The sequence below is a fragment of the Gillisia sp. Hel_I_29 genome, assembly GCF_000744275.1.
Classification (GTDB): domain Bacteria; phylum Bacteroidota; class Bacteroidia; order Flavobacteriales; family Flavobacteriaceae; genus Gillisia.
Genome location: NZ_JQLP01000001.1, coordinates 576716 through 634386, shown reverse-complemented (window position 1 = coordinate 634386; position 57671 = coordinate 576716). Strand labels below are relative to the sequence as shown.

Below are 57671 nucleotides of genomic sequence, written 5' to 3'. Positions count from 1 at the left end.
AATATTTGGGCTCTTGGAGACTGCAATGGTCAAGGTGGCTTTACACACACTTCTTATAACGACTATCAAATTGTGAATTCTCATCTTTTTGAAGAAAAGAAAAGAAATTTATCTGATAGATATTTATGCTATGCTGCGTTTATAGATCCTCCCATTGCCCGTGTAGGAATGAATGAGAGAGATATAAAAGATAAAGGCATCAAAGCTAAAGTTGCATCCATGCCTATGAATAAAATTGGACGCGCTAAAGAAATGGGAGAAACCCAAGGCAAACTAAAGATCTTTATTGATGCTAAAACAGATAAAATCTTAGGTGCTACTTTTCTTGGCGTAAGAGCAGATGAATATATTCATAGCATTATAGATACCATGTACGCAGATGCATCATATACTGTTATTAGAGATGCTGTACATATACATCCAACAGTAAGCGAGTTGATACCTACAATGTTAGAAAATCTTAAGGACTTAGATTAGCGATTTAAAGAATTGGCTAATTCCAAAATAGTAGAAATATTAAGATCTGGAGATTCTGCTAGTGGATACAGCGATTTTCCAGGTCTATTTACAAAAGCTGTTCTCAGGCCTGCACGTTTTGCTCCTGTAATATCCCAGCCATGAGCTGCCACTAGCATCGCTTCAGAATTAGCTACCGTAAACATTTTAGTTACATAGTTATAAGTTTCTGGCGCAGGTTTATACTTATTTACCACCTCTACACTTAGTATTTTATCAAAATAAGAGCTCAATCCAGCATACTCCAATTGCTCTAGCGCTACACGTGGCTTACCATTAGTAAGCGCTACCAGTATATATCCCTGCTCCTTTAAATTTTCTAAACCTTGCGGCACATCTTCATGTGGTTGCAATTCTGATATCTTGCTAAGAATCTGCTTAATCTCATTGTCTGAAAAGTCTTTTTCAAGTTTTTGTGCTGTCATCTTAAAAACTCCTGCTGCAATCTCACTAAAATCGTGATAGGTGCCGGTAATTGTTTCCACTAAAGAATATTGAAGCAATTGCGTAAACCAAATATCAAAAGCATAAGGATTCTCTAAAGCCTTATTAATGGAATCTTTGAGCGGTTGCATATCTAACAAGGTCTCATTTACATCGAATATCAAAAGTTTTGGTGCTAACATCTTGGAGTGTTCTAAAATTTAGTAGAATCTAAATGAACAAATTCTGTATTAATAATAGCCTTTTCTGGAGATTTATTCTGAACCTTATTCACTCTGTCTATAAGTAAGGTAGCGGCCTTCTCTCCTATTTTCTGTGGATGTTGGTCTACGTAGCTTATAGAAGGCCATAACAAAGGCGCAAAATCATCTGTTACGTACCCTATCATTTTCACATCTTCAGGAATTCTGAGTCCGTTTTCCTGAATGATCCTTGAAGCAAGTAAAGTGCTTAAATAATCTAACGCTATAATACCTTCTACCCTTTCTTCTAGCAGAAGCTTCTTTAATTGTTGCTTAACCACGGGTATTTCTGTAGATGCAATTGCATAGTCTTTAGTTACAGGAAGATTAAGGTCTTTGCAGGCATCTAAATAACCCTGAACTCTCAATTTTCCTAAACCTATATCTCCTAAAGCAGAAACAAGTCCTATCTTCTTCAGATTTTTAGAGTGTAAGAATTTAACAGCATCATAAATACTTGCTTTATCATTTACCCCAACTTTATCTAGATCTATATCTATATTAATCCTGTCAAAAAGTACAATTGGAATTTCGTATTCATTTAACCTATGTAAATGCTCAAAATTCTCTTCTTTTTGAGTTTCTTCCGAAACAGAAATTAATAAACCATCTACCAAACCATTCGATATTAACTCGGTAATTTGCTGTTCTAATTTTAAAGACTCATTAGAGATATAAGTGATAAGTTGAAATCCAAGTTTTCTGGCCTCAATCTCAATTCCACCTAAAACTTTCGCAAAAAAGGTATTCGAAATATTCGGAACAATTACCGCAATATTTCCTGTTCTATTTCGCTTAAGATTTACTGCTGTTGGATTAGGCCTGTAATTATGCAAGGCAGCTAATTCTTTGACTCTTTTAACGGTCTTCGGACTTATTTCTGAACTATCATTCAAGGCTTTAGAAACTGTAGATACAGATACGTTTAATAATTTAGCCAGCTCTTTTAGGGTTATTTTAGATCTCATAGACAGCAAAAAAATGATAAGCGTTAAAATTAAAGAACTAACTCTTAAAAACTTGATTATCTCTGAACTAATTTGATAAAACAAAAAAAATCCCTCGAAGAAAGTATTCTACGAGGGATTTTATTTTGAATTAACAACTCTTATTTAAGAGAACGGAATTCAAATTTTTGTCCTCCAACAGATATTCCGGCCATTGCACCTGCTTTTGGCATAGTTGCAACTCCAACTCCATCTACAAAACTTACTTCTCTAGAAGCCCCTTGCTCAATTATTACAGCAGAAGCATTTCCAGATAATGTATAAGTTCCATTTTTAAATTTGTTCAAAGCATCCTCCGTTTGGAAAAATACAACTTCGATAAATGCTTTTCCTCCAGCCTGAAGTCCAACATCTACTTGTTTCATATTAGAATATCCAACTAAAGTACCATTTTCATATACCGTACCATTACCCGAAGCACCACCTATAATGTAAGCACCTTTTCCTGCATTGGGGAATATTGCATATCCTGCAGAAGATGTAAATAACTCTTGAATGTTTTGATGTCCTTCAGATATTGTAGCTTTCGCTTTAACAGAATCTGACACTAATTGATCTTCACTTAATCTTGATGCTCCACAACTTGCTAATACAAGTAATAGTACAAATGCAGAAAGTGGTTTAAGTATTAAATTTTTAGCTTTCATATATAATTTATTTTTGGTTGAATTATACTGCAAATATATTAAACAGCTGCCCATGCCGCATTGCTATTGTCTAATACTTAACACATTGTGAAAAATTTTTGTTAAAGCATGTTTCCCATTTGGTTATATGAAATAGCACATAGGGGTATTATATGATTAATGATTTTCAGGTAACTTAAGCACAAATCAAAAACTAACTTTATGATTTGCAGGTCTTTGTTTTTCAGTGCTAATAATTCAGAATACAGTGATCAAATTTTCAGAATGAATTTCTGAGGTGGGATTTATTAAAGCTATACTAATAGATTTAAAATTTAGCGGAAGTAACTTCACTTAAAAATTCTTTATTTTAGCTGAAACGATCATAAATGAAAAAGTATCTATTATTATTACCTGCCATATTCTTGCAGCTATGTTCAAACAGTAGCAAGGCACAAAACCCCTCTGTAATGAAAGACCCCTTTGCTCATACCTTTTCTATTGTAGCTCGAGACTCTATTACCGGAGAAATGGCCGTAGGAGTTCAAAGTCATTGGTTCTCTGTTGGCGCACTGGTGCCATGGGGAAGATCTGGTGTAGGAGTAGTAGCAACACAGTCTTTTGTAAATCCTGCTTATGGTCCTAATGGATTAGACCTAATGCAAAAAGGAAAATCTGCTGCGGTAGCTTTAAAAGAACTTGTTAGTAAAGATGAAGCTAAAGATTACAGACAGGTAGCTTTCTTAGATGCTCAAGGAAAAGCTTCTGCATTTACAGGAGAAAAATGTGTGGAATCTGCACTTCAACATGTAGGAGATAATTTCTCTGTGCAAGCAAACATGATGCTGAATGATGAGATAGTTCCGGCAATGGCGAAAGCTTTTAAAGATAATTCTAATCTTCCTTTAGCAGAAAGGGTTGTAAAAGTATTACAAGCAGCGCAAGCAGCCGGAGGTGATATTCGCGGAAGGCAATCTGCGGCTCTTATAGTAGTAGGACCTAATAAAGTTGAGAACTCCTGGGAAGATAAAAAAATAGACCTTCGCGTAGATGATAGCGGTGAGCCTTTAATAGAACTAGAAAGATTGCTAAAAGTGGCTCGCGCTTATGAATATATGAATAAAGGCGATCTAGCTGTAGAAGCTAAAAATGTAGATGAGGCTTTAAAGCAATATGGAAAAGCAGAATCTTTATTTCCGGAAAATCTAGAGATGAGATATTGGAAAGCTGTAGCTTTAGCCAATAGCGATAGACTGGAAGAAGCTATCCCTGTTTTTAAAGCTATTTTTCAAGAAGACGATAACTGGAGAGAGATGACAACAAGACTTCCCGCCTCAGATCTTTTAAACATTACAGAAGAAGAATTATCTAGAATAGTAAATTAAGTACTTACTAAAATATAAAGCTTATGAAATCTAACATTATAAAAAGTACATTAGTGGCTTTTAGTTTGATAGCCCTAGTTAGTTGTAAAGAGGAAAAGGAAGAAGAAGTTGTAACCACTCCAAAAACTGAAACCACTAGCAACAACAAAGAAACCGCAAGTAATTTAAATCCTGAACATGGATTACCGGGACATAGATGTGATCTTCCGGTTGGCGCTTCGCTAGATCAGGCTTCAAAAACACAAATTCAGCAAAACAATGACTTTCTGAAGACTAACAAGTACCCAGCAGATGAAAAGAAGAATCCTCCTCATGGACAACCAGGGCACGATTGCTCTAAGCCTGTAGGTGCAGATCTAAACTAAGCCAAAAGAAAATTCTGCCCCTAATTTTCTTTAAATGAAAGTAGGGGAAATCTTTTAGTTAAACCAACGACTAAAATTTGAAAATTATGGCAAATACCTCCAGTCTTCACTTTTATTCCAGCCTCGATTTACATTCTGGTTCTATAAGTGATCTGGTTGCTAATAAAGCCCTTTTTTCAAAAATTCCTGAAGATTGGTATGCACTTGCCGCAGATATTAAAAATTCTACAGAAGCCGTTAGAACAGGTAAGCACGATCAAATAAATTTAGTTGCTACGGGCACTGTAATTGCTATACTCAATTTGGCATATTCAAAAAATATAACCATTCCTTTTTTCTTTGGAGGCGATGGCGCCACCATGTTAATTCCTAATGAATTACTACAAAGTGCCATGGCAGCGCTTAATCAGCATAGAATAAATACAAAAGAGAATTTCGGTCTGGAACTTAAAATAGGAGCGCTTCCTATTAAAGACATTTATAGCAAAGGGATCTCATTAGAGCTCTTAAAAGTAAAAATAAGTGAGATACTTACTATTCCCGTTGTACTTGGAGAGGGTCTACAATATGCAGAAAATAAGATTAAAGCAAGATATAGTAGTTCTGATAATGTAGACAACAAAATTCCAGACCTACTGGATCTTGAAGGAATGGAGTGCAAATGGGATAAGATAAGTCCGCCAAATTCAAATCAGGAAGTGGTTAGCTTAATTGTAACCGCCTCTAAGAACACAGATCCTTCTGAAGTATTTTCTAAGGTTCTTCATTCCATAGACACGATATACGGATCTCTAGACCGTAGAAAACCTATTTCTGTAAAACGCTTGAATTTAAAAGCAAGCCTTAGAAAACTGAATGAGGAAATGCGAACTAAATTAGGCAAGTATGACCTGTTCTATCTAATCAAGAATTGGTATACTACCGTAATTGGAAAATATTACTGGAGCAATACGTTAGCAGGAAAAACTTATCTTCAAAAACTGGTAGAACTTACAGATACCTTAACTATAGACGGGAGAATTAATACTGTAATTACCGGAACACCTCAGCAAAGAAAATCACTAGCTTCCTATTTAGATAATTTAGAAGAGAAGGGGAAAATAAAATATGGTTTACATGTAAGTGAGCAGAGTGTAATGTCTTGTTATGTTAGAGATTTCAAAATAGATGATCATATTCACTTTGTAGATGGTGCCGGAGGTGGGTATACAAAAGCAGCAAACCAACTAAAGAACAAATAATTCTCTAGTTGGTTTGCTGTAATTATCTTAAACTTTAAATAATTTAGTCTAAACCACCTTTTCTAGTAGCATCTCTAGCCTCTGGCCATGTCATCTGCTCGCCAGTACGTTTATTTAATGGTAAAACCCTTCTATCTCTAGAGGTCATCTCCGGATCTTCACTAGCCATGTACGCCATAATTGCGGTAAGAATTACGTTACTTCTAACATCATCAAATACAATCTTGTCATACGTATCTAAATTGGTGTGCCAAGTATAATTCCAATAAGACCAGTTTAATGAGCTTAAACTGAAAGCTGGAGCTCCTGCAGCTAGAAAAGATGCATAATCTGATCCACCGCCACCTGGTATTCCGGGAAAACTAGTTTCAATCTCATCACTAATAGAAGAAGGAACTGCTTCCAACCAACGTCCTAAATAATCATAAGAATTCAAGAATCCACCACCAGAAAGATTTACAACTCTTCCGGTACCATTATCCTGATTGAAAACTGCCTGAATATTGCTTACAATTTCTGGATGATCCTTTACATAAGCTCTAGAACCGTTAAGTCCCTGCTCCTCACTTCCCCAGTGCCCTGCAATAATAGTACGCTTTGGGTTTGGATACATTTTTTTAAGTATTCTCATGGCTTCCATCATAACCATAGTACCAGTCCCATTATCTGTAGCGCCGGTAGCTCCATCCCATGAATCAAAATGTGCAGATAGAATAACATATTCTTCCGGCTTTTCTGTTCCTTTAATAGTCGCTATAGTATTAAAAGCTGGTACTGCTCCTAATTCTTTAGATTCTGCTACCACACTTAATTTTGGTTTATCTCCATATTCTGCTAATCTGTAAACCATTCCATAATCTTCTAACGAAAGTTCTATGGTTGGAATTTTTTTGGTAGAAGCAGAAAAGATCTTGTTTGCTCCAAATCCTCTAGACCAGTTTAACGTAACAATCCCTGCGGCACCCGCTTTTTCTAAAGCTTCTGCTATGGTACGGTTTGTATATCCAGTTTTGGTTAATCTATCAGACCAAGCTTCAGATTGTATCTTTCTATCTTCCTTTAGTTTTGCAAAAGAAGAATCTGTTGCAAATTCTTTCCAATTTTCATCAGGCCTTCCCGTAATCTCTGGCATAGAGATCATCACTAACTTTCCTTTAACTCCACTTAGTAAACTTGCAAAATTGGTAGAATCTTTAGCTTCTGGAAGTATAACAACTTCTGCAATGATTGGTTTTTTTCCAGAATTTGGGCTCCATGCTAATTGCATTCCCGATAAACTTCTCACTCTAGGTTCTATAAGATCTATGTGTGTAATTCCTCTTTGCCATCCTCGCCATTCTCCCCATTGCTCATTTTCTGCAGAGATGCCCCAAGATTTATACTTATTTACCGCCCAATCATGAGCTTGTTTCATTTCTGGAGTTCCAACTAAACGCGGCCCCACAACATCTAAAAGCTCATGACCCAAAGCTTCTAAATTAGAATTCTCTGTGGCTTCTTTCACTATATTCTGAACAACAACTTCTTGATCTTGAGCAAATATTACACTAGAAAACAAGAAGGAAGTAATGAGTAAGAATTTATTCTTCATAAAAAATGGTTTGGTTAATTATCAGTTTCTCAAATATATTCTTATTTATTGGAAACTGAAAGTTGTGAAATCTATCTCTTTACATTAAGTAGATCCTCGCAAGGAAAGGTCTGTGAGAAATATTGTAATTTCGAGTTTGAAGGATTGAAATAACATAGCAAAAGGTTTCTAAAAGCGGCTTTAGTACCTATTAAATTTTACTATCATTTTTATAAAAATTAAAATCATACTGATGGATATAAAATATATAAGATCAAAATTCCCTGCATTAAAGAATAATTTCATTTTTATGGATAACGCTGGTGGCTCTCAAATTTTAGGAAGTACTGTAGATTATATTAACGACTATCTTATAAACTCCAATGTTCAATTAGGAGCATCCTATGCTGTATCTGAAAAAGCTGGAGAAAGATTGGCAAAAACCACTAGTAGCATTGCAGAATTTATAAATGCTAACCACAAAAATGAAGTTGTAATTGGACCTTCAACTACCATGTTGCTAAGAATATTAAGCCTCTCTATTAGTCAGAACTGGAAGGAAGGTGATGAAGTAATTGTAACCAACTCAGACCATGAGGCCAATGTTTCCTGCTGGACAGATCTTGAGAAAAAAGGTATTAAGATCAAGGTCTGGAAGATTGATCCAAAAAGTTTTGAATTGGAAAATAAAGACTTGAAAGCATTGCTATCTAATAAGACCAAACTTGTTGCAGTAACTCATACCTCTAATGTTCTGGGAACAATTAATCCTATTAAAAAAATTGCTAAAATCGTACATGAAGCTGGAGCTTTAATTTGTGTAGATGGCGTTGCGTATGCGCCTCATAGAAAAGTTGATGTACAGGATTGGGATGTAGATTTCTATACATTTAGCTGGTATAAAGTATATGGCCCACATTTAGCATTGATGTATGGAAAATTACATCTACTTACAAATATGCCAGGTATAAATCATTACTTTTTTAAGCCAGACGATGTTCCATATAAATTTCAGCCAGGGAATTTCAATTTTGAACTGACCTATGGTCTTAAAGGAATTTTAGAATATTTTGAAGAAATGGCAGATCATCATTTGGATGGTAAAACAGCGCTATCTGTTCCCGAAAAATATGATACAAGCTTTGATATGGTGGCTATTTATGAAGAGGTATTGGCTGCCAGATTGCTTAATTATTTAAATTCTGTAGAGGAAATTAAAATTATCGGAAACACTTCTGGAGACAAGAATAAAAGAGTTCCCACTATTGCCTTTGTTCACAATTCATTTATGAGTTCTGATATTGTTAGAAAAATGGATCACGAAAAGATTGGAATTCGCTTTGGCGACTTTTACGCAAAAAAACTCATACAAGACCTCAATCTAGAAGATAAACACGGAGTGGTTAGAATAAGTTTAGTTCATTATAACACAGAGGAAGAAGTTGACAAACTTATAACAGCCTTTAAAAAGATCTTCTAATTAATATAACAAGTTTTTGCTCTCAACAATCTTTCCCCCTTTTTGAAGTATGTTCTCCTTTAGATCTTTAAATTTTGAGGGATCTATTGCTCTGGTAGCATCTTCTATTAAGGTGGTGCTAAAACCTATATTTAAAGCATCCATAATAGAAAAATAAACACAGTAATCTGCAGCAAGACCGCAAAAATAGAGGTCTTCTGCATTTTTCTCTTTTAAGTACCCAGCAAGACCTGTAGATTTAGCATGGGCATTATCAAAAAAACCACTATAGCTATCAATCTCTGGATTCATCCCTTTTCTAAAAACAGCTTCGATCTTTGAAGTTTGAAGCGACGAACTAAAAGCTGCACCATGAGAGTTCTGAACACAGTGTATAGGCCATAATACCTGCTCTTGGTTGTGCAATTGTATAGTTTCGAATTCTTCTTTACCTAAATGATTTGCAGCAAAACTGGAATGACCGGCTGGGTGCCAATCTTGAGTTGCAATTATTAGATCAAACTTCTCCTGAAATGCATTAATAAGATCTATAATTTCATCTCCTTTTGGAACTGCAAGAGAACCTCCGGGTAGAAAATCATTTTGTACGTCTATAATTATTAGCGTCTTCATCTTATTCCTGATATTTAGCCAATAGTTTTTCTCGCTCCTCTTTGAGTTCCTGACTTATCCCTACTTTATATATATGCGGATTATTGAATCTTTTATATTCTGCCGGTAATCTTTTTAAATTAGAGGTAACATAAGCAGCAATTTCATTTAGTGATCTTGAAGCTTGTGTTCTTTTTCCATCTTTCATGATCCAGTGTAAAACTTCTTCTTTCTGAAGATCTTTAACTGTCATAGATTTGATTGGCTCCTTTGGATCGAAAATACGAGTTACATTAGACTCCTCTCTTAGACAAACGGCATCTACTCCAATAAGATCTCCTTCCGAATTAATCATTCTGAATACTTGTTTTCTATTTGGTAAAGTTACTTTAGCCAATGTTTCTGAAATTTTAATTCTAGCTTTTCCATTGGAAACAGCCAATTTATAAACCCCATCTAAAGCTGCATCAGGATTTCCTGTAACCAGATTGGTTCCTACGCCAAATACGTCTATTGCTGCCTTTTGTTCTAGCAAACTCTTAATTACATATTCATCTAGTTGATTGGAAGCTGCAATCTTCACATATTCCATTCCGGCAGCATCTAGCAACTTTCTAGACTCTCTTGCTAAATAAGCAAGGTCTCCACTATCTAACCTAATACCAGCCAATTTCTGACCTCTTTCTTCCATTTCCTTCCCAACCTTTATCGCATTAGGAATACCGCTCTTAAGAGTGTCATAGGTGTCAACCAAGAGAACACAGTCCTTCGGTCTTCCTGAAGCAAAAGATCTAAAAGCTTCCAATTCGCTATCATAACTCATAATAAACGAATGTGCCATGGTACCCACAACTGGAATATTGAAATCTTTTCCAGCTACCACATTACTGGTACCATTAAATCCACCAATTACAGCTGCTCTACTAGCATAGTAACCTCCTGGCCCCTGAGCTCTTCTTAAGCCAAAATCTAAAAGCATCTTATCTCCAGCCACCAATCTTATTCTACTTGCTTTAGTAGCTATTAAGGTCTGAAAGTTTAATAAATTTAGGAGCATTGTCTCTACGATCTGCGCTTCAATAATATTGGCTTCTAATTGCAGGATAGGACTGTTAGGGAAAACTAGATCACCCTCCTGAGCAGAATAGATATTACCACTAAATTTAAAGTTCTTTAAATATTCTAAGAATTCTGGTTCAAAATCCTGCTTCTCTAAATATTCAATATCATCTGCACTAAAGCTTAAATTCTCTAATTTTTCAAGAAGATCTTCAAGACCGGCAAATACAGCAAACCCACCCTTAAAAGGAAGTTTTCTAAAATAATAATCGAAAACTGCAGTTTGGTCTTTTTGTCCATTTTTAAAATAGACCTGGGCCATAGCCAATTGATACTGGTCTGTATAGGTAGCGGTAAAATTGATCATAATATTAAAGCTTGAATTGTTATGATTGCTCTGCCTGGCTTCTTATTAAACTTCAGGTATTACAAATTTACCATTTTGCCTTTTTAAGAGATTTATAAAAGCATAAAGTTGTATTAAAACTGAAGTTTTGATGCTCGAAAGGATGATAGAGCATAATTCATTAAGATCTGAATTTTGTAACAAAACATCTAATAGAAATTTAACCGAAACATATAAAAACAAGAAAGCCAGACATTGCTGTCTGGCTTTTTGCTCCTCCTCTTGGGCTCGAACCAAGGACCCTCTGATTAACAGTCAGATGCTCTAACCAACTGAGCTAAGGAGGAAAATATATTTTAAGATTCTAAGAACGTTTCAATTTTAAAGATCCTAACTCTTAATCTGGACCTGCATTGGAGACTTAAATATTTCTCTTTTGCGGTTGCAAATATATGTCATTTTTTAAATCACAACAAAGGAAATTTTAATTTTTTTTGATCAAAATGAAAAATAATTTTCCCTCTTTTTGTACTAGCCTATCTACTAGCTAAATAACCATTTGTAAATATCATTCCCATTTGCGAATAACACTAAAGCTATTAAGATAAAGAACCCAACCATTTGTGCATATTCCATAAATTTCTCGTTAGGAGGCCTTCCGGTTACGATCTCGTATAGTAAGAACATTACATGCCCTCCATCCAAAGCAGGTATTGGTAAGATGTTCATAAAAGCTAATATAATTGAGATTAATGCTGTTGCCAGCCAGAATCCTTGCCAGTTCCATCCATCAGGGAATAATCCTCCAATAGCTCCAAAACCACCTACCTGAGTTGCCCCTTTAGTAGTAAATACATATTTAAACTGAGCTACATAATCGTGAAGCGTCCAATATCCATAGTTAAATCCTTCTTCTATACTTTCTCCAAAAGTATATTCGCGAGATTGTATGTCAAAATCTCTTTTAGAAGTAAAACCTATCATTCCATCTTCATCTGGAGATACTTCAGCACTCAGGATCTTTCCATCACGCTTGTAAACTAGTTCTACCTTCTTGTCTTTATTCTCATTGGCTATTGGAGCAAGCTCATGCCAGTATCCAATTTCAGTATCATTAAGAGATATTATACTATCTCCTTTTTTAAGTCCGGCAGCACCTGCAGATTTATCTGCAAGTACGCTATCTACCACTGCATATTGAATTGGTACAAATGGCTGCATTACCCCTTCCTGAAACATTACAGAACCTATATCTTCTGGTACTGAAATTGTTTCTTCATTACCATTTTGATGTAGCACGGTAATAGTTTGAATATCGCGCATAAATAGATGTTTATTGATATCTAGAGAATTTTGCATCTCCTTACCATCTACTTCAAGTATTCTATCGCCATCTTCAAAACCAAATTCTTTAAATTGATCTGCAACTGCAAATCCTCTTGGCATATCATCTGGTCCAATATAATTGCTACCCCATACAAAAAGCACCATCATATAGATTAGAAAACCTAAGACCAAATTCACAGTAACTCCTCCAAGCATTATAATTAATCGTTGCCAAGCCGGTTTACTTCTAAATTCCCATGGTTGCGGTGGTTTTGCCATTTGCTCCTTGTCCATGCTCTCATCTATCATTCCTGATATCTTAACATAACCTCCAAGGGGCAACCATCCTATACCATATTCTGTCTCACCAATTTTCTTTTTAAAGAGTGCAAACTTTACATCAAAGAACAGGAAGAATTTCTCTACTCTCGTTTTAAATAATTTCGCCGGAATAAAATGTCCTAATTCGTGCAAGACGATCAATAGGGATAAGCTTAATAGTAATTGTATTGCTTTTATTATAAATGGATCCATGCTTTATACTTCAAATTTTAATCGCACAAAAGTACTCTTTTATACCCTGCTAAAAAAGTCTAATTAATGCGTCTTCAGATTCTTTACTTATATTTTAATAGCGAACCTGCCATTAATAAAATATTAGACTGTAATTTTGTGTAAAAGTTACTGAAATGCTTCAATTTTTCAAGAAATTCAAGACACTAGGAATGGTACTGCTCTTCCTTTCCATAATTATTATCTACAGCATTTACACCTTGCTAAAGCCAGATCCAGAACTCCCAATCTTTCAACCGGATATGGTGAATGCGGAGTTGGTAGATTCTACGGTTCAATACGTTAGAAAATATCATAAGATCGCAGATTTTGAATTACTAAATCAAAATGGGGAAACCATAACCCAAGATTTCTATAAGGATAAGATCTATGTAGCAGATTTCTTTTTTACTACCTGCGTAACCATTTGCCCAATAATGACAGATCATATGCTTAAAATCCAAGAGCAGATTAAAAATGACCCAGAAGTGTTTTTACTTTCACACACAGTTATTCCCAAAGCAGATAGTGTACCTCAACTAAAGAAATACGCTTTAGAAAAAGGAGTAATAGATGCCAAATGGAATTTGGTGACCGGAGATAAAAAACAGATCTATGATCTTGCCAGAAAATCGTATCTAGCCACTAAAAATCAGGGTGATGCAGGGCCTTATGATATGATACATACAGAGAATTTTGTGCTTGTAGACAAAAAAAGACAAATTAGAGGTTTTTACGATGGTACAGAGCCAGATGCTATTGAAAAACTTATGGAAGACATCAAAATTCTAAAAGCAGAATATGCAGATGAATAGTTTTATCTTCTAAACTTTTCTATGACTATTTTTTAAGCTATTTTTGCCTTGTTTAAAATCAATCTAAATAAAATGAAGCTAACTGTTGCTCATTTAAAACGCGGCCAGATAGGGATTATAAAATCTTTCTCTGTAGACGAAGTTCCTTTAAAGTTATTGGAAATGGGATGTTTACCTGGCAATAATGTAGAATTGCTTCAAACCGCACCATTTAGCGATCCAATTTATTTAAACATTAATGGATCTCATGTGGCAATTAGAAAAGAAACAGCACTTCAAATAGAAATCGAAATAATATAATACTATGGGGAAACAAATTAATGTTGCGTTAATTGGTAACCCAAATACCGGTAAAACCTCTGTCTTTAATCAACTTACCGGCCTAAACCAACAAGTTGGAAATTATCCAGGTATTACAGTAGAGAAAAAAGAAGGTATCTGCAAATTACCTCGTGGCTTAAAAGCCCACATTATAGATCTCCCCGGAACTTATAGCCTTAATGCATCTTCCTTAGATGAAAATGTAGTTATAGAACTTCTTTTGAATAAGAACGATAAAGATTTTCCCGATGTAGCGGTTGTGGTGAGTGATGTAGAAAATTTAAAAAGAAATTTACTTCTTTTTACTCAGATCAAAGATCTTGAAATCCCTACCATATTAGTGATCAATATGGCAGATAGAATGCAGCGAAAAGGGATCGAGCTAGACGTTGCCATTCTTGAAGAAAGATTGAATACCAAAATTGCGCTAGTTAGCGCTAGAAAAAGAACAGGAATTGAGGAGCTTAAAGAACTGATCTTAAATTATAGACAGATCTCTACAGAGCCATGTTTACACGCCTCTGTTATGGATCCGGAATATTTTGGAAGATTAAGAAAAGCCTTTCCAAATCAATCCCTTTATAAATTATGGCTGGTAATTACTCAGGATGTAAATTTTGGGAATGTAAACAGACACTCTCTAACCTCAGATAGCAGTTTTCATACTAAGAGTAATAGTGATCTCAAAAGGCTTCAGCAAAAAGAAACAATCTTACGCTATCAATTTATTAATGGGTTGCTAAAAGAAGCCATGACGGTAGATCTTAGTACCGCTACAGATCTAAGAATAAGGATTGACAGATTACTTACACATAGAGTTTGGGGGTATGTGATCTTCACCATTATAATGCTGGTTATTTTTCAAGCTATTTATGATTGGTCTAGCTACCCGATGGATTTCATAGATACTACTTTTGCCCAATTAGGCGAATGGTCTAGAAATGCACTACCTGCAGGATCATTAACCAATTTAATTGTAGAAGGGATCATTCCCGGTTTAGGAGGTATTGTGATCTTCATTCCGCAAATTGCCTTTCTTTTCTTCTTTATTTCAATATTGGAAGAAAGCGGATATATGAGTAGGGTAGTATTTCTAATGGACCGTATTATGAGAAGGTTTGGCTTGAGCGGAAAAAGTGTAGTACCATTAGTCTCCGGTACTGCCTGTGCTATTCCCGCTGTTATGGCCACAAGGAATATCGAAAATTGGAAAGAACGACTTATTACTATTTTGGTAGTACCTTTTACTACTTGTTCTGCAAGGTTACCGGTATATTTAATTATTATAGCGCTTGTAATTCCCGATGAATCTTACTTTGGACTAAATTTACAGGGTCTAACCTTAATGCTATTATACCTATTGGGCTTTGGAACTGCCATAGGGGCCGCGTGGATCTTAAATAAGATCTTAAAGATCAAATCTAAGAGTTATTTTGTAATTGAGATGCCAAATTATAAAGTGCCATTATTTAAAAATGTTGCCATTAATGTAATTGAAAAGACAAAATCTTTTGTGTTTGGTGCTGGTAAGATCATACTTGCAATTTCTATTATACTCTGGGTTTTGGCTAGCTATGGTCCCGGCGATAATTTTAATAAAGCTGAAGAGATCGTAAAAAGTTCTTATGTAGAAACTCAAATTCCGGAACAGGAAATAGAACAGGAAATTGCTGCTTATAAACTGAAACATTCTTATATAGGTATTATTGGGCGAGGTATAGAGCCAGCGGTAACTCCATTAGGGTATGACTGGAAAATAGGAATTGCTATTGTGAGCTCCTTTGCTGCTAGAGAAGTTTTTGTTGGTACATTAGCTACTATCTATAGTGTTGGAAGTGATCAGGAAGAGACCATTAAGAATAGAATGGCCGCAGAAGTAAATCCTATTTTAGGGGGACCTCTTTTTACCTTTGCCAGCGGAATAAGTTTGCTATTATTCTATGCTTTCGCTATGCAATGTATGAGTACTTTGGCTATTGTTAAAAGAGAAACCAATACATGGAAATGGCCTATGCTTCAGTTAGTAATTATGAGCGCATTTGCTTATATAGTAGCTTTAATAGCTTTCCAGGTGCTAAAATAAATTGTAAGAAACAGAAGTATAATTCAACATAAAAACTATGGAAATGATACAAGAAATATTAGTCTTTATAATTTTTATAATAGCTGCCGGGTATATAGTTACCAAATTTATATGGAAACCTGCTTTTATGAAAAGCCAGTCAAAGTCTTCAGATAAGTCTTGTGGAAGTTCAGACTGTGGGTGTCATTAATCAATTCTCCCCTTCGTTTTCTGAGATTTTAAGGTTTAATCTATATTCATCTTTTGGTATTGAAACATTTATGGAAGGATAGGGATATAATTGAAATCCTGAGATAGCGTATTCTTTAGATCCTAAAACAAGATTTAAAGCCAAGTCATTCCCATTTATTACCACTAACTGTTCTTCTTTAAAAATACCATTTTCGTAGATATCTACCAATACTCTGGCTTCACCTGCCCAAACACAAGTTACATTTTTTGGACAGCGAGAGTCTGATAGCACTTCTTTAAAGCAAATAGAATTATTGTTAACTCCAAAAGTTTCCCCGGGGTTTAGCTGTATATTAAATACATTACTAACATTCTCTTGAGCAACACTCAATGTGGTGATTATCATCAATAAGCAAACAAATACATTTTTCATAAAGCCTTGGTTTATCTTAAAGACGATAGAATGCTAGCGTTGTTACAACATCTATCCTAAAGCAACGTCAAGGCTCATCATTAATATAAAACCACCTATAAAACCTAGGGTAGCTATATCTGTATATTTATCCTGTTGAGATTCTGGAATAACTTCTTCTACTACCACAAAGATCATAGCTCCGGCAGCAAATGCTAAAGCGTATGGAAGAATTGGTTGGAAAGTCATCACGGCCCACGCACCAAGAACAGCAGCCATAGGCTCTACAATAGCAGATAATTGCCCGTAATTAAAACTTTTCCATCTACTAAAACCTTGTCTTCTAAGCGGCACGGCCACTGCAAAACCTTCAGGAAAATTCTGAAGTCCGATACCTATAGCTAAAGCTACCGCCCCACCAATACTTGCACCTTCAAAACCAGCAGCAACACCACCAAATAGAACCCCAATAGCCAGACCTTCAGGAATATTGTGCAATGTGATTGCCAACGTTAAAAGGATAGATTTATGCCATGGAGTTTTAATACCTTCTTTATCTTCCATTTTAAAGTTAACATGTAAATGAGGCAATACCTTATCTAACGAAAATAAGAACATAGCTCCTGCACCAAAACCTATTACCGCTGGCATTACTTTGGTAAAACCTTCTCCAGGACTCATTTCTATTCCTGGCGCAAGCAAACTCCAAAAACTTGCTGCCACCATTACTCCCCCGGTAAAACCAAGCATTCCATCAAAGACTGCTCTATTAATGTTCTTGAAAAAGAAAACTAGACTAGCCCCTAGAGCTGTAACTCCCCATGTGAATAATGTTGCATACAATGCAGCTAAGATTGGGTCTATTCTTTCTAAATAAGCAATTATAGTATCCATCATAATTAAGAAGTTTTAATATATAGATTACTTGAGATCACATGAGAGATCTTTAGTTCATTTCCATTTAAATTAATAAGCATAGATTGGTCAAAAGTCTCTTTCTCCAGAATCTCTATGAGCTGACCTAGAGCGATGCTGTTCTTGTCTAGATATTGTAAGAATTCTACGGAAGAATCTTTAACGCCAACACAAATTCCGGCTTCCCCTTTCTTTAAGTCTGCCAAAAGCATTTTATTAGAGATGGCAAAATTTCCCTCTGAATCTGGTATAGGATCGCCATGAGGATCCCTTTTTGGAAAATCTAGAAACTTATCTAGCTCTTTTATTAATTTATCCGACTTTATATGCTCTAGCTGTTCTGCCACTTCATGAACTTCATCCCATGCAAATCCTAGTTTCTCTACTAGAAAAACTTCCCAAAGCCTATGTTTTCTAATAACATCTACAGCTTTTGATCTTCCTAGTTCACTAAGCTTAACACCCTGATATTTCTTATAGTTCACCAGACTTTTTTCTGAAAGGCGTTTAACCATATCTGTTACAGAAGATGCCTTAGTGCTCATCTCTTCTGCTAAAGCATTAGTGCTCACTCCATTCCTATATGAATTCTCAAGATGGAATATCGCTTTTAAATAATTTTCCTCGGATAAGGTCATTTTTTCAATTTGCAACAAATATAGTTTTTTTTAATGAAAACATATTTTTAGATTTGTCTAAATTTTTTATTAGACTTGCATAGTATTACAAATTAGATCACATGAAACAGTTCTATTATATTTTTATTCTGATTTCCACAATGGCCTTAGGACAAGATAATAAGGCTGTTATTTCTGGAGTCATCAGTTCCGGGAAAACTCCTATTTCGTTTGCTACTGTTTACCTAAGTGATGGTAGTATTGGTACAAGTGCAGATATAGATGGCAAATATTCTCTTATATTAACTCCAGGAACGTACAGAATTATTGCACAATCTCAGGGTTACTTATCTAAAACAACTACAATAACCATAGATGAAGAAGATAACAAGGTTCTCAATTTTGATCTTGAAGAAGGAAATGAATCTCTAGATGAAATTGTAGTTACAGGAACTCGTACCAAAAAACGTAAAACAGATTCTCCTGTAATTGTAAACCTTATTTCAAGTGAAACTTTACAACAGGTAGTAGCAACAGATCTTTCTGAAGGCTTAAGATTTCAACCGGGTTTACGTGTAGAAATGAATTGTCAGACCTGTAATTACAGCCAGATCAGAATGAATGGATTACAAGGTGGCTACTCTCAGATCTTAATTAATGGTCGCCCAATATTTAGTCCCCTCACCGGTTTGTACGGACTAGAACAAATCCCGGTAAATATGATAGAACGTATAGAAGTGGTAAGAGGTGGAGTTTCTGCACTTTATGGCTCTAGTGCAATTGGAGGTACGGTAAATGTGATCACCAAAATTCCAAAGCAAAATTCATACAGCCTCGATTATTCTTACCAAAATATAGATGGGGAAGCAAGTCAGAATTTAATAAATGGAAATGCAACGGTAGTGAGTGAGAACTATAGATCTGGTGCCAATTTTTTTGTGAATAGTCGCAGAAGAGATGCGTACGATGCTAATGATGATAATTTTTCAGAATTACCAAAGCTTAAAGATAATTCATTTGGGGTAAATGCATTTTACCTTCCTTCAGAAGATTCAAAATTAGAATTAAGCTTTAGTAGCTTGAACGAATATCGCTTCGGAGGCGAAATTGTAGATAAGCCGGCCTATTTAGCACAACAAAGTGAAGAACGGGCACATAATGTCTTAATGGGAAGTCTAGATTATCAAATCAATTTTAATGATGATAAAAGCTCTTTAATAATATATTATGGAGGTCAACATACAGATAGAGATCATTATACGGGAATTATTCCTGATGATGAGGCAGAAAAGCAGGCCTTTTTTGCTGCTGCCCCATACGGAACTTCAGAGGTGACAACACATCAAGGGGGCTCGCAATTCAATCAGAAAATAGAGAAATTCTTAGGAGGTAAAACGGTTTTAACTGGAGGGGCAGAATTTATATATGATGCGGTGAATGACGAGATTAGAACTTATAATTATATAATAGATCAAACTACAAGAAACTTAGGGATCTTCTTGCAAAACGACTGGGATTTAACTGAAGATCTGAATTTTCTTTCCGGCTTTAGAATAGACAAACATAATCTGGTAGATTATGCCATATTTAGCCCTCGTGCTTCCCTATTGTATAAATTTAAGGAAACTACACAATTTAGGTTAGGTTGGGGTACGGGATTTCGAGCACCACAAGCTTTTGATACAGACCTGCACATAGCCTTTGCTGGAGGCGGAATTTCACGAATATCCCTTGCAGAAGATCTAAAAGAAGAACGCTCCAATAGCTTTACGGGTTCTATAAATTACGATTATGCCACCGAGCATTTTATTGGCGGATTTACGTTCGAAGGTTTTTACACGCATTTAAAAGACGCTTTTTATCAATTTCCTTTAGGCGAAGATGAATTTGGGGAACGTTTTGAAAAACGTAATGGTAACGGTGCGATGGTACAAGGAATTACTCTAGAACTCCGAGCCAATTATGATTATCTCTTAGAATTGGAAGCCGGATTTACACTGCAAAGTAGCAAATTTGAGGAGCCTGTAGAAAACATTGAAGGACTATCCTCAAAGCGTGAATTTTTAAGAACACCAAATGATTATGGATATGCAACCCTTACCTACTCGCCTACTAAAAAGCTAAATGTAAGTGCTAATATGGTGTACACAGGAAAAATGGATATTGCGCATTTTGGAGGACAAAACACCGGCCAACAGATAGATAAATATTATAGAACACCCACTTTTACAGAATTAAGCATTCGTACCGCTTACCTTTTTGATCTTCCAAATATAAGTACCGGTTTGGAACTCTCGGGTGGAGTAAAAAATATAACCAATAGTTATCAGGATGATTTTGATTTAGGAAAAAACCGTGATAGTAATTATATATACGGCCCCGCGGCACCAAGAACTGTATTTGTAGGATTAAAAATTAAATCGTTATAAAAGTGAGATCAATAGCTTTAATAATAGGTTACTCTCTAGTTATTTTATCTAGCTGCAATTCTTTTGCTCAGAATAAAGAAAATACACAATGGATAAGTTTTGAGCAGTTAGAAGATTCTTTAAAAGTTAAACCCAAAAAAGTTTTTATAGATTTTTATGCAGATTGGTGCATGCCATGCATTAGAATGCAAAAGGAAGTGTTTACCAATCCAGCAATTGTCTCTAAATTAAGTAAAGAATATTATGCCGTCCAGATGAATGTAGAAACTACAGACACTATTTTCTTCGGAAATCAGATGTTTGTGAACGAAAGAGCTAATAGAAGAAATCCAATACATCAAATTCCTCAACTTATGGCAAGGCAAAAGAACAAGCCTTTTTCTTTACCTGCAATTGTAATTATGGATGAAAAATTTGAAGCAACAGCGCGCTATTTTCAATATTTGAATACCGAACAACTTTTAAAGATCTTATCCAATTGATCTGCTATTAGCTTCGAAATTTAGAATATAAAATAGGTGCATAAAAAATTTTACAAGAAGCCTTAAATGATGGTTAAATAAGTAATCAACAGTGAGTTATTTAAGTAATTTTGATCATTATTATAACACTTTTATTTGTCTCATCTTATAATAAAAAATGTATTTTTTTTACCATTGAAATTAGAAATAAATTCAAAACTAGTGATATTTAACTAGGATTTGCAAGGAATATAGTTATCGAAATACCATGAGCTCAGAATCATTAAGTGAGGTTCATTCTTCAGTAAAAACAGACAAAAAAGGATGGCGTAAAATTCTTTCTTTCTTGGGTCCGGCATATTTGGTTGCTGTAGGGTATATGGATCCTGGCAACTGGGCAACAGATATAGCTGGAGGCTCGCAGTTTGGGTATAAGCTTATTTGGGTGCTTCTAATGTCTAATCTTATTGCACTTTTACTTCAATCTTTAAGCGCAAGATTAGGTATTGTTAAAGGACTTGATCTCGCTCAGGCTTCAAAAGAAGCATACCCCAGATGGGCAAATATTCCGCTATACATTCTTGCTGAAATTGCTATTGCTGCTTGTGATCTTGCAGAAATTGTAGGAATGGCCATCGGATTAAACCTACTATTTGGACTCCCTTTAATATGGGGAATTAGCTTAACCGCACTAGATACCATATTATTGCTTTTTCTTCTCCGTAGAGGGATGAGAACTATGGAAATGTTCATCATTAGTCTTGTATTTATAATTGGGATCTCCTTTGTTGTAGAAATGTTTATAACAGGCCCTGTGTACGGTGATGTTGTGAAAGGTTTAGTTCCCTCTAAACTTACAGGAGATGCCCTATATATAGCCATTAGAATTATTGGAGCTACCGTAATGCCGCATAATTTATACCTCCATTCTTCTCTGGTGCAAACGCGTAAGATTGAGCGTTCTTTTAAAGGCATCACAAAGGCTATTAAATATAATTTTATAGATACGATAATTGCTTTGAATTTAGCATTTTTTGTTAACGCTGCTATTCTGGTATTGGCAGGAGCTGCCTTTTACGTTCATGGTTATTATAATGTTGCAGAGATTCAGGATGCTTCAAAATTATTAGAAAACCTTTTTGGAGGTATTGCCCCTACATTCTTTGCAATTGCACTAATTGCTGCAGGGCAAAGCTCCACCATTACAGGTACTTTAGCTGGGCAGATAGTTATGGAAGGGCATTTAGACCTAAGAATTCAACCTTGGTTGAGAAGATTGATCACCCGCCTTTTAGCCATTATACCCGCTTTGTTCACCATACTATATTTTGGAGAAAACGCTCTAGGAAGCCTACTAGTTTTAAGTCAGGTAGTTTTAAGTTTGCAATTGGGTTTTGCCGTGATCCCACTCATTCATTTTAATTCTAACAGAAAAATGATGAAAGAATTCACCATTAAATTATGGGTGAAAATTTTAGCGTGGCTTAGCGCAGCGATCATCGTATATCTGAATATTACTTTGGTGATTGATGAAATTTCCGCATGGATAGCAATAGCTTCAGGAACCTCTAAGCTTTTGATCTATTTAACTATAATTCCTATTGCAGTGGCTTGCCTATTTTTATTGATGTATATATTAGTGCAGCCCCTTCTTAAGAAAAGTTATTTAGAAGATAACGTAGAATTTAAAGAGGAAGCTCCAGTCTTCATGGAAGGAGCGCCATCAAATTATAAAAATATAGGCATTACCATAGATTTTTCTGTAAATGATGAGCGGGTGATACAAACTGCTCTTGAGCAAGGAGGAAAATCTTGTAGTTTTACACTTATTCATATTGTTGAAAGTGCGGCAGCAAGATACCTTGGAAAAAGCGCTATGGATAACGAAACTAGAGAAGATACTGCCAGTTTAGAAAAATACTCGAATAGACTTCAAGAATTAGGATATTCTGCAACCTATCAAATAGGTTTTGGAAATGCAGCTTTAGAAATTTCCAAGATCGTTACATCCCAGAAAGTAGACTTTTTAGTAATGGGATCTCATGGACATAACGGAATTCAAGATCTAATTTTTGGTACTACCCTGGAATCTGTAAGACATGAAGTACACATTCCAATATTAATAGTGAATGAGAAAAAATAGCTCCTTTAAAATTCTAGCTTAGTATATTACAATGATGGCGAAAGTTTAAAATCCTCTCTCTTTTTGAATCTTTTCATAGGCTTCCTGAACTTTTCTGAATTTTTCTTCAGCTCCTTTTCTATAGGCTTCATCCATATGTTGTAGTTTATCCGGATGATATTTTTTGGCCATAGATCTATATGCTTTTTTTACATCTGCTTCAGATGCAGATTTATCCACTTCCAAGATCTTATAGGCATCATCTGCAGATTTAAAGAACATTGCCTTGATACTTTCAAACTCTCTAGGATTCAAATTTAAGTATCTTGCTATTTCAGCTATTTTATACAACTCTTGTTCAGAAACGTTACCATCTGCCTTTGCAATGCTAAATAGAAAATGAAGAATCTGAAGTCTTACCTCATACCTCGTTCTTGCCTGCAAATAGCTACATATTCTTTGTGCAGAAATCTCTCTATTCTTTATAACTTCATTAAAAGTTCTAAAAGTAGCATTAGCTCTTTCTTTTCCATAAGCCTGTACAAAATAACTTCTCACATAGTCTAACTCTTGCTGTGAAACGTTGCCATCTGCTTTTATAACTATAGAAGCTAATGAGAGGAGATTAAGTTCAAAATCTCCGGGAGAAACATCATTTCTTCCGGTATTAAAAACCATTTTAGGGCTATTGCCAGAACCCATCATATTGTCTAGTAAGGTTCCTATGATCAATCCAAGTATTAAACCGGGAAATCTATAAAAGGTAACGCCTAATAAGGCTAAGATTATTTTAAACATTAAAATCTGTAATTTTTAAAGGGCAAAGATACTATTTTGAGCCACTTAGTTAGAATAGAACTATAAACTAATTTCTCTACACTATAAACTGTACCTATTAGTTTATAAGGATTTGAGATAAGCTCAGGTAAAGTTAATTCTGTATCTTTGTACACTATTAATGTTTAATAAAAAACTCTATATATGTATCCAGCAGAATTAGTGAAACCTATGAGAGAGGATCTTACTAACGTAGGTTTTCAAGAATTACATACCGAAGCAGAAGTAGAAGCAGCAATGGCAAAGAATGGTACTACCTTGGTAGTTGTAAATTCTGTGTGTGGATGTGCGGCAGCTAATGCACGTCCGGGAGCAAGAATTTCTCTTCAGAACGGAAAAACACCAGATAATTTAGTAACTGTATTTGCAGGAGTAGATCGTGAAGCTACAGATAAAGCACGTAGTATGATGCTACCATTTCCTCCTTCTTCTCCATCTATGGCTCTTTTTAAAGACGGAGAATTGGTTCATATGCTAGAACGTCATCATATTGAAGGACGTCCAGCAGAAATGATCGCAGAAAATCTTACCGCAGCTTATAATGAGTTTTGCTAAGACTATAAAATAAATTACCAAGCCGATCTTCACAGGTCGGCTTTTTTTATTTCCGGAATTTTAAAAGTGCTTTTGATAATGGATGACGCAGATTTCATGTAAAAATGTATTTTTGCAAAGATCAAATTGTAAGATGAAAAAAATACTTGCTTATCCACTTTCGGTAATTTTTTACTTTTTTTTCTTTTTAACCTTACTTGTATTCCATGCAATACAATGGGTAAGTTTAAAAATTGGAGGTTATCATGCTCATAAAAAGTCTGTTGATATATTTAATCTGGCTATTATGAGATGCCTAAATCTAATTGGCACCAGATTTACAGTAGATAATCCATATGATCTACCGATAGACAGATCTTGTATCTTTGTGGCCAACCATCAGGGAATGTTTGATATACCGCCCATTATATGGTTTTTTAGAAAACAACATCCTAAATTCATTAGCAAAAAAGAATTAGGTAAAGGAATCCCAGGAATATCATTCAACTTGAGACATGGTGGTTCTGCACTTATAGACCGAAAGAATCCTAAAGAAGCTATTTTAACAATTTCTAAATTTGCAGCTAGTTTAAATAAAACAAAACGCTCTGCGGTTATCTTTCCGGAAGGAACCAGAAGTAGAACCGGAATCCCGAAGAAATTTGCTGTAAGCGGACTTCAGGTAATGTTTAGAAAAATGCCGGATGCTTTAGTAGTGCCTATAACAATCAATAATTCCTGGAAACTTTTTCAATACGGAAACTTTCCTTTAGGCATAGGAGTTCATATGACATTAAAAGTTCATAAACCTCTACCTGTAAATAATACAGAACCTGAAGTTTTTATAGCTAATTTAGAACGCACCATTACGGCGGATATCAATTAAGATAGACCCTTTCTTTCTCAAAAAACTCCCATTAAATTTTCTATTATGAATACAGCTTTGATCATTTCTAATACTATAGAATTCGTGAAGTCTACCCTAAAAAATGCAGAAGGTGGGCACGATTGGTTTCATATTGAAAGAGTTTACAAGAATGCAAAATTAATTGCTAAGGGCGAAAAAGCAGATGATCTTATAGTAACTTTAGGTGCTTTGTTGCATGATATAGCCGACTCAAAATTTCATAATGGTGATGAAACCGTGGGTCCAAAAATAGCAAAAGAATTTCTAAGAAATCAAGATGTTTCTGAAGAGATCATAGCGCATGTAGTTAAAATAATAGAAAACATATCGTTTAAAGGCGGTAAGGAGGCTCAGAAATTCAAATCTCCTGAATTAGATATCGTACAGGACGCAGATAGATTAGACGCCTTAGGAGCTATAGGAATAGCCAGAGCATTTAATTATGGAGGCTTTAAAGGTAGAGCACTTTATGATCCTGATATAGAAGCCGATCTAAATATGACCAAAGAGCAATACAAATCTTCTACTGCTCCAACCATCAATCATTTTTATGAGAAGTTACTTCTTCTTAAAGACAGAATGAATACTACCACTGGAAAGAAAATAGCTACTGAACGCCATCAGTATATGTTAGGATTTCTGGAACAGTTCTATGCAGAATGGAACGGAAAATTATAAATAAAAAAAAGCCCTGATCTCTATTTCTTTAGAATCAGGGCTTTTTTTTGATCTTTACAATAAGCTCATTTAGAACCATGCACTCCATGGTATTCTGGAAAGCACACAAAGTAGTGCCAAAGTATAAAATATGGCTAGCATTTTAAATTTAGGTTTCGATGTAAGTTTAGACTTGTGCTTAGAATAACCTATAGTTACAAATACTACGGCCAATATCATAAAAGTTGGATGCTCTATATTATACAATCTTAGAACAGGATCTTCCATAACACCTTTCATCCCAACTTCACTAAACATCTTAAAATATGGCGTTGTAAAATAAAGCACCAAACCAATTAATAGTTGAATATGAGTAGTTATTAAAGTAAACAAAGAGATCCTAAAATTGTTGGCAGCATATTCTTTATTACTTACATAGCCTATAATTGCACTAACAGAGGCAATAATTAACATGATTACTACTAGATACGCCCAGTAAGAGTGTATAAATTGAACTGTTTGATACATAAAATTAATTTTAGGTAAATATAGTTTTTTTCAATAAAAAATCGCCCCGGTTTCCCGAGGCGATTCTAAAATATACTTGTTATTCTAAATTCTTAGAATTTATAGCTAACTGAAGCATTCCAAGTTCTACCCCATCCAAAGAAAACATTATTTCTAGTGTTCACTCCATCGTAAGCAGTATCTGAATCTCTTGCTCCAACAGCGATGTTCGTGTTAGACTCTGAAATGTAGATGTTATCTGTTACGTTATTCACGTTTACTCTAAAAGATAGTCTGTTATCTCCAAGGTCTAATCCGTAAGAAGCACCTAGATCTAATAAACCATAAGAAGGTAATTTGAATACATCAAAGTTAGCATTATCTAATGCATCTGTAGCATCGTAACTAGCGTATAAGTTATCTGCATATCTGTATGTAGCATCAACTTTTAAGTTATCAATAATAGTATAATCTGCACCAAGACTAGCAGTAAATTGAGCTGCGTTTCCAACTTTAACTCCATCTAAGTTAAGAACACCTTGCTCTGCACCTACAATTGGGTTTTGGTTATCGTCAAAATAGTTAGCTTCTACGTCATCTTTATATTCCCAGTCTCCAACAGAAACCATTGCATTCCATTTGAATTTGTTTCCAACTCTACCGTAGAAGTCAAATTCTATACCTTGGTGTACTTGAGTAATACCTTGTAAGTTTGCAGTTCCTCTAACTTCTTCTGGAGTATCTTCAAAGAAAGTAGTAGAGGCAGTATCAAATCTATCTGCCCATGAAGTTCTGTAAAGGTTTACGTTAGCATTGAAGAATTGAGAACGGAATCCGTATCCTAATTCAACACCAAAAACCTGCTCATTCTTAAGATCATCATTAAGTGCATTACTGTTACCAGGGTAAACAGCATCAAATAAAGGTTGCTTAGAATAGTATCCAATGTTTCCGAAAACGTTGTGGTTTTCATCTATGTTGAAGTTAAGACCCCCTTTAATATTTCCTCCAATAATGTTTTCCCAATCAGTTTCTTGATTTGCTGGAGTTTCATTAAAGTAATCTACTCTTTTAAATCCTTGATTAGATACAGATCCTTGAACGAATGCAGAGATTGCATCTTTAGAATATTCTAATTGACCAAATACTCCAGCCCATCTTACAAGACCTTCATTATGGTAGTCAATTTTTTCTTCATCATCTATACTCTTAAATACGTTTAAAGTATTTCCAATTGTTGGATCGTAAGTTTCAGTTAAGAATCTGTTTGGATTGTTATCATCTGCTTGAGATACATAAACATCTCCACCCATTAGGTCTACAATTCTTCTGTAGTGAAATCCTTTATAAGATCTAAGATCTGCTCCAAAGTCTAATGTTAAGTTCTCATTTAATTCTGTTTCGAAGTTAGAGATAACACCAAACCAGTTGTGAGAGTTTACAGAAGAACGTTGTGTCATTCCATTTTCAGCGCTACGGTCACCGTTACCAGTGTTTACATATTGACCTTGATATTGACCTTCACCAGAGTATACCGCTCTTGAAGTTGGCTGACCCTCTCTAGTTGCGAAAGATGGAACAGATTGTCCAGAGTTCCAAGCAAAGATATCATCTATAGGAAGTAATCCATCGTTAGTTAATGGCAAAGCAAAAGATTGGTTTCCGTTAATTCTACCAATAGAACCTATTGAACCACCACGACCGAAAGATGCGTAAGCAGAAGTAGATAATTTAGATTTATCTGAAATTTTATATTCCCAGTTTAAAGAAGCTACCGGTTTGTGGTAGAAGTTTCCAGAGAAAGTAAATTCATCACCATTTCTATATCCAAAATCTGGATTGTATTTTTCATTTGGCTCACCATCGTTACCATATTTAAGGTAGCTAGACAAAGGAGTAAAGAAACCTCTTTGGTTGTGTTGTTGTGGTGCACCTGTTAACATGAAGTTGAATTCATGATTGTCATTAGCTTTGTAACCTACACCTATAAAGTAGTTGTAACCTTCAAATTCTGTCCCGTTTACATAACCATCACCAGAAGTACGGCTTAAAAGGAAAGATCCAGACCATCCACTGTCATTTAATCCAGTGTTGTAAGAAGCAGTAGATTTTAAGTAACCATCGTTACCAAAACTTTGCTTTACCATTCCACCTTCTGCTTTATCTGCAGATCTTGTAACTACGTTAATTGTACCCCCAACAGAAGATACTGCCAATTTAGAAGAACCTAAACCACGTTGTACTTGAATAGCAGTAGCAACATCACTTAATCCAGCCCAGTTACTCCAGTAAACAGCACCATTTTCCATATCATTAACAGGAATACCGTTAATCATAACAGCAGAGTTTTGAGTGTCGAATCCACGAATTGTGATACGTGAATCTCCAAAACCACCACCTTGTTTAGTAGCATATACAGAAGGAGTAGTAGCTAAGATCTCAGGGAATTCCTGGTTTCCTAATTTTTCTTGAATTTGTTCAGCTCTAATTGTAGATACGGCAACCGGAGTTTGACGATCTTTAGCTAAATCTGCAATTCCTGTAACAATAACCTCAGAAAGCGCATTTGCATCGGCATCAACACCAATTCTTCCAAGTTTTTGAGTTTGTCCGTTAGAAACATTAAACGGTACAGATTTCTTTGCGAAACCAATAAAACTGATTTCTAAAGTACCAGAAGCCTTATCTACATTGATAGAGAAATTTCCATCAAAATCTGTAGTTGTTCCGGTATTAGTGCCCTTTACCATGATAGTTGCGCCCGGTAACGGAGCATTCATTTCGGAATCAATCACCGTTCCAGTAACAGTTCCTTGAGCAAAAATTGTAGCAGTTGTTAAAAACAACGCTAATGCTAATAATTTCCTCATGCTTTAAATTGTTTGTTTGTGTTTATAATTCACGGCAAAAGAAGTCAATTAACTGATACCCTACTTTAACGTAATGTTAAGAATTCAGTATTTAACATCTTTATTCAAACAAACATAACAAATTATCGCAAGTAATTGATGGTGTGGCACTTAAAGCTATTAACTCGTTATTAACAATATGATAATAATTAATTTAAGTAATGTTTTAAGAGTGTTCTTGTAGAATTATCGTGTTCTAAGACGTCAGATTTTTCAATTTCTTGTAAAATACTGGATGCTAATTGCTTCCCTAACTCAACGCCCCATTGATCATAACTAAAGATATTCCAAATTACACCTTGAACAAAGATCTTATGTTCATACATAGCCACTAATTTTCCTAAGCTTTTAGGCGTTAGTTGGTCTATTAAAATAGAAGTTGAAGGTTTATTACCCTCAAATATTTTAAAAGGTTTCAATTTGGTAGATACCTCCTTCGCAATTCCTCTTTCATCAAATTCTGCTTGAACTTCTTCTGAAGTTTTCCCCATCAATAATGCTTCTGTCTGAGCAAAATAATTTGCCATTAGCTTATTTTGATGATCATCATCTCCAAATAAAGACTTTTTGAATCCAATAAAATCTGCCGGAATTAATTTGGTTCCTTGGTGAATTAGTTGAAAGAATGCATGCTGAGAATTAGTTCCCGGTTCTCCCCAGATTATATTTCCAGTTTGATAATTTACAACATCACCATTTCTATCTACACTTTTACCATTGCTTTCCATAATTGCCTGTTGCAAATATGATGGCAGTTTTTGAAGATATTGCGTATAAGGAATTACCGCTTCACTTTCTGCTTTAAAAAAGTTATTATACCAAATACTTAGCATTGCTAATTGTACCGGTATATTATTTTCAAATTCCTCATTTTTAAAATGCATATCCATTTCATAAGCCCCATCTAGCAATTCTTGATATTGATCATACCCTACTGCAAGACTAATAGACAAACCTACAGCACCCCATAAAGAGAATCTTCCTCCAACCCAATCCCAAAGTGGGAACACATTTTCTGGAGCTATTCCAAATTCTGTAACTCTTTCTAAATTGGTAGAAACAGCTACAAAATGTTTAGAAACCTCTTCTGCAGGGGCATGTTTTTTAAACCAATTTCTTGCAGTATTAGCATTACTTAAAGTCTCCTGAGTAGTAAAGGTTTTCGAAACCACTAAAAATAGCGTAGTTTCTGGATTAAGATCTTTTAAAGTTTGATGAACGTGATCTCCATCTACATTAGAAATATAATGCACCTCTAAATGATTCTTATAGAATTTTAAAGATTCTGTGATCATTACCGGACCCAGGTCTGATCCTCCAATCCCAATATTTACAACATCTGTAAAAGCTTTCCCTGTAAAACCTTTTTTAGAACCACTAATAACCTCTGCAGAGAATTGCTTCATCTTCAATTTTGCTGAAGCTACCTCTTTCATTACATTTTCTCCATCTACACGCACCACATCCTCTTCTTTGGCTCTTAAAGCCGTATGCAGCACAGGCCTATTTTCAGTCTCATTTATAGCATCTCCGCGAAAATAAGATTGTATTGCATTCTTAAGATCACATTCGCGAGCTAAAGAATTGAGACTTTCTAGAATTTCTTTATTTATCCTATTCTTACTAAAATCTACATAAAAATCTTCCCATTCAATTTTAAATTCCTGAGCTCTATTAGGATCATTTGCAAACATCTGCTTCATTTCCTGAGATCTAATTTTCTCGAACTGAGATTTTAACGTAGACCAGGCCTCTGTTTGAGTTGGATTTATATTTTTCATGCTCTTATTATATTTTTTTGAACGGAATCTTATCAATGTCTTTTCTTACAGGCGCTATAGAGGCAAAATAATCTTCTCTTAGATTATCTGCAATAGGCTCTGCATTCGGTAAATTTTGTCTGAATGGATCTACCTGTTTTCCTCGTACCCAAAATCTGTAGCAAACATGAGGCCCGGTTGCCAGTCCTGTGCTACCTACAAAACCAATAACATCTCCTTGACGCACTCTCTGCCCTACTTTTACATTTCTCTTCGTCATGTGTAAATACTGGGTAGTGTAGGTGTCATTATGTTTCACTTTAACATAATTTCCATTTCCCGAAGTATATCCTGAAGCGATCACTGTTCCAGAAGCCGTAGTCCAAATTGGAGTTCCGCGAGGAGCTGCATAATCTGTTCCCAAATGAGCTTTCCATCGTTGTTGAACTGGGTGAAATCTTCTTCCACTATACCTGGAAGAGATCCTACTAAAGTTTAAAGGAGCTTTTAGGAAGAAGCTTTCTAACGGACGTGCTTCTTCATCATAAAAATCAGTTTCTCCAGATTCTGGATCTACTTTATAGCTAAAAGCATAATATGGTTTTTTCTGATGTACAAAAACAGCACCTTCAATATTCTCAATTCCGGCGTAAATAGTATCGTTTATATACTTTTCATTATAAACCATTTTAAACTGATCTCCTTTTTGAAGTTTCCAAAAATCTATACTCCACTGGTAGATACTGCTTAGCTCGTGAGATAGAACTACACTTAGCCCCTGACTTTCCATAGCTTCAGAAAGACTGCTAACAATAACTCCAGAAACCGTTTTTCTCTTAACAGAAACAGGCTTTTGAGCTTTATATGCTGCTATGTTCTCTCCAATATTTACAACAGTATATTCAATTCTATCATCTTCATAGATAAAGAACTCTGGAGTGCTTATAGAGTCTTTAGCTTTTAAGATAACATATGGCTTTCCTACTACAAGTCTTCTAGGATCAAAATTATCTTCTATTCCATTGGTGATATCGTAAACTTTAGAAACACTAACACCATGGGTTCCTAAAATCCCCCCAAAATTATCTCCAGATCTTATGGTATCTCTTACAACCTCGTAATCATTAAGCGTAAATCCATACTCCTTTTCTATGGGAACTTTCTTAACCTTAGGTTTTACTTCACTTATGTCTTTATTTTCAACCACATCATTGCATGAAATACATGCTAACGCCAACAATAATAAATAACTTACTTTCTTCAATTTTAATTCTATTTTTCTGTATTAAACAAGTGCGTAACCCATTGTTTTCCCCAGTCATCAAATTCTTCTTGAGACCAAAGATTAGGGAAAAAACTATTTTTTTGAAAACTTGGAGGTAGAAATTCCTTCCAGTTTGTGCCGCCAGTTGCAGCTATTGTCTTTTTATCTTTATTTAAATATCTATGTGCCGCTCCCATGTGCATTAGAAGCCAGTTAATATTCACGTTGGTATCAAAAGTACGCAACGCTTCAATTAATTCTTTATTATTTTTTTCAATTTCAGGTAGATCCAAGTACTTATGATACATGGTCTTCTCTTTTACAGAATTCGCTATCCTTAAGAATCTAGGCGTATATCTTAATTCAAATTGCTTTAGCGTAAGTGTTTTTTCACCCGTAGATAGATCTATGCCTCCTTTTTTCCAATAAATATTCTCAAAAAGATCTTCGATACTATTTTCTGTTGAAAAATTAGCACGTTCTTTAAAAGGAACCAGATGTTCTATTGGAGTAGCGTATAATTCTATCATCCTAAAACCAGCAGATTGAAAACCGCTTGCTGGCAGTAAAGCCATTCTAAATTTTAAAAATTGCTCTCTATCCATACCTTTGATCATTACATCAAAAGAATTAATGAGAATTCTCATATACCTATTAAGCCTATTCATCTTTTCTAAGAATACATCAGCAGTTAGAAGATCGTTCTCAATGATCTGCTTTTGCTCATGTATCATCAGTTTAAAATAAAGCTCTGTGATTTGATGATAGGTAATAAATATTTCCTCATCTGGAAAGTGAGTTTTTGGCGCCTGAAGACTAAGTAAGGTATCTAGATGGATATAGTCCCAATAGGTAAGGTAACGATCATAAAGAAGCCCATCTAAGTAAGACCCCATGTCTTGTCCTGAATTTTTGAACTTTTCTTCTAGTAATAATATTCGTTCTGCAATCTCGGGCTTGATGGTGTTCATGTATTAATCCATTATTATTTGAATAGGATGCTTTACTCCTTTAAAAGCCTCTAAATCTGCATCTAAAGATCCTACTGCAAGGTCTGCCTGTATTTTAACCGGCATCTTATTTTTATCTGCACTTACCCAGAAAGTAAGACTTTCCTTCTCTTTGAAGACTCTCCCGGCCATTACATAAGGCCTGAATTTTAAAGTGGCAATTTTACCAAATTTTGTCTTTATAACCTCTCTTCCTAAAAACTTTATTTTAAAATTGTGGTTTTCTTTATCGAAGAACATATTTAAATTAAGCTCATCTCCTTCATTCAACTTCATATCGTTGAGCTCATTTCTCATATAATAGAAAGAAGAAATAAGGTCATGAACCTCATTCTCGGTAGTGTAGGTAGTATTGGTATTATGCTTCCTGTCTAAAACGTATGCTTTATTCTGTTTCTGATCAAAATCTATTTGAACATCTTTAGTGTAGCCACCTTCATCTATTTTTCTTACAAATCTATAAGGCAAGCTAGATCTTCTGTCAATATAAGTTTCATAATCATCATCTACTTTAAAGAAAAGATGCATTAAACCCGTAGATTTTCCTCTTCCCACAACATGATAAACTTTTTTCTTATCTAATACTTCGTCTTTAACTTCCAACGTAGCATAACTAGCATTAAAAGGACCATAATGAATTCTAAACTTAAACCATTCTCCCGCTTGAAAAGCGTTTTGAGAAAAAATGCTTAGGGGAAGTAAAAGCAGTAAAAGACTAACAAATGTAATTCTCTTGCACATAGATTGACAATTTAATAAATATCTGATATCATGATACTTGTTACGGGTTAAGAATTACAATTTCTATTCCAAATGTATTAAAAGAAAAAACCCCATCAAATTAATGATGGGGTTTTGTCTTATTAACCAACTAAAACTTAAATTATGAAAAAAAATTAATACATTTTGGTAACCACTCCAGAAATGCGGTGCAAAAGTCTGCAACTTGTACATTAAAAACAACACATTCTGAAGGTTTAACGTTAAATTTATCTACATAATTAATTTTTCACAATTTAAATAGTAATTGTTTATGAATTTAATAATTATTACAGTGTACCTCGCAACTGTTGCTCTCTTTCAATAGACTCAAATAGGGCTTTAAAGTTCCCTGCACCAAAGCCTTTCGCTCCCATTCGCTGAATGATCTCAAAAAACAAGGTTGGTCTGTCCTCTACTGGCTTGGTGAAGATTTGCAATAAATACCCTTCTTCATCTGCATCGATCATTATTCCTAACTTTTTTAAGGCTTCAATATCTTCACCCAATTCATGTTCAAAAGCTTTTAATCTATCTGGCACAGCATGATAATAATCATCAGGAGGAATAGATAAGAATTCAACTCCTCTGCTTCTTAGATCGGATACTGTAGTTAAAATATCGTCAGTTGCAATTGCAATATGTTGCACTCCCGGACCTTCATAAAAATCTAAATATTCTTCAATTTGAGATTTTTTCTTCCCTTCCGCAGGTTCATTTATAGGAAATTTAATTCTTCCGTTTCCGTTACTCATCACCTTACTCATTAGGGCAGAATACTCTGTATGAATTTGTTTGTCATCAAAAGATAGGAAATTCACAAAGCCCATAACATCTTCATACCATTTTACCCACGTATTCATCTCATTCCATCCTACATTCCCTACCATATGGTCTATATATTTTAACCCTACTGGTTCTGGATTATAATCTGACTCCCAGTTTACATAGCCCGGTAAAAAAGTTCCACTAAAATTTTTACGTTCTATGAACATATGTACAGTTTCGCCATAGGTGTAAATCCCAGCTTTTACGATCTCGCCATTCTCATCTTTATCTACCGTTGGCTCTAAATAAGACTTAGCACCGCGCTTAGTAGTTTCTTCATAAGCAGATCTTGCGTCTTCTACCCAAAGAGCCACAACTTTTACACCATCGCCATGCTTTACTATATGATCATTAACTTCATGTTTAGAATTTAATGGTGAAGTTAGCACTAGCCTAATCTTATCTTGTTTTAAAACATAAGAAACGGTATCTCTACTCCCAGTTTCTAATCCTTTATACGCTAATGACTGAAAGCCGAATGCAGTTTTATAAAAATGGGCCGCTTGTTTGGCGTTTCCAACATATAATTCTACATAATCTGTTCCCAAAAGTGGCAAGAAATCTTGCGCTCCTTCAAATATCTTCTCTAATCCGTAATTTACTGATTCTATCTTTTTACTCATTGTTTTAATTTTTGAATTCATTCAACCTCTTTGTTTGCAATCTGGGGCATCTAATTTACCACATCGCTCTAGCTTGAACTGAAATGTTCTCCTTCTTATCCATCAATTAATGATCTAACCACGATTGATAATAGGTTTCATCTGCAATTTTCATCGCATCTTCGGTAAGCATTAATGGTTTAAAAGTGTCTACCATAACCGCCAACTCTTCTGTTTCGGTTTGTCCAATACTTCTCTCTACTGCTCCCGGGTGTGGTCCATGAGGAATTCCTGCAGGGTGCAATGAAATATGTCCTGCTTCTATATCATTTCTACTCATAAAATCTCCATCTACATAATACAATACCTCATCACTATCAATATTACTATGACTGTATGGAGCCGGAATAGATTCTGGATGATAATCATACTTACGCGGACAGAAACTACAAACTACAAACGCATCGGTTTCAAAAGTTTGATGTACCGGTGGCGGCTGATGTATTCTTCCCGTAATAGGTTCGAAATCGTGGATAGAAAAGGCATAAGGATAATTATAACCATCATATCCAATCACATCAAAAGGATGGGTTGCATAGATCATGTCAAAAATTTCTCCCTGCTTTTTAACTTTGATCAAAAAATCTCCTTTTTCATCATTCGTTTCTAATTCATATGGTTGCCTAAGATCTCTCTCACAAAATGGAGAGTGCTCTAAAAGCTGTCCAAACCAGTTTCTATATCTTTTTGGAGTATATATAGGTCTTCTAGATTCAACAATGAACAATCTATTATTCTCATCATCAAAATCCATTTTATAGATTGTTCCTCGAGGTATTAGCAAATAGTCTCCATATTTAAAGTCCAGATTCCCGAGATGAGTTCTTAATTTACCACTTCCCTTATGAATAAAGATCAATTCATCTGAATCTGTATTCTTATAAAAATAGTCTTGAGCAGCTCCCTGAGGTGAGGCTAGTGCTATATCTACATCACTATTAGTAAGTACAACTTTTCTACTTTCTAAAAAATCTGGGTGTGGTATAATTTGAAATCCTCGTAAACGATAAGATTTTATATTATTTTCTGAAGCGATCTTGGGCTTTACACTGTAACTCCCCTTTATTTCTTTTACCTGTGTGGGCCTATGTTCATGATAAGAATTGGAAGACATTCCGTCAAACCCAATTGTTCCAAACAGCTGCTCGTAATACAAGCTACCATCTGGTTTTTTAAAAACCGTGTGCCGCTTGTGAGGTATTTTTCCTAACTTATGATAAAATGGCATGAGATTCAGAATTTTAAATTAAAACTTTATAATTTCCCATTAATATTGAATTAACCTGAATTTTAAAGTCGATTATCACAAATATCGCTATTTTTTAGATAATTGTTCTTAAAGTAAGATTAAATATGAATGCAGACTTCTCTAGAACCAAAATCCCAAACTAAAGTACCACTGACTGTCTTTTACTTCTGGAGAATAAGAATATTTAGCACTTACCGGCCCTAGAAATGTTTCTAAACTATAGCCTAAGGCATAACCTGTATAATCTGGAGCAGATAACCAGTTTCCTGAGGTGTATAACTGATCTTCTACATTTGCGAAATTTGCACTCGCAATAATGTGGTTCTTATTAAAGATCTCGTAATCTAATTCTACCATTCCTTTAATATAACTATCCCCGGAGATGGTAAGAAAATCATATCCATAGAAGGGTATAATATTGTTCACAAAATTATTTCCGTATCCTCCCAAAAGAAAATCCAGACTACTAACATCGTCATCTCCAATCTTAAACCCTGTTTCTGTAGATAAGCGAGTGGTAAATCCATTAAAAGGAGTTACCGCATAGCCTATAGAACCTCTAGCTATAGAGAATTCTGAAAAATTATTATTGAAGTCTGATGAAAATAAATAAACATGAAAATCACCATCAAAACACACCCCTTTGGTAGGAAAATATTTATTATCATAGCTATCCAATTTTAAATAGGCGAAGGTGCTGTAATAATTGCTTTTTTCAAAAGTGTACGAAGAGTTGGAATCTTCAAGATCCTGAAGTGTTTCTGAAGTGATCTTTAAAAACTTCTGCTCTAATCCCATTCCAAAAGAAAATTTCTGCTGAAAAAGGGTTTCGATATAAAATTGATTGGTATAATCCTGATATTCCACTTCAACTTTATTGATCCCTATCCCCTGAAAACCATCATTATCCTCAGTAAGATCTACATACACCCCCTTATTAAAAAGGTTATATCTAGACTTTACTCCTACGCTCCAATAATATCCTTTATCTATATAATATTGGAAATTATACCTGAAATTATCACCCAGAATAACATCTAATGAAGCAACATCATTAGTGAAAATTGTACTCTTTCTGGTAAGATTAAAGAGCGCTCCACTTTTATAGAGATTATCATAATGCAGGCCCAATCTCAAAAAGGTCTTATTCTTACTCTCTTCTAATTGCATTGCCAACGTATAGGAAGTATCGTTAGGAATAAGGCTATAATTAATTCTATTGAAGTTTCCTGTGGCTGCAAGGTTATTAACACCAGAACTAAGATCTTCTAAGGTGTAATTAGAAAAATATTTCAATCTTAATTTCCCCAGAATATAAGCTCTAGGATAACTGTTATTACCTTCTATAGTTAAAGAATTTAGACTGATCGTTTTGGAGGCCTGCACCTTTGAGATGGTATTATTCTTAAAGCCTTGAAGTTTCGCTATCTTTTCCAATTCAGCATATTGGGATAATGCTGCTACTTTTCCAGAGTCTATAATAGCTGCACCTTTATCAAAAGAAAGTATACCAAAAGGAGTAATGTCTGGTTTTATATACACATCTGTAAGCGCTTTCTTCTCCTTCATGTCTTTAATTGTGCGGAAATTACTCACCTGAGAAAGTATATCGAACACACTTTTAAGTTGTTCTCTATCTACCAAACTATCTTGTACATCTATCCCTATTATAATATCTGCACCTCTTTTTCTAAGTTCCTCCACCGGATAATTATTTGCTACCCCTCCATCTGTTAACAAGCGCCCATTGATCTTAACAGGACTAAATATAGAAGGAATGGCTCCACTTGCAGAAACCGCTTTTGGCAAAGAACCCTTTTCAAGTACAACCTGATCTCCCGTTTCTATATCTGCAGCGATACACAGAAAAGGAATGGGCATTTTACTAAAATCCTGAACATTTCCCAGATGCATGGTAAGTCTGGAGATCAAATTATAGATATTTTGGCCTTTAGAAAGGCCCGAGGGAAATGCTATTTTAAATTTATCGAATGGCAGGGTTAGCGCATACTTTTCGGTATCCTCTTTTTCATAAAATGTTTTTGCACTGCGAGGCACCTCATCCTGAATAAGAATATTGAAATTGATCTCATGAAAAATAGAATCTAATTGATGTGAAGAATATCCGGAAGCGTATAACGCGCCAATGATAGCTCCCATACTACTTCCGCCAATGTAGTCTATCTTAACACCGGCATCTTCTATTACTTTTAACGCCCCAATGTGTGCCAATCCTTTTGCACCACCACCACTTAACACCAATCCTACTTTAGGACCTTCCTTCTCCTGACCGTACCCAAAAACGGTAACTAATAAAAGCAGGATAAGAAGAATTTTTTTCATGCTATTCTGTATGGTAATTAGTATAAATTATGGAAGCCTTAGAATTACCAATAACCTGTGCAAGCTCTTCTAATGATGCTTCTTTAATTCTTTTTAAAGATCGGAAATGTTTTAACAATTCTACCACGGTTTTGTCACCAATTCCACTAATAGATTCTAACTCGGTATTAAGCGCTTCTTTACTTCTCTTATTTCTATGAAAAGTGATCCCAAATCTATGCGCTTCATTTCTTAATTGCTGAATGATCTTTAAGGTTTCAGATCTCTTATCTAAATATAACGGGTAAGAATCTCCGGGATAGAATAGCTCTTCCAGCCTTTTTGCTATTCCAATTATTGCGATCTTACCTCTAAGATCTAACATTTCTAGTGCCTTTACGGCAGAAGATAATTGCCCTTTTCCTCCATCTATAATAATTAATTGCGGTAATGGTTCTTCTTCGCTTAACAACCTTTTATACCTTCTATACACCACCTCTTCCATAGAAGCAAAATCATCTGGACCTTCTACAGTTTTAATATTGAATTTTCTATAATCTTTTTTACTTGGCTTTCCATCTTTAAAAACTACACAAGCTGCAACAGGATTGGTTCCCTGAATATTAGAGTTATCAAAACATTCAATATGTCTTGGCTCTTCATGAAGTCTTAGATCTTCCTTCATCTGCGCCATAATTCTATTAACATGCCTATCTGGATCTACGATCTTCATTTGCTTGAATTGCTCCTGACGGTAATATTTAGCATTTCTAAGCGAAAGGTCTACTATCTGCTTCTTATCACCAAGCTGAGGAATAGTGATCTTAACATCTTCTCCAACATCAATTTTAAAAGGAGCGTAGATCTCTTTAGACAGCGAGTTAAAACGTTGCCTTATTTCTATTACTCCAAGCTCTAAAAGTTCTCTGTCAGATTCATCCAGCTTTTTCTTCAACTCTATGGTATGAGATCTAATAATAGAACCGTGGGAAATCTGCAAGAAATTCACATATCCAAAGCCTTCATCACTTACTATAGAGAATACATCTACATTGTTTATACGCGGATTTACAATAGTAGATCTTGCCTGATAATTCTCAAGCACTTCTATTTTATCTTTTATTTTTTGAGCATCTTCAAACTCCATCTTTTCGGCATGCTCTTTCATTTGTGTTCTGAACTGTTGTAAGGAATCTTTAAAATTCCCTTTTACGATCTGCCTTATTGCTTCTATATTTCTCCTGTATTCTTCTTCAGATTGATAAGCTTCACAAGGGCCTTTACAATTTCCCAGATGATATTCCAGACACACCTTATATTTTCCGTTTTGGATCTTTTCTTCAGAAAGATCATAATTGCAGGTTCTAAGCTTGTAAAGACCTTTAATAAGATCTAATAGCGTATTTACCGTTTTGAAATTGGTGAAAGGTCCAAAATACTCACTACCATCTTTTATTAATCTTCGGGTAGGAAAAACCCTTGGGAAACGTTCATTTTTAATACATATCCATGGATAAGTTTTATCATCCTTCAACATTACATTAAAACGAGGCTGAAGTTTTTTGATAAGATTATTCTCTAGCAGCAATGCATCTGTTTCTGTAGCTACCACAATATGTTTAATATCATGAATCTTCTTAACCATTACAGAGGTTCTATGAACATCATGGCGCTTATTAAAATAAGAGGTAACCCTTTTTTTTAGATTTTTTGCCTTACCTACATATAAGATCTTCCCATTCTTATCATAATATTGATAAACCCCGGGGCTATTTGGTAAGGTTTGTAGCTGTACTTTTAAATCTGGTGTTTCCATTACTCCAAAGATATTACATTCTTGGTAGCATTAAAATGCGAGGAGAGAACAAATGTTAAAATTTAAGTTGAATTGCAGACTCTAGAACGCTTTTAAAGCATTATTAAACCTGGATTCTCAATTAATAACTCGAATAGGAATTCACAAATAATCATTTTACTACCTTGCAGATATGGAAAAAAGAGTAATTGGGCGCTTTGACAAAGCAGACTTTCCGTTATTGGATCTGGAAGAGATTGCTATAAAAATTGATACCGGAGCTTATACTTCTTCAATACATTGTTATGATATTGTAGAAGAAGACGGGGTGTTACACTGCACATTCTTAGATGAAGAACACCCACTTTATAATGGAAAAGTCTTTACCTTTAATGATTATGACATCGTTTTTGTGAAGAGTAGCAACGGTATTCAACAAAAACGATATCAGGTTCAGTCTACTATAAAAATTTTTAAAAAGGTTTTCAAAATTTCCCTTTCTTTGTCTGCTAGGCAAGAAATGAAATATCCGGTTTTAATAGGTAGAAAATTTCTTAGCAAAAAATTTATAGTAGATCCCGAGTTAACAGACGTTTCTTTCAATTTAAATTCAAATGAACATAAAAATTCTTTCTAGAAATAGTAACCTATATTCTACTCAGCGCCTTATTGAAGCCGCAAAAAAACGAAATCATAATGTGGAGGTAATAGACCCTCTAAAGTGTGATCTTGTAATAGAAAAACGTAAACCTTCGATCTTTTATAAAGGGAAAATGATTACAGATACCGATGCGGTAATTCCTAGAATTGGTGCTTCTGTAACTTTTTACGGAACGGCTGTAGTAAGACAATTTGAGATGATGGGGGTGTTTACAACTACAGAATCTCAATCTCTAGTTAGAAGTAGAGACAAATTAAGAAGTTTACAGGTACTTTCTAGAGCAAGATTAGGACTTCCAAAAACTGTTTTCACCAACTACTCTAAAGATGTTAGTGAGGTTATAAAACATGTTGGAGGAGCGCCATTAATCATTAAACTTTTAGAAGGAACTCAGGGTCTGGGTGTTGTACTGGCAGAGACCAACAATGCAGCAGAATCTGTTATTGAGGCTTTTAATGGATTGCAAGCTAGAGTTATAGTGCAGGAATTCATTAAAGAAGCCGGAGGTGCAGATATTCGGGCGCTTATTGTAGATGGCCATGTGGTTGGCGCTATGAAAAGACAGGGGAAAGAAGGTGAATTTAGATCTAATCTTCACAGAGGAGGTAGCGCAAGCGTTATAGAACTTTCTGATGATGAAGAGATAGCGGCAATAAAAGCTGCAAAAGCAATGGGGCTTGGTGTAGCTGGTGTAGATATGCTTCAAAGTTCTAGAGGACCACTTATTTTAGAGGTTAACTCTTCTCCGGGATTAGAAGGAATTGAAAATGCTACAGAAAAAGATATCGCAAAAACTATTATAAGATACATCGAAAGAAACGTATAGTTTATGGCTCATATAGACAAAGACGACGTACTTGAGATCTTAGGTAAAAAAATTCTCCCAGGAACCGGAGCTGTGATCAATTTGAACATGGCTAAGTTATATACCACAACATCAGTTGAAGTACCGGTGGTTATTGAGAGATCCAAAAAACCAGGGCCAGTAGTTCTTATTACAGCCGGAATGCATGGAGATGAGATAAACGGGGTTGAAATAGTAAGACAACTCATCTCTAAGAATATTAATAAACCCGTAAAGGGAACTATTATTTGTATTCCTGTTGTGAACGTCTTTGGATTTCTGAACCTTTCTAGAGAATTTCCTGATGGGAGAGATCTTAACCGCGTTTTTCCAGGAACAAAAAATGGTAGTCTTGCTAGTAGATTTGCATTTCAGTTTGTCTCTAAAATACTTCCGGTGGCAGATTTCTGTCTAGATTTTCATACCGGAGGTGCTAGTAGATTTAATGCTGCACAAATTAGAGTTCAGAAAGGAGATGAGAATAGCCTTAAATATGCTAAGATCTTTAATGCTCCTTTTACTATGTATTCCAAAACTATAGCAAAGTCGTACCGAGAAACGTGCTATAAACAGGGCAAAATGGTTTTACTCTTTGAAGGTGGGAAATCATTAGATAGCAATAAAGACATTGCAAAACATGGTGTAGATGGCACCACTAGGATCTTAAATCATTTAGGTATGCTAAAGCCGCGTTTTATTTGTGAGGATCCACCGCTTAATAGTATTTTAATAGAAAGTAGCGCCTGGATGCGAGCTAAATATAGCGGGATGCTCCATGTGAAGATCGCTTGTGGTAAATTGGTAGAAAAAGGCGAGTATATTGCAACAATAACAGATCCCTATGGAAAATTTCGACATAAGGTTACCGCCAATCATTCTGGATATATTATTAACGTAAATCAATCTCCTATTGTTTATCAGGGAGATGCCATCTTTCACATCACCACGCATTCTCAGGCAAAGCATGAAAAAGACACTAAGGAGTAAATACAAAGAGTTAAGATCAAATTTATCTTCTGAAACCATAGAAGATAAAAGCATAGATATTGCCAATAAACTTTTAGAACTACCTATTTGGGACTTTAGCTTTTATCATCTTTTCTTAACAATTTCAGATAAAAAAGAAATTGATACAGAGCCAATTTTACACATTTTGCAGGGTAAAGATAAAAATGTGATTCTTTCCAAGAGTAATTTCAACACAAATAAGCTAACCAACTACTTACTTACAGACACCAGCGTTATACGCAATAATGAATGGGGAATTCCAGAGCCCGTAGATGGCATCGAGATTCCTTCAGAAAAAATAGAAGTAGTGTTTGTACCCCTTTTGGCTTTTGATGAATACGGCCATAGAGTAGGATACGGAAAAGGATTCTACGATAAGTTTTTAGGAGAATGCAATAAGGATGTTATTAAAATAGGACTCTCACTTTTTGAAGCGGAAAAGCAAATTCCGGAAATATTAGAGACAGACATCCCTTTAAATTATTGTGTAACTCCAAATAAAATATATACATTTAAGAAATAATTTAAAATATTTAAGTTATTTTCATTTTTCTTATCATTTTCATCAAAATATGACAACAATTTAATGCTTAACGACCTACAGTTAAACAGTATTCTGGAAGATTTTGATATTGCTTATTGGAAAGTAAATCTTCACACAAAAGAAATTATCTGGTCAGATCATTTTGAATCTTTAGTTGGGGAACCACCTTCAAACACTTTATTTTTTGAACATTTTCTAGAAAAGGTTCTTCATAAGGATTATCGTTATGACTTTAGAATAGAATTTGATAAGTTAAGAACAGATCCTCATAATTTTAATCAGGAAGTTAAGATCAAACTTCAAAATGATAAATATAGATGGTTTGAGTGCCGTAGCCTTAAGAACAAGGAAAACTCTAATAAAGACATTGCCGTTCTACTTTTTGTAAATATCCATCAGAGCAAAAGAGACCAATACACCATAGAAGAGAATTTTTTCTACTATAGAGAAACCGCAGATATGACCTCTACCGGTGGATGGTATATAGATACCGTTACCAATAATATATATTGGGATGATGTTACCAAAAAGATTTTTGAATGCCCGCTAGATTTCAATTTAGAGTATAATGAAAGGCTTCGCTATTATGCTCCAGATCATCAGGAAAGCGCCTTGATGATTTTTGATAAATGCGAAAAATATGGAATTCCATTTAAGGCGGAGTTAAAAATGGTTACCCTTCATGGAAGAGAATTTTGGATACGGGCTACAGGAAAACCGGTTTATAATGAAGAACAACACATAATAGGTATAAGAGGAGTTTTTCAAGATATAGATATAAATAAGACCAATGAAATTAATCTGCAGAATTCTTTAGACATCATTGCTGCACAGAATTCTAGATTATTCAATTTTGCCCATCTTGTTTCACATAATCTAAGATCTCATAGCAGCAACCTTAGTTTGGTATCACAATTACTTCAAGATTCCAAAAAACCAGCAGATAAATTAGACCTTATAAGTAACGTAACAGATATTTCTAAAAATCTAGATACAGCGATCACTCAGTTAAACAATTTGGTATCTCATGAGAGCATATTGATCAAGGAACGAAAAAATATTAAGTTTAAAGACACGCTTAATATCGTTATGACTTCAGTATCATCCCTTATAAACCGCGAAGGCGCTGAGATTGTTGCCGATTTTTCTGCACTGAAAGAAATTGAATATATTCCGGAATATCTAGAAAGTATTTTACTAAATTTAATCACTAATGCAATTCGCTATAAACAACCGGGTAGGAAACCGGTTATTTTCATCCAAACATACCTTTCTCAAGAACAGGCATTTATGGAAATTAGCGATAATGGCATGGGTATAGATCTGGATCTACACGGGGAACGTATGTTTGGTATGTATAAGACCTTTCATAAAAATTCAGATGCTAAAGGAATAGGACTGTTTATCACCAAAAATCAGGTGGAAACATTAGGGGGTTCTATTGCTGTTACCAGTACTATTAATATTGGTACAACTTTTAAAATAAAATTCTAGATCTAAAAAAATGGGGCAAAAAATAGAGCTAGCGTGTATTATTGATGATGATAAAATATACGTGAACTTAGTTAAGAAGATCATCGAAATTAAAAAACTTTCTGAAAATCTACTGATCTTTAAGAATGGTTTAGAGGCTTTAGATTACTTTAAGGTGATATTAACCAATATGACAGAAGACAAACTTCCAGATATTATGTTCTTAGATCTAAACATGCCGGTAATGGATGGCTGGGAATTTTTAAGTGAATTCATAAAGATCAAAAACAACTTTGACAAAAAGATAACGCTATACGTGGTATCTTCTTCTATAGACCCAAGAGATCTAGAGCGTGCAAAATCTTTTAATATGGTTACAGACTATCTTATTAAGCCTATTGAGCTAAAGAAATTTGAACGTATCTTCGATAAAGAAGTAGCATAACTCACTTAACTTTCTGAAGCTTCTTCGTTCTTAGGAAATGTCTTTTTATTGAAGAACAATAAGAAAATTACTCCTATACTAATAGCAGAATCTGCTATGTTGAAAACAGGTTCGAAGAATGTGAAGTGATTTCCTCCCCAAATAGGGAACCAGGAAGGCAACGTACCATCAAATAATGGGAAATAAAGCATATCTACCACCTTTCCGTGAAATATTGTACCATAGCCTCCACCATTAGGTAAAAACTCTGCTACGTGCCCATAACTATCTGTGAATACCAACCCGTAGAACACAGAATCTATAATATTACCAAATGCTCCAGCAAAAATAAAGGCAATGGCCAGAATTAGCATTCTAGAGCCATTTTTTCTAACAGAATCCCATAACCAGTAACCAATACCAGCAATAGCTCCTAGTCTAAAAAGCGTGAGTAACAATTTACCATATTCCCCAGGAATTTTTGCACCCCACGCCATTCCTTCGTTTTCTACAAACAAGATCTTGAACCAACTTAGCACCCCCTCTTCTTCTCCTAAAACGAAATGAGTTTTTACGTATATTTTTGAGATCTGATCTATTAATAAGATCACTATTATAATGAGACTTGCTTTCTTTAAAGACATGGATTGTAAATGTTATAAACGGCTCAAAAATACTAATATTATTTAGTTTTTAACTACTCTAATATCACCGTCTATAGAAGAGAGTTTTATTTGATGATATCCTAATAAAGGCATTGGTATTTCCAGCATTCCATTTCTAGTCTCTGCATCTATATTAGCATTATTTGTTGCAAGATATATGGAACCTTTATAGGTATTTATTACTGCATTCCCTTGAAAAGGATCTAACTTACAGTATCCAGATTGCAGCTCCAACTCTAGACTTTTAAAAGATCCAGATCCAATTACCGAGGCTATATTAGATCTTATATGAACCTGAATATTCTCAGGAATTTCAATACTCATTTCTAAAGAAAATACTTTATGAGCACTTAGTTTATCAAAACCACCCTGCAGGTCTTCATTAAAAACTGAGGTAATCATCATTTTCGTGCCCTCCATTTTTATACTTAAGGCAATATCATTATAATATTCTCCTGTTGCATGAGTGGTAACAGAAACCTTATCTGTACTAGAAGTTGAAATATGTATCTTAAAGATCTCATCTGTATTTATATGAAGCTGCTGTAAATCTTTAGCATCAAAAATCCTGGTGGAGTTCTTTTGAGAGAATAAAGAACCACTTGTTAGTACAAAAAATAATATACTGATGATTAATTTCATAAAATATTATAACTAAAAACGCTCCATTCTATAGGTTTTTAGAAGGAGCGTTTTGTGTATTAGAAAATAATAACGTTTAACGTTGTAAATTCTTTGCTTCTATGCTTAATGTAGCATGAGGAACTAATTTTAATCGCTCTTTCGCAATTAGTTTTCCAGTAACTCTACAAATACCATAAGTTTTACTTTCAATTCTAACCAAGGCATTTCTAAGGTCTCGAATGAACTTTTCCTGGCGAATGGCAAGCTGAGAGTTTGCTTCTTTACTCAAGGTCTCGCTGCCTTCTTCAAAAGCTTTGAAGGTTGGAGAAGTATCATCTGTACCGTTATTACCATTGTTAACATAAGAACTCGTATAAAGTCCTAATTGTTCTTGCGCTTTTTGGATCTTAGCCTGAATTAGTTCTTTGAATTCAGCCAGATCTGCATCGCTGTAACGCTCTTTAATTTCTGTGGACATGGGTTTAATGTTTTTTGACACATAATTTAGTAACAACATCGTCAAAGCTAACTTCCGTACCGTCTGTTATCACATCTGCGAATTCGAGATTGGCAGTTAATGTCTCGTTTTTAATATAGTTCATATTGTGCAAAACAGCATCCTCGACAACACTATTTTTCAGTAGGGTTACGTCTATCGTGTCTGTAACTTCAAACCCAGAATCTTTTCTCAGATTTTGAATTCTATTTACAAGTTCACGGGCAATACCTTCCATTTTAAGCTCTTCACTAATTTGAACATCCAGAGCTACCGTAATATTTCCGCTGCTTGCAACCAACCAGCCTTCAATATCTTGAGAAGTTATTTCCACATCTTCAGGAGCTAATTTAATCATTTTTGAATTTACCTCAACATTAAGCTCCCCTTCTCTTTCTAATGTTGAAATATCATCAGCAGTAAAATTATTAATAACATTCACTACCAATTTCATATCCTTTCCAAATCTCGGCCCTAATGCTTTAAAATTTGGTTTGGCTTGTTTAACCAATATTCCTGAAGCATCGTCAATTAATTCGATTTCTTTAACGTTCACTTCAGATTTTATAAGATCTTCTACCGCTGCGATCTCTGCTTTTTGAGCTTCGTCCAATACAGGAATCATAATTCTTTGAAGCGGTTGCCTTACCTTAATCATTTCTTTTTTACGCAAAGAAAGTACCAAAGACGAAATGGTTTGCGCCTTTTCCATCTTGTGTTCCAGTGCCTTATCTACAAAAGCCTCATTATAGCTAGGATAGTCTGATAAGTGAACAGAATCAAATTTCTCTTTATTTGTTGCAGAATTCAGGTCTTTATAAAGTCTATCCATAAAGAATGGAGCTACAGGAGCACTCAATTTTGCTACCGTTTCCAAACAAGTATACAAAGTTTGGTAAGCAGATATCTTGTCTTGCTCGTAATCTCCTTTCCAGAAACGTCTTCTGCTCAATCTAACAAACCAGTTACTAAGGTTTTCCTGAACAAATTCTGAAATTGCTCTGGTTGCTCTTGTAGGTTCGTATTCTGCATAAAATTCGTCCACTTTCTTAATAAGTGTATGCAATTCTGAAAGTATCCATCTGTCTATTTCTGGTCGATCTTCTAAGGCAACATCTTCTTCTTTATAGGTAAAGTTGTCTATGTTGGCATAGAGCGTAAAGAAGGAATAGGTATTATAGAGCGTTCCGAAGAATTTTCTACTTACTTCTGTAATTCCTTCAAGATCAAACTTTAAATTATCCCATGGATTTGCGTTAGAGATCATGTACCATCTGGTAGCATCCGGGCCAAAAGCTGCTAAAGTCTCAAATGGATCTGCAGCGTTTCCTAATCTCTTAGACATTTTTTGCCCGTTCTTATCTAGAACTAGTCCGTTAGAAACCACATTCTTATAAGCAACCCTATCAAAGATCATAGTTGCTATTGCATGTAATGTATAGAACCAACCTCGAGTTTGATCTACTCCTTCTGCAATAAAATCTGCCTGCATTAAGCCTTCATCTTCCGGCTTTTCAAATGGATAATGCCATTGTGCATAAGGCATAGAACCAGAATCAAACCAAACATCTATAAGATCTGACTCCCTTTTCATAGGTTTTCCGGAAGCCGAAACCAATGTAATAGTGTCTACTACATTTTTATGAAGATCTACTAGGTCGTAGTTCTCTTCACTCATATTATCTACTTCAAAAGATTTGAAAATATCTTCTTTCATAAAACCTGCTTCCACAGATTTTGCCATTTCAGACTTCAATTCTTTTATAGAACCAATAATGATCTCTTCTTTTCCATCTTCTGTTCTCCAGATAGGAAGTGGAATTCCCCAGTATCTACTTCTAGAAAGATTCCAGTCATTAGCATTTGCCAACCAGTTTCCAAACCTACCTTCTCCGGTAGCTTTTGGTTTCCAGTTAATGGTTTTGTTCAATTCAAACATTCTATCCTTAACATCTGTTACCTTAATGAACCAGGAATCTAAAGGATAGTATAATATAGGCTTATCTGTTCTCCAGCAATTTGGGTAGCTGTGAACATATTTTTCTACTTTGAAAGCCCTGTTTTCTTCTTTTAACTGAATGGCGATCTCTACATCTACAGATCTCTCGGGAGCTTGCCCATCGTCATAATATTCATTCTTTACATACTTCCCACCATATTCTCCCAGTTCTGGACGAAATTTACCTTGCAGATCTACTAATGGAACAAGATTGTCATTCTCATCTTTTACCAGTAAAGGTGGAACTTCTGGAGTTGCTTGTTTTGCTACAAGCGCATCGTCTGCACCAAAAGTAGGTGAGGTATGCACTATTCCGGTACCATCTTCTGTAGTCACAAAATCTCCAGAAATAACTCTAAACGCATTTTCCGGATTGTTATATGGTAGTACAAACGGCATTAATTGCTCATACTTGATCCCTACAAGATCTTTCCCAACAAAACTATCGCCTATAATGAATGGAATTTTATCTCCTTCTTTATAACCTTCCAAACCATCTTCAGAATCTACCTTTTTAAATTTTTTATCGAATTGCTTTTCCGCAAGATCTTTTGCAGCAATTATAGTTATTGGCTCAAACGTATATTGATTGTAAGTCTTTACAGTAACATATTGGATCTTTGGCCCCACTGTTAAAGCAGTGTTAGATGGCAAGGTCCATGGAGTGGTTGTCCATGCAATAAGGTAAAGATTCTCAGAAAATTCTTTTAAAAATTCTGGTAATGTTTCCGGCTTTGTTTTAAACATGGCCGTTACCGTAGTATCTGTAACATCCTGATACGTCCCCGGCTGATTAAGCTCATGAGAACTTAAACCAGTTCCTGCTTTTGGTGAGTAAGGCTGAATGGTGTACCCTTTATAGATAAGGTCTTTTTTATAGATCTCAGAAAGCAGCCACCAAACTGTTTCCATATATTTTGGTTTATAAGTAATGTATGGATCTTCCATATCCACCCAATATCCCATTTTTTCAGTAAGGTCATTCCAAACATCGGTATATCGCATTACCGCATTTTTACATGCAATATTGTATTGCTCTACGCTAATTTTGGTGCCAATATCTTCTTTAGTAATTCCAAGTTCTTTCTCTACTCCAAGCTCTACCGGAAGGCCATGGGTATCCCAACCTGCTTTTCTTTTTACCTGAAACCCTTTTTGTGTTTTATATCTACAAAAAATATCTTTAATAGCTCTGGCCATTACGTGGTGGATTCCAGGTAGACCATTTGCAGAAGGTGGCCCTTCAAAAAACACGAATGGCTCTTTACCTTCACGTGTAGTTACGCTCTTTTCAAAAATATCATTCTCTTGCCAGTACGCTAGAATTTCTTCTGCTACTTTAGGTAAGTCAAGTCCTTTATATTCAGCGAACTTTGTGCTCATTTTCTAGAAATTTCTTATGAGTTGCGAAAATAATGCTTTTTAGCAAAACCAAAGTGCCTAAATGATTAAAATACTAACCTACTTAGTTCAACAAGATCATAGCTATTGAATTGATATAAATAATTAAGAAATAGCAAATAATCAGTAAAAAAAGTTGCCTGAAATATTAATCTAAAGATTTGCGAAGGATAGCAAATTTTAGAAAATATAGCTAACCGCCAAGATCAAATTTCTCCCTGCTGCAGATATTCCTGAAGAATAGGTTCTATATCGTTGATCTGTAAAATTTTCTAATGAAAGTGTTGTAACCCAATGATCTGAGACCGCCAACTGCCCTGTAACATTAAGAGTATACCAATTTGCAAAATATGGATTATCATTATGGTCTAAAGCATATAAATAATCTTTACTCTGTTCTGATGGAGCCAATTCATCAAAATCTAACTTTCCATTGTATTCTGAAAATAGATCCAATTTTAATCTACCACTTACCCATATTATGTGTGTATTTCCAAATATAGGAGCGGCATGTCTTAAAGGCGCTTCTTCACCGTTATCCTGCTCTTCTTCTCCTTTTGTATAAGTAAGCTGAGATAATAACTTTATACCTTCTATTAATTTAACCTCAACGCCAGCTTCTAAACCATAAACATAGGCACTTGCAGCATTTTGAATTGCTTGCACTCTGCTAGATTCTCCTTGATATTCTATACTGCTATTGCCATTCATAACAAAATCTCGTCTAACCATCGCATCTTCTAGATAGGTATAAAAAGTAGCTAAATCTAAGGTGATTCTTTTAGACAATTTCCAACCTAAATTAAGCTCTCCATTATATGCATACTCAGGTTTAAGATCTGGATTTGGAACAACTACAGCACCAGGTTCAGAATCAAAAATCTTTCCAATATCGTCTATATTTGGCGCTCTAAATGCTGTAGAAAGATTAAGTTTCCACTCCAGCTTCTCATTTTGTTGCCAGCTTACACCTGCATTTCCTGTTAACGCTCCGGTATTTAGGTTTGCATCAGAAAATGGATAATCATACGTTTCAATCGGAAAATCTGCCTTTATCTTTATAAAATTATACCTCAATCCATATTGTAAATTTAAATCATCTCTAAGTTGCCAATTAGAACTAATATATGCTGCCATAGATTGCCATGTAGATTTATCTGGATATCTGGAAGAATTATACCCAATGGCATCTGTAAGAATATTAAACGCATATCCACTAGAGTTTATCTTGTTTGCCACGTATTCCAAACCATAGAATAATTTGTTCTTGTTATAATCTTTTACCACATCCAAGTTCGCGGAATAAGCATGTACTTCTTCTTTATTGCTATACAGAATTTCTGATGCTAACTTTCTGTCAAACCTGCTTTCTTCAAAGTTTTGATAAGCTCCTGTAAATTGAAGATTATCATACCACGTTCCATCTCCCTTTTTATTAATTTTTATGTTTCCCATAAACCAAGCTTGCGGACCATAATACCACTCTGCATATTTCAACGTTCCACGGCTCTTTTGTTCCAACCTATCATATCTGGAATAATTAGACGTATTTGAATAAATAAGGCCGAGATTGAGATCCCAAAGATCATTAGGACTAAAAGAAATTTTTTGAAGTAGGTTGATCTGTTCATAACCTGTAGGCACTTGTTTTTTACGATCTTTATTGACCCTTACCAGATCTTCTCCGCTAGATCTAATTACATATTCCGGTCTTAAAAATTCATCGGGCCCATGGCTTCCCATTTTAAGATCTTCAAAATCAGAATAAGAAATACTACTAAGAAAAGCCCAATTTTGTAACCCGAAATTGAAATCTGTATGGACGGTTCGTTCATTATCAGCTGTAGATGTTCTAACATATGCATTTGCTAAAAAAGTAGATGGTCCAGCAGAAGCGTAGGTAGGACTTAAGGTATAGAAATTCATAACGCCCCCAATGGCATCACTCCCATAAACCACAGAACCAGGGCCCATAATAACCTCTGTACTTTGTATGGCAAGCGGATCTATAGAAATGATATTTTGAATATTTCCACTTCTAAAAATAGCGGTATTCATTCTAACACCATCTACCGTAATTAATAACCTATTGGTAGAAAATCCTCTTATCATAGGGCTCCCCCCTCCAAGTTGACTTTTTTGAACATATACATTGCCCGTACTCTCCATTAAATCTGCAGAGGTTTGAGAGTTAGAGAAAATAATATCTTCCTTAGTTAAACTTACAATCTTCTGTGCAACTTCTTTTCTTCGTTGCTTAAATCTATTTGCTGAAAGCACCACTTCTTTCAACAAATTTTGGTCTTCGGTAAGATAAATTACAGGCTCTCCTGAAATCTCTAATTTTAAGATCCTCTTTTCTAAATGCGAAATATGCTGAAAGATTAAGAGGTCCTCTCTAGAAAATATAGAAAGATCTATATTTCCATTTTCATCGCTTATTGCACTTTTAGATCTATCTTTATTATAAACAGCTACATTAGATATTGGTGAAAAAGTGGTTTCATCTAGAACTTTGATCTCTTGGGCATACAGCGAGATATTACAAATAAATAACGTGAATATGAATAATAAGATCGTGCGCATTTAATTGAAGATTTCATGAAAGACTGCCAAAGATTTTGGCTTTTTAAAACTTTCAATATGAAGCTGAAAATAAAGGATTATCATATTTAAAAAATCAGAACGTTTTTCTTTAGATAATTTGATGTTCTGAATATCTTCCCACTTAACCTGTAGGAATTGCTGAAGAACGCTAACATTATAGCCCTCTACGCAATAATTGTTAGTCTTAGAATCTTGAAAAACTCCTTCCAACATATTAAAATACAAGTGGTCCATATCAGAATCATCCGGATAAAATCCTAGATACTGTGTTAGTTTAAGCATGAACAATAAATGAAAATTTGCAATTTCAGAATGTTCATCAAGCCAATTCATGCTATTCTTTAAAAACTGATATAAACTTTCGTTTTGCTCCTCTTCCTGAATAGCATTCTTAAGGATCTCAGATAGGAATAATACGAGTGTAGATTTTACCACATTGGTGTGCAAAGATCTATACGTATAAACCACCTTAGCTTCCTGCATATATTCTAAAGTGCCTTTATCTTTATGATTGGCATCTATTTCCAACTGCGTTAAAGGTTGAAACATGGAGGTTTTGAACTTGCCTTTTTTTGATTTTAAAATACCTCTTAGCAAATACGTTTTAAGTCCGCTAGTTTGCGTGTAGCATTTTACAATGAGATCTGCCTCAGAATATTTTAAAGCGCTAATAACTATGGCTTCTGTATGAATTTGCATTTGGAAAATATAAAACTTGAAGATAGCAAAAAAGCCACTTTACAGTGGCTTTTTCTAAAATTTTATAGTGTAGTAAACTATACTACTCCTTGTGCTAGCATCGCATCTGCAACTTTCACAAATCCTGCAATGTTTGCTCCTTTAACATAATCAACATATCCATTATCATCACTTCCGTATTCTACGCAAGCATCGTGAATATCTTTCATGATCTCATTAAGTTTTTTATCTACTTCTTCTGAAGTCCAGCTATATCTCATAGAGTTTTGAGACATTTCTAAACCTGAAGTAGCTACTCCACCAGCATTAGAAGCTTTTCCTGGAGAAAATAAGATCTTAGCTTTCTGGAATACCTCAATAGCTTCTGGAGTACAAGGCATGTTAGCACCTTCTCCTACAAGCATACATCCGTTATCTACCAATGTCTTAGCATCCTTCTCATGTAACTCATTTTGAGTTGCACAAGGAAGCGCTACATCACACTTAACACCCCAAGGAGTTTCTCCTTCAAAATATTTCGCGCTAGCGTATTTATCTACGTACTCGCTAATTCTTCCTCTCTTAACATTCTTAAGATCCATGATAAATGCTAATTTATCTTCATCTATTCCAGCTTCATCAAGAATGTATCCTCCAGAATCTGACATTGTGATGATCTTAGCTCCTAACTCTGTTGCTTTCTCTGTTGCATATTGCGCAACGTTTCCAGAACCAGAAATCACAACGGTTTTTCCTTCAAAACTATCGTTCTTTCTTTGCAACATATTTTGTGCAAAATATACGTTTCCGTATCCTGTAGCTTCTGGTCTAATTAAAGACCCACCATACGTAAGACCTTTTCCGGTAAGAATTCCGGTAAATTCATTTCTTAAGCGTTTGTACTGCCCAAATAAGAATCCAATCTCACGTCCACCAACTCCAATATCTCCAGCAGGCACATCTGTATCTGCTCCAATATGGCGTTGAAGCTCTGTCATAAAACTTTGGCAAAACTTCATTACTTCATTATCAGACTTTCCTTTTGGATCAAAGTCTGAACCACCTTTACCTCCACCCATTGGCAAAGTTGTAAGGCTGTTTTTGAATACTTGTTCAAAAGCAAGAAATTTAAGAACGCTAAGGTTTACCGTTGGGTGAAAACGTAATCCACCTTTATAAGGTCCAATAGCAGAGTTCATCTGAATTCTAAAACCTCTGTTGATCTGAGTTTTTCCCTCATCATCTAACCAAGGCACACGAAACATAATTACTCTCTCTGGCTCCACCATGCGCTCTAACAACATGGCATTTTGATATTTTTTATTCTTTTCTATAAATGGGATCACCGTTTCTGCAACCTCATGAACAGCTTGCATAAATTCGGGTTCGTTTTGATTTCTTTTAGAAACAACATCTAAAAAATCTTTTACATTTTTATCCATAATGTAGTGATAATATTGTTATTATAACTTTATCGTAATTTCATACAAATATAAAAGGAATATGATGAAGTATCGTCATTTTTTATATTTTGATATAAAATTAACGCCCTAATATACAGACTGCATATATTAATGCAAAAAGTTAATATTTCGTTAAGTAGGATTTTATATCTTTGTTAAGACTTCAATGCCCCTTCATATGAAGAAATCCCTACTATTTATATTAATATGCGTTCTCTTTCTGTCTTATTCGGAAAGAGGTTATGCCCAACTCGGAATTTCTCATGAAATTGGAGTATTAGTGGGCCCAACCTCCTTTTTTACAGATTATGGCGAACGATGGGATATTCAAAATAATATAAGTAACTCTGGTTTTGGATTGGGTTTGGTACATTATATGAACTTTGCTTACAGAGCAGAGTGTAGTTGCTATACCAGAGATCGTTACTTCAATGATCATTTTAAGATTCGTACAGAAATAGATTATTTTAAATCTAAACTAGAACATTATGGTCCTGTAGCTGCTAAAAGAAGTATTGGAGGAAAATTATTGAGGGCTATGCATGGAGAGTCTCAAACTATTGAAATTGGAGCTTCGTTAGAATACTATCCTTTAAGCATTAGAGATTATACCGCGTTTTCCTATCTTTTTTCACCATTTGTTAGCCTGGGAGTTCATTTTGTAAATTACCAGCCAGGTGCGTATTCAGATCTTGGTTCTTTAGACGATCCTAACAATGTATTCCCAACCTTTGTAGGTGGTATAGATCTTTCCAACGGCTCTACCTGGGCGGTTGCTGCAAGTGCAGGCGCACGTTACAAATTAACACGCTCTAGCGATCTGGCAATAGAATCTAGATGGCATTATTATAATACAGATTGGCTAGATGGTCTTAATATAGATGCCCCACAGAATAAAGCAAAAGATTGGATTCTTTGGGTTAATGTGGGCTATATCTATTATTTGAACTTCTAATTTTAAAAAATAATAAATGCATTGCTAAGCTAAAGCTTGTTTAAGATCTGAAATTAGATCTTCTTCATCTTCAATTCCAACGCTAAGCCTAATTAAAGAATCTACCACACCTGTTTTTTCTCGTTCCTCTTTTGGAATAGAAGCATGCGTCATACTTGCCGGATGCCCGGCTAAAGATTCAACACCTCCAAGGGACTCTGCCAAAGTGAAGACTTTTAATTTTTCTACTACACTTACAGCTCCCTTTAGAGAGTTCTCCTTTGTAGTAAACGAGATCATTCCTCCATACCCAGACATTTGTTTTTTAGCAATTTCATGATTTGGATGATCTTCAAATCCCGGCCAGTATACCTTATCTACTTTAGGATGAGATCTTAGAAAATGGGCTATTTTCTCTCCATTTTCACAGTGTCTTTGCATTCTAATATGTAAAGTCTTTATTCCTCTAAGCACTAAAAAACTATCCATTGGCCCAGCAATTGCGCCAATGGCATTTTGTATGAAATAAAGTTTATCTGCAAGCCCTTTATCATTCACCACCAAAGATCCCATCACCACATCACTATGGCCGCCAAGGTATTTGGTGGCACTATGCATTACAATATCGGCACCAAGCTCCAAAGGTTGCTGTAAATAGGGAGTAGCAAAGGTATTATCTACAGCCAATATTAAATTATGCTTTTTAGATACCGCTGCAACAGCTTCTATATCTATAATACTCATCATTGGATTT

At 35.0% G+C, this 57671-nt stretch carries 51 protein-coding genes and 1 tRNA gene (2 of these 52 running past the window's edge); 22 read left to right on the top strand and 30 right to left on the bottom strand.

Annotated elements, in window-relative coordinates:
- Positions 1 to 477, top strand: partial view of an FAD-containing oxidoreductase gene (locus P163_RS02960; RefSeq protein ID WP_034887452.1) — the end only. 891 nt of this gene lie to the left of the window's left edge; the window shows 477 of its 1368 coding nt (coding positions 892-1368); its start codon lies off the left edge, out of view; its stop codon occupies positions 475 to 477.
- Here P163_RS02960 and P163_RS02955 read toward each other — a convergent pair.
- The 3 genes from P163_RS02955 to P163_RS02945 all read right to left on the bottom strand — a co-directional run bounded on the left by P163_RS02955 (position 474) and on the right by P163_RS02945 (position 2856).
- Positions 474 to 1142, bottom strand: a complete 669-nt coding sequence (locus P163_RS02955) for a haloacid dehalogenase type II (RefSeq protein WP_034887449.1) — start codon at positions 1140 to 1142, stop codon at positions 474 to 476. The genes P163_RS02960 and P163_RS02955 overlap by 4 nt on opposite strands.
- Positions 1143 to 1153: 11 nt before the next feature.
- Positions 1154 to 2170, bottom strand: a complete 1017-nt coding sequence (locus P163_RS02950; protein ID WP_034887447.1) for a LacI family DNA-binding transcriptional regulator — start codon at positions 2168 to 2170, stop codon at positions 1154 to 1156.
- 140 nt (positions 2171 to 2310) lie between these two features.
- Entirely contained in the window at positions 2311 to 2856 is a 546-nt protein-coding gene (locus P163_RS02945; protein WP_034887444.1) for a YSC84-related protein, read from the bottom strand.
- Between the two features lie 368 nt (positions 2857 to 3224).
- Between P163_RS02945 and P163_RS02940 the strand changes: the two genes are divergently transcribed.
- The 3 genes from P163_RS02940 (at position 3225) to P163_RS02930 (ending at position 5826) form a co-directional block, all read left to right on the top strand.
- Positions 3225 to 4220, top strand: coding sequence for a DUF1028 domain-containing protein (locus P163_RS02940; RefSeq protein WP_034887442.1), 996 nt, complete (start codon positions 3225 to 3227; stop codon positions 4218 to 4220).
- Between the two features lie 23 nt (positions 4221 to 4243).
- Positions 4244 to 4585 (top strand): hypothetical protein, encoded by a 342-nt coding sequence (locus P163_RS02935; RefSeq protein ID WP_034887439.1) that lies wholly within the window; start codon positions 4244 to 4246, stop codon positions 4583 to 4585.
- An 86-nt stretch (positions 4586 to 4671) separates the two neighbouring features.
- Positions 4672 to 5826 (top strand): DUF3095 family protein, encoded by a 1155-nt coding sequence (locus P163_RS02930; protein ID WP_034887438.1) that lies wholly within the window; start codon positions 4672 to 4674, stop codon positions 5824 to 5826.
- 43 nt (positions 5827 to 5869) lie between these two features.
- On the opposite strand, the gene P163_RS02925 is transcribed toward P163_RS02930, so the two are convergent.
- Complete coding sequence (locus P163_RS02925) at positions 5870 to 7417, bottom strand: M20/M25/M40 family metallo-hydrolase (RefSeq protein ID WP_034887435.1); 1548 nt, start codon at positions 7415 to 7417, stop codon at positions 5870 to 5872.
- Between the two features lie 232 nt (positions 7418 to 7649).
- Between P163_RS02925 and P163_RS02920 the strand changes: the two genes are divergently transcribed.
- The gene (locus P163_RS02920; RefSeq protein WP_197055420.1) at positions 7650 to 8876 is read left to right on the top strand and encodes a cysteine desulfurase-like protein; all 1227 of its coding nucleotides are present in this window, start codon (positions 7650 to 7652) and stop codon (positions 8874 to 8876) included.
- On the opposite strand, the gene pncA is transcribed toward P163_RS02920, so the two are convergent.
- The 4 genes from pncA to rseP all read right to left on the bottom strand — a co-directional run bounded on the left by pncA (position 8877) and on the right by rseP (position 12732).
- Complete coding sequence (gene pncA / locus P163_RS02915) at positions 8877 to 9488, bottom strand: bifunctional nicotinamidase/pyrazinamidase (RefSeq protein ID WP_034887431.1); 612 nt, start codon at positions 9486 to 9488, stop codon at positions 8877 to 8879.
- Between the two features lies 1 nt (position 9489).
- Positions 9490 to 10893, bottom strand: a complete 1404-nt coding sequence (locus P163_RS02910) for a nicotinate phosphoribosyltransferase (protein ID WP_034887429.1) — start codon at positions 10891 to 10893, stop codon at positions 9490 to 9492.
- A 252-nt stretch (positions 10894 to 11145) separates the two neighbouring features.
- Positions 11146 to 11219, bottom strand: a tRNA-Asn gene (locus P163_RS02900).
- A gap of 196 nt (positions 11220 to 11415) precedes the next feature.
- Positions 11416 to 12732 (bottom strand): RIP metalloprotease RseP, encoded by a 1317-nt coding sequence (gene rseP / locus P163_RS02895; protein ID WP_034887425.1) that lies wholly within the window; start codon positions 12730 to 12732, stop codon positions 11416 to 11418.
- A 155-nt stretch (positions 12733 to 12887) separates the two neighbouring features.
- On the opposite strand from rseP, the gene P163_RS02890 reads away from it, so the two are divergent.
- From P163_RS02890 to P163_RS18430, 4 genes are all read left to right on the top strand, one after another.
- Positions 12888 to 13565, top strand: coding sequence for an SCO family protein (locus P163_RS02890; protein WP_034887423.1), 678 nt, complete (start codon positions 12888 to 12890; stop codon positions 13563 to 13565).
- Positions 13566 to 13637: 72 nt separating this feature from the next.
- Complete coding sequence (locus P163_RS02885; RefSeq protein ID WP_034887422.1) at positions 13638 to 13865, top strand: ferrous iron transport protein A; 228 nt, start codon at positions 13638 to 13640, stop codon at positions 13863 to 13865.
- Between the two features lie 4 nt (positions 13866 to 13869).
- On the top strand, positions 13870 to 15969 hold the full coding sequence (gene feoB, locus P163_RS02880; RefSeq protein WP_034887420.1) for a ferrous iron transport protein B: 2100 nt from the start codon (positions 13870 to 13872) through the stop codon (positions 15967 to 15969).
- 43 nt (positions 15970 to 16012) lie between these two features.
- Positions 16013 to 16159: a hypothetical protein gene (locus tag P163_RS18430; protein WP_172822426.1), complete on the top strand. Its 147-nt coding sequence runs from the start codon at positions 16013 to 16015 to the stop codon at positions 16157 to 16159.
- Here the strand turns inward: P163_RS18430 and P163_RS02875 are convergent, their stop codons facing one another.
- The 3 genes from P163_RS02875 to P163_RS02865 are packed head-to-tail and all read right to left on the bottom strand — an operon-like array spanning position 16160 to position 18105.
- The gene (locus P163_RS02875; RefSeq protein WP_034887418.1) at positions 16160 to 16573 is read right to left on the bottom strand and encodes a hypothetical protein; all 414 of its coding nucleotides are present in this window, start codon (positions 16571 to 16573) and stop codon (positions 16160 to 16162) included. It abuts the gene before it with no gap.
- A 51-nt stretch (positions 16574 to 16624) separates the two neighbouring features.
- Positions 16625 to 17446: a ZIP family metal transporter gene (locus tag P163_RS02870; protein ID WP_034887766.1), complete on the bottom strand. Its 822-nt coding sequence runs from the start codon at positions 17444 to 17446 to the stop codon at positions 16625 to 16627.
- A 5-nt stretch (positions 17447 to 17451) separates the two neighbouring features.
- A complete protein-coding gene (locus P163_RS02865; RefSeq protein ID WP_034887416.1) occupies positions 17452 to 18105 on the bottom strand; it encodes a metal-dependent transcriptional regulator in 654 nt (217 codons plus the stop codon).
- A 101-nt stretch (positions 18106 to 18206) separates the two neighbouring features.
- Here P163_RS02865 and P163_RS02860 point away from each other — a divergent pair, with 101 nt between their 5' ends.
- The 3 genes from P163_RS02860 (at position 18207) to P163_RS02850 (ending at position 23117) form a co-directional block, all read left to right on the top strand.
- Positions 18207 to 20513, top strand: a complete 2307-nt coding sequence (locus tag P163_RS02860) for a TonB-dependent receptor (RefSeq protein ID WP_051931049.1) — start codon at positions 18207 to 18209, stop codon at positions 20511 to 20513.
- Between the two features lie 2 nt (positions 20514 to 20515).
- Positions 20516 to 20995 carry a thioredoxin family protein gene (locus tag P163_RS02855; protein ID WP_034887413.1) on the top strand — a complete coding sequence of 160 codons (480 nt, stop codon included), beginning with the start codon at positions 20516 to 20518 and terminating at the stop codon, positions 20993 to 20995.
- A gap of 247 nt (positions 20996 to 21242) precedes the next feature.
- Positions 21243 to 23117, top strand: a complete 1875-nt coding sequence (locus P163_RS02850; RefSeq protein WP_034887410.1) for an Nramp family divalent metal transporter — start codon at positions 21243 to 21245, stop codon at positions 23115 to 23117.
- 45 nt (positions 23118 to 23162) lie between these two features.
- On the opposite strand, the gene P163_RS02845 is transcribed toward P163_RS02850, so the two are convergent.
- Complete coding sequence (locus P163_RS02845) at positions 23163 to 23894, bottom strand: TerB family tellurite resistance protein (RefSeq protein WP_034887408.1); 732 nt, start codon at positions 23892 to 23894, stop codon at positions 23163 to 23165.
- A gap of 183 nt (positions 23895 to 24077) precedes the next feature.
- Here P163_RS02845 and P163_RS02840 point away from each other — a divergent pair, with 183 nt between their 5' ends.
- The 3 genes from P163_RS02840 to P163_RS02830 all read left to right on the top strand — a co-directional run bounded on the left by P163_RS02840 (position 24078) and on the right by P163_RS02830 (position 26052).
- Positions 24078 to 24488: a BrxA/BrxB family bacilliredoxin gene (locus tag P163_RS02840; RefSeq protein WP_034887406.1), complete on the top strand. Its 411-nt coding sequence runs from the start codon at positions 24078 to 24080 to the stop codon at positions 24486 to 24488.
- A 133-nt stretch (positions 24489 to 24621) separates the two neighbouring features.
- The gene (locus P163_RS02835; protein WP_034887403.1) at positions 24622 to 25353 is read left to right on the top strand and encodes a lysophospholipid acyltransferase family protein; all 732 of its coding nucleotides are present in this window, start codon (positions 24622 to 24624) and stop codon (positions 25351 to 25353) included.
- Positions 25354 to 25398: 45 nt separating this feature from the next.
- Positions 25399 to 26052, top strand: a complete 654-nt coding sequence (locus tag P163_RS02830; protein ID WP_034887400.1) for an HD domain-containing protein — start codon at positions 25399 to 25401, stop codon at positions 26050 to 26052.
- Between the two features lie 69 nt (positions 26053 to 26121).
- Here P163_RS02830 and P163_RS02825 read toward each other — a convergent pair whose 3' ends face one another.
- The 10 genes from P163_RS02825 to uvrC all read right to left on the bottom strand — a co-directional run bounded on the left by P163_RS02825 (position 26122) and on the right by uvrC (position 41117).
- The gene (locus P163_RS02825) at positions 26122 to 26559 is read right to left on the bottom strand and encodes a hypothetical protein (protein WP_034887398.1); all 438 of its coding nucleotides are present in this window, start codon (positions 26557 to 26559) and stop codon (positions 26122 to 26124) included.
- A 92-nt stretch (positions 26560 to 26651) separates the two neighbouring features.
- On the bottom strand, positions 26652 to 29408 hold the full coding sequence (locus tag P163_RS02820) for a TonB-dependent receptor (protein ID WP_034887395.1): 2757 nt from the start codon (positions 29406 to 29408) through the stop codon (positions 26652 to 26654).
- A gap of 188 nt (positions 29409 to 29596) precedes the next feature.
- Positions 29597 to 31228: a glucose-6-phosphate isomerase gene (gene pgi / locus P163_RS02815; protein ID WP_034887763.1), complete on the bottom strand. Its 1632-nt coding sequence runs from the start codon at positions 31226 to 31228 to the stop codon at positions 29597 to 29599.
- Positions 31229 to 31235: 7 nt separating this feature from the next.
- Entirely contained in the window at positions 31236 to 32471 is a 1236-nt protein-coding gene (locus P163_RS02810; protein WP_051931044.1) for a M23 family metallopeptidase, read from the bottom strand.
- Between the two features lie 8 nt (positions 32472 to 32479).
- Positions 32480 to 33442 carry a tryptophan 2,3-dioxygenase family protein gene (locus tag P163_RS02805; protein WP_034887390.1) on the bottom strand — a complete coding sequence of 321 codons (963 nt, stop codon included), beginning with the start codon at positions 33440 to 33442 and terminating at the stop codon, positions 32480 to 32482.
- Positions 33443 to 33445: 3 nt separating this feature from the next.
- Positions 33446 to 34222, bottom strand: a complete 777-nt coding sequence (locus P163_RS02800) for a DUF3108 domain-containing protein (protein WP_034887388.1) — start codon at positions 34220 to 34222, stop codon at positions 33446 to 33448.
- Between the two features lie 308 nt (positions 34223 to 34530).
- Positions 34531 to 35691 carry a 4-hydroxyphenylpyruvate dioxygenase gene (hppD, locus tag P163_RS02795; RefSeq protein WP_034887760.1) on the bottom strand — a complete coding sequence of 387 codons (1161 nt, stop codon included), beginning with the start codon at positions 35689 to 35691 and terminating at the stop codon, positions 34531 to 34533.
- Between the two features lie 106 nt (positions 35692 to 35797).
- Complete coding sequence (locus tag P163_RS02790; RefSeq protein WP_034887385.1) at positions 35798 to 36958, bottom strand: homogentisate 1,2-dioxygenase; 1161 nt, start codon at positions 36956 to 36958, stop codon at positions 35798 to 35800.
- A 141-nt stretch (positions 36959 to 37099) separates the two neighbouring features.
- Positions 37100 to 39322: a patatin-like phospholipase family protein gene (locus P163_RS02785; RefSeq protein WP_034887383.1), complete on the bottom strand. Its 2223-nt coding sequence runs from the start codon at positions 39320 to 39322 to the stop codon at positions 37100 to 37102.
- 1 nt (position 39323) lies between these two features.
- Positions 39324 to 41117 carry an excinuclease ABC subunit UvrC gene (gene uvrC, locus P163_RS02780; protein WP_034887382.1) on the bottom strand — a complete coding sequence of 598 codons (1794 nt, stop codon included), beginning with the start codon at positions 41115 to 41117 and terminating at the stop codon, positions 39324 to 39326.
- 172 nt (positions 41118 to 41289) lie between these two features.
- Here uvrC and P163_RS02775 point away from each other — a divergent pair, with 172 nt between their 5' ends.
- The 6 genes from P163_RS02775 to P163_RS02750 all read left to right on the top strand — a co-directional run bounded on the left by P163_RS02775 (position 41290) and on the right by P163_RS02750 (position 46071).
- Complete coding sequence (locus P163_RS02775; RefSeq protein ID WP_034887381.1) at positions 41290 to 41733, top strand: ATP-dependent zinc protease; 444 nt, start codon at positions 41290 to 41292, stop codon at positions 41731 to 41733.
- Positions 41711 to 42583 (top strand): 30S ribosomal protein S6--L-glutamate ligase, encoded by an 873-nt coding sequence (gene rimK / locus P163_RS02770; RefSeq protein WP_034887378.1) that lies wholly within the window; start codon positions 41711 to 41713, stop codon positions 42581 to 42583. Before P163_RS02775 ends, rimK begins: the two co-directional genes overlap by 23 nt.
- A gap of 3 nt (positions 42584 to 42586) precedes the next feature.
- On the top strand, positions 42587 to 43588 hold the full coding sequence (locus tag P163_RS02765) for a succinylglutamate desuccinylase/aspartoacylase family protein (protein ID WP_034887375.1): 1002 nt from the start codon (positions 42587 to 42589) through the stop codon (positions 43586 to 43588).
- A complete protein-coding gene (locus P163_RS02760; RefSeq protein ID WP_034887373.1) occupies positions 43566 to 44132 on the top strand; it encodes a 5-formyltetrahydrofolate cyclo-ligase in 567 nt (188 codons plus the stop codon). The genes P163_RS02765 and P163_RS02760 overlap by 23 nt, the downstream gene beginning before the upstream one ends.
- 63 nt (positions 44133 to 44195) lie before the next feature.
- Entirely contained in the window at positions 44196 to 45647 is a 1452-nt protein-coding gene (locus tag P163_RS02755; RefSeq protein ID WP_034887371.1) for a PAS domain-containing protein, read from the top strand.
- A gap of 10 nt (positions 45648 to 45657) precedes the next feature.
- Complete coding sequence (locus P163_RS02750; protein ID WP_034887369.1) at positions 45658 to 46071, top strand: response regulator; 414 nt, start codon at positions 45658 to 45660, stop codon at positions 46069 to 46071.
- A 5-nt stretch (positions 46072 to 46076) separates the two neighbouring features.
- On the opposite strand, the gene P163_RS02745 is transcribed toward P163_RS02750, so the two are convergent.
- The 7 genes from P163_RS02745 to gdhA form a co-directional block, all read right to left on the bottom strand.
- Positions 46077 to 46694, bottom strand: a complete 618-nt coding sequence (locus P163_RS02745) for a lipoprotein signal peptidase (protein WP_034887367.1) — start codon at positions 46692 to 46694, stop codon at positions 46077 to 46079.
- A gap of 42 nt (positions 46695 to 46736) precedes the next feature.
- Entirely contained in the window at positions 46737 to 47357 is a 621-nt protein-coding gene (locus tag P163_RS02740) for a hypothetical protein (RefSeq protein ID WP_034887365.1), read from the bottom strand.
- 76 nt (positions 47358 to 47433) lie between these two features.
- Complete coding sequence (locus P163_RS02735) at positions 47434 to 47817, bottom strand: TraR/DksA family transcriptional regulator (protein ID WP_034887759.1); 384 nt, start codon at positions 47815 to 47817, stop codon at positions 47434 to 47436.
- A 4-nt stretch (positions 47818 to 47821) separates the two neighbouring features.
- Positions 47822 to 51217, bottom strand: a complete 3396-nt coding sequence (ileS, locus tag P163_RS02730) for an isoleucine--tRNA ligase (RefSeq protein ID WP_034887364.1) — start codon at positions 51215 to 51217, stop codon at positions 47822 to 47824.
- A 198-nt stretch (positions 51218 to 51415) separates the two neighbouring features.
- A complete protein-coding gene (locus P163_RS02725; protein WP_034887363.1) occupies positions 51416 to 53821 on the bottom strand; it encodes a TonB-dependent receptor in 2406 nt (801 codons plus the stop codon).
- Positions 53822 to 54541: a DNA repair protein RecO gene (recO, locus tag P163_RS02720; protein WP_034887362.1), complete on the bottom strand. Its 720-nt coding sequence runs from the start codon at positions 54539 to 54541 to the stop codon at positions 53822 to 53824.
- Positions 54542 to 54618: 77 nt separating this feature from the next.
- Positions 54619 to 55962, bottom strand: a complete 1344-nt coding sequence (gene gdhA, locus P163_RS02715) for an NADP-specific glutamate dehydrogenase (protein WP_034887361.1) — start codon at positions 55960 to 55962, stop codon at positions 54619 to 54621.
- Positions 55963 to 56161: 199 nt separating this feature from the next.
- Between gdhA and P163_RS02710 the strand changes: the two genes are divergently transcribed.
- Positions 56162 to 56938, top strand: a complete 777-nt coding sequence (locus P163_RS02710) for a THC0290_0291 family protein (protein ID WP_034887359.1) — start codon at positions 56162 to 56164, stop codon at positions 56936 to 56938.
- Between the two features lie 24 nt (positions 56939 to 56962).
- Here P163_RS02710 and P163_RS02705 read toward each other — a convergent pair whose 3' ends face one another.
- Positions 56963 to 57671, bottom strand: partial view of a cystathionine gamma-synthase gene (locus P163_RS02705; protein ID WP_034887357.1) — the 3' portion only. Its footprint extends 434 nt past the window's final position; only the last 709 of its 1143 coding nucleotides appear in the window; its start codon lies off the right edge, out of view; the stop codon is at positions 56963 to 56965.

Coding starts and splice junctions, on each gene's coding strand:
- P163_RS02825 (WP_034887398.1), bottom strand. CDS start 26,559: ATGTATCAAACAGTTCAATTTATACACTCTTACTGGGCGTATCTAGTA.
- P163_RS02935 (WP_034887439.1), top strand. CDS start 4,244: ATGAAATCTAACATTATAAAAAGTACATTAGTGGCTTTTAGTTTGATA.
- P163_RS02785 (WP_034887383.1), bottom strand. CDS start 39,322: ATGAAAAAAATTCTTCTTATCCTGCTTTTATTAGTTACCGTTTTTGGG.
- P163_RS02735 (WP_034887759.1), bottom strand. CDS start 47,817: ATGTCCACAGAAATTAAAGAGCGTTACAGCGATGCAGATCTGGCTGAA.
- P163_RS02870 (WP_034887766.1), bottom strand. CDS start 17,446: ATGGATACTATAATTGCTTATTTAGAAAGAATAGACCCAATCTTAGCT.
- P163_RS02845 (WP_034887408.1), bottom strand. CDS start 23,894: ATGTTTAAAATAATCTTAGCCTTATTAGGCGTTACCTTTTATAGATTT.
- P163_RS02885 (WP_034887422.1), top strand. CDS start 13,638: ATGAAGCTAACTGTTGCTCATTTAAAACGCGGCCAGATAGGGATTATA.
- P163_RS02860 (WP_051931049.1), top strand. CDS start 18,207: ATGAAACAGTTCTATTATATTTTTATTCTGATTTCCACAATGGCCTTA.
- P163_RS02890 (WP_034887423.1), top strand. CDS start 12,888: ATGCTTCAATTTTTCAAGAAATTCAAGACACTAGGAATGGTACTGCTC.
- P163_RS02840 (WP_034887406.1), top strand. CDS start 24,078: ATGTATCCAGCAGAATTAGTGAAACCTATGAGAGAGGATCTTACTAAC.
- ileS (WP_034887364.1), bottom strand. CDS start 51,217: ATGAGCACAAAGTTCGCTGAATATAAAGGACTTGACTTACCTAAAGTA.
- P163_RS02725 (WP_034887363.1), bottom strand. CDS start 53,821: ATGCGCACGATCTTATTATTCATATTCACGTTATTTATTTGTAATATC.
- P163_RS02750 (WP_034887369.1), top strand. CDS start 45,658: ATGGGGCAAAAAATAGAGCTAGCGTGTATTATTGATGATGATAAAATA.
- recO (WP_034887362.1), bottom strand. CDS start 54,541: ATGCAAATTCATACAGAAGCCATAGTTATTAGCGCTTTAAAATATTCT.
- P163_RS02765 (WP_034887375.1), top strand. CDS start 42,587: ATGGCTCATATAGACAAAGACGACGTACTTGAGATCTTAGGTAAAAAA.
- gdhA (WP_034887361.1), bottom strand. CDS start 55,962: ATGGATAAAAATGTAAAAGATTTTTTAGATGTTGTTTCTAAAAGAAAT.
- pgi (WP_034887763.1), bottom strand. CDS start 31,228: ATGAAAAATATAAATCCAACTCAAACAGAGGCCTGGTCTACGTTAAAA.
- P163_RS02865 (WP_034887416.1), bottom strand. CDS start 18,105: ATGACCTTATCCGAGGAAAATTATTTAAAAGCGATATTCCATCTTGAG.
- P163_RS02820 (WP_034887395.1), bottom strand. CDS start 29,408: ATGAGGAAATTATTAGCATTAGCGTTGTTTTTAACAACTGCTACAATT.
- P163_RS02920 (WP_197055420.1), top strand. CDS start 7,650: ATGGATATAAAATATATAAGATCAAAATTCCCTGCATTAAAGAATAAT.
- P163_RS02830 (WP_034887400.1), top strand. CDS start 25,399: ATGAATACAGCTTTGATCATTTCTAATACTATAGAATTCGTGAAGTCT.
- P163_RS02775 (WP_034887381.1), top strand. CDS start 41,290: ATGGAAAAAAGAGTAATTGGGCGCTTTGACAAAGCAGACTTTCCGTTA.
- P163_RS02800 (WP_034887388.1), bottom strand. CDS start 34,222: ATGTGCAAGAGAATTACATTTGTTAGTCTTTTACTGCTTTTACTTCCC.
- P163_RS02755 (WP_034887371.1), top strand. CDS start 44,196: ATGCTTAACGACCTACAGTTAAACAGTATTCTGGAAGATTTTGATATT.
- rimK (WP_034887378.1), top strand. CDS start 41,711: ATGAACATAAAAATTCTTTCTAGAAATAGTAACCTATATTCTACTCAG.
- P163_RS02875 (WP_034887418.1), bottom strand. CDS start 16,573: ATGAAAAATGTATTTGTTTGCTTATTGATGATAATCACCACATTGAGT.
- P163_RS02945 (WP_034887444.1), bottom strand. CDS start 2,856: ATGAAAGCTAAAAATTTAATACTTAAACCACTTTCTGCATTTGTACTA.
- rseP (WP_034887425.1), bottom strand. CDS start 12,732: ATGGATCCATTTATAATAAAAGCAATACAATTACTATTAAGCTTATCC.
- P163_RS02745 (WP_034887367.1), bottom strand. CDS start 46,694: ATGTCTTTAAAGAAAGCAAGTCTCATTATAATAGTGATCTTATTAATA.
- P163_RS02790 (WP_034887385.1), bottom strand. CDS start 36,958: ATGCCATTTTATCATAAGTTAGGAAAAATACCTCACAAGCGGCACACG.
- hppD (WP_034887760.1), bottom strand. CDS start 35,691: ATGAGTAAAAAGATAGAATCAGTAAATTACGGATTAGAGAAGATATTT.
- P163_RS02835 (WP_034887403.1), top strand. CDS start 24,622: ATGAAAAAAATACTTGCTTATCCACTTTCGGTAATTTTTTACTTTTTT.
- P163_RS02940 (WP_034887442.1), top strand. CDS start 3,225: ATGAAAAAGTATCTATTATTATTACCTGCCATATTCTTGCAGCTATGT.
- P163_RS02955 (WP_034887449.1), bottom strand. CDS start 1,142: ATGTTAGCACCAAAACTTTTGATATTCGATGTAAATGAGACCTTGTTA.
- P163_RS02925 (WP_034887435.1), bottom strand. CDS start 7,417: ATGAAGAATAAATTCTTACTCATTACTTCCTTCTTGTTTTCTAGTGTA.
- pncA (WP_034887431.1), bottom strand. CDS start 9,488: ATGAAGACGCTAATAATTATAGACGTACAAAATGATTTTCTACCCGGA.
- P163_RS02950 (WP_034887447.1), bottom strand. CDS start 2,170: ATGAGATCTAAAATAACCCTAAAAGAGCTGGCTAAATTATTAAACGTA.
- uvrC (WP_034887382.1), bottom strand. CDS start 41,117: ATGGAAACACCAGATTTAAAAGTACAGCTACAAACCTTACCAAATAGC.
- P163_RS02710 (WP_034887359.1), top strand. CDS start 56,162: ATGAAGAAATCCCTACTATTTATATTAATATGCGTTCTCTTTCTGTCT.
- P163_RS02805 (WP_034887390.1), bottom strand. CDS start 33,442: ATGAACACCATCAAGCCCGAGATTGCAGAACGAATATTATTACTAGAA.
- P163_RS18430 (WP_172822426.1), top strand. CDS start 16,013: ATGATACAAGAAATATTAGTCTTTATAATTTTTATAATAGCTGCCGGG.
- P163_RS02930 (WP_034887438.1), top strand. CDS start 4,672: ATGGCAAATACCTCCAGTCTTCACTTTTATTCCAGCCTCGATTTACAT.
- P163_RS02740 (WP_034887365.1), bottom strand. CDS start 47,357: ATGAAATTAATCATCAGTATATTATTTTTTGTACTAACAAGTGGTTCT.
- P163_RS02910 (WP_034887429.1), bottom strand. CDS start 10,893: ATGATCAATTTTACCGCTACCTATACAGACCAGTATCAATTGGCTATG.
- P163_RS02850 (WP_034887410.1), top strand. CDS start 21,243: ATGAGCTCAGAATCATTAAGTGAGGTTCATTCTTCAGTAAAAACAGAC.
- feoB (WP_034887420.1), top strand. CDS start 13,870: ATGGGGAAACAAATTAATGTTGCGTTAATTGGTAACCCAAATACCGGT.
- P163_RS02760 (WP_034887373.1), top strand. CDS start 43,566: ATGAAAAAGACACTAAGGAGTAAATACAAAGAGTTAAGATCAAATTTA.